This is a genomic window from Streptomyces jeddahensis (assembly GCF_001642995.1).
Classification (GTDB): domain Bacteria; phylum Actinomycetota; class Actinomycetes; order Streptomycetales; family Streptomycetaceae; genus Streptomyces; species Streptomyces jeddahensis.
The window spans coordinates 57,672-115,342 of sequence record NZ_LOHS01000156.1; the positions used below are offsets into that span (position 1 = coordinate 57,672).

The 57,671-nt window shown below is 69.7% G+C and carries 42 protein-coding genes and 2 pseudogenes (2 of these 44 cut by a window edge); 21 read left to right on the top strand and 23 right to left on the bottom strand.

All coding sequences use genetic code 11. The features are described from left to right. Positions 1–338, bottom strand: partial view of a CocE/NonD family hydrolase gene (locus STSP_RS31490; protein WP_067284420.1) — the 5' end (the start) only. It extends 1,561 nt beyond the left edge of the window; the window shows 338 of its 1,899 coding nt (coding positions 1–338); its start codon is at positions 336–338; its stop codon lies beyond the left edge, outside the window. Between the two features lie 414 nt (positions 339–752). On the opposite strand from STSP_RS31490, the gene STSP_RS31495 reads away from it, so the two are divergent. Then, positions 753–1,931, top strand: coding sequence for a M14 family zinc carboxypeptidase (locus STSP_RS31495; RefSeq protein WP_067284421.1), 1,179 nt, complete (start codon positions 753–755; stop codon positions 1,929–1,931). A gap of 239 nt (positions 1,932–2,170) precedes the next feature. Here STSP_RS31495 and STSP_RS37760 read toward each other — a convergent pair. The 6 genes and pseudogenes from STSP_RS37760 to STSP_RS31520 form a co-directional block, all read right to left on the bottom strand. Continuing rightward, positions 2,171–2,577 (bottom strand): annotated as a pseudogene (locus tag STSP_RS37760) (alpha-N-arabinofuranosidase); the annotation flags it as partial. 308 nt (positions 2,578–2,885) lie between these two features. Next, positions 2,886–5,927 carry a glycoside hydrolase family 2 TIM barrel-domain containing protein gene (locus STSP_RS31500; RefSeq protein ID WP_078067655.1) on the bottom strand — a complete coding sequence of 1,014 codons (3,042 nt, stop codon included), beginning with the start codon at positions 5,925–5,927 and terminating at the stop codon, positions 2,886–2,888. Positions 5,928–5,993: 66 nt separating this feature from the next. Beyond that, positions 5,994–9,431: a putative Ig domain-containing protein gene (locus tag STSP_RS31505; protein ID WP_067284422.1), complete on the bottom strand. Its 3,438-nt coding sequence runs from the start codon at positions 9,429–9,431 to the stop codon at positions 5,994–5,996. A 189-nt stretch (positions 9,432–9,620) separates the two neighbouring features. Next, positions 9,621–10,580, bottom strand: a complete 960-nt coding sequence (locus STSP_RS31510) for a carbohydrate ABC transporter permease (protein ID WP_067284423.1) — start codon at positions 10,578–10,580, stop codon at positions 9,621–9,623. Continuing rightward, complete coding sequence (locus tag STSP_RS31515; RefSeq protein WP_232789864.1) at positions 10,577–11,515, bottom strand: carbohydrate ABC transporter permease; 939 nt, start codon at positions 11,513–11,515, stop codon at positions 10,577–10,579. The genes STSP_RS31510 and STSP_RS31515 overlap by 4 nt, the downstream gene beginning before the upstream one ends. A gap of 10 nt (positions 11,516–11,525) precedes the next feature. Continuing rightward, positions 11,526–12,851 carry an ABC transporter substrate-binding protein gene (locus STSP_RS31520; protein WP_067284424.1) on the bottom strand — a complete coding sequence of 442 codons (1,326 nt, stop codon included), beginning with the start codon at positions 12,849–12,851 and terminating at the stop codon, positions 11,526–11,528. A 297-nt stretch (positions 12,852–13,148) separates the two neighbouring features. Here STSP_RS31520 and STSP_RS31525 point away from each other — a divergent pair, with 297 nt between their 5' ends. The 9 genes from STSP_RS31525 (at position 13,149) to STSP_RS31570 (ending at position 24,959) form a co-directional block, all read left to right on the top strand. Continuing rightward, positions 13,149–14,246: a LacI family DNA-binding transcriptional regulator gene (locus tag STSP_RS31525; protein ID WP_232789865.1), complete on the top strand. Its 1,098-nt coding sequence runs from the start codon at positions 13,149–13,151 to the stop codon at positions 14,244–14,246. A gap of 108 nt (positions 14,247–14,354) precedes the next feature. Further along, complete coding sequence (locus STSP_RS31530; protein WP_067284426.1) at positions 14,355–15,368, top strand: hydroxyacid dehydrogenase; 1,014 nt, start codon at positions 14,355–14,357, stop codon at positions 15,366–15,368. A 629-nt stretch (positions 15,369–15,997) separates the two neighbouring features. Continuing rightward, a complete protein-coding gene (locus STSP_RS31535; RefSeq protein WP_067284427.1) occupies positions 15,998–17,011 on the top strand; it encodes a LacI family DNA-binding transcriptional regulator in 1,014 nt (337 codons plus the stop codon). A 123-nt stretch (positions 17,012–17,134) separates the two neighbouring features. Further along, entirely contained in the window at positions 17,135–18,526 is a 1,392-nt protein-coding gene (locus STSP_RS31540) for a glycoside hydrolase family 172 protein (RefSeq protein ID WP_067284428.1), read from the top strand. A gap of 56 nt (positions 18,527–18,582) precedes the next feature. Then, the gene (locus tag STSP_RS31545; protein WP_067284429.1) at positions 18,583–20,019 is read left to right on the top strand and encodes a glycoside hydrolase family 32 protein; all 1,437 of its coding nucleotides are present in this window, start codon (positions 18,583–18,585) and stop codon (positions 20,017–20,019) included. 254 nt (positions 20,020–20,273) lie between these two features. Next, complete coding sequence (locus STSP_RS31555; RefSeq protein ID WP_067284431.1) at positions 20,274–21,683, top strand: ABC transporter substrate-binding protein; 1,410 nt, start codon at positions 20,274–20,276, stop codon at positions 21,681–21,683. A 1-nt stretch (position 21,684) separates the two neighbouring features. Next, positions 21,685–22,626 carry a carbohydrate ABC transporter permease gene (locus tag STSP_RS31560; RefSeq protein ID WP_067284432.1) on the top strand — a complete coding sequence of 314 codons (942 nt, stop codon included), beginning with the start codon at positions 21,685–21,687 and terminating at the stop codon, positions 22,624–22,626. Continuing rightward, positions 22,610–23,500: a carbohydrate ABC transporter permease gene (locus STSP_RS31565; protein WP_067284433.1), complete on the top strand. Its 891-nt coding sequence runs from the start codon at positions 22,610–22,612 to the stop codon at positions 23,498–23,500. The genes STSP_RS31560 and STSP_RS31565 overlap by 17 nt, the downstream gene beginning before the upstream one ends. 64 nt (positions 23,501–23,564) lie before the next feature. Next, complete coding sequence (locus STSP_RS31570) at positions 23,565–24,959, top strand: glycoside hydrolase family 172 protein (protein WP_067284434.1); 1,395 nt, start codon at positions 23,565–23,567, stop codon at positions 24,957–24,959. A gap of 200 nt (positions 24,960–25,159) precedes the next feature. Here STSP_RS31570 and STSP_RS31575 read toward each other — a convergent pair whose 3' ends face one another. Continuing rightward, positions 25,160–25,945, bottom strand: a complete 786-nt coding sequence (locus STSP_RS31575) for a VOC family protein (RefSeq protein WP_067284435.1) — start codon at positions 25,943–25,945, stop codon at positions 25,160–25,162. Between the two features lie 525 nt (positions 25,946–26,470). Between STSP_RS31575 and STSP_RS40585 the strand changes: the two genes are divergently transcribed. Beyond that, complete coding sequence (locus STSP_RS40585; RefSeq protein ID WP_232789866.1) at positions 26,471–26,908, top strand: hypothetical protein; 438 nt, start codon at positions 26,471–26,473, stop codon at positions 26,906–26,908. A 164-nt stretch (positions 26,909–27,072) separates the two neighbouring features. Here the strand turns inward: STSP_RS40585 and STSP_RS31585 are convergent, their stop codons facing one another. The 3 genes from STSP_RS31585 to STSP_RS31595 form a co-directional block, all read right to left on the bottom strand. Beyond that, the gene (locus STSP_RS31585) at positions 27,073–28,149 is read right to left on the bottom strand and encodes a lytic polysaccharide monooxygenase auxiliary activity family 9 protein (RefSeq protein WP_067284436.1); all 1,077 of its coding nucleotides are present in this window, start codon (positions 28,147–28,149) and stop codon (positions 27,073–27,075) included. Between the two features lie 58 nt (positions 28,150–28,207). Continuing rightward, the gene (locus STSP_RS31590; RefSeq protein ID WP_067284437.1) at positions 28,208–29,353 is read right to left on the bottom strand and encodes a GH12 family glycosyl hydrolase domain-containing protein; all 1,146 of its coding nucleotides are present in this window, start codon (positions 29,351–29,353) and stop codon (positions 28,208–28,210) included. 91 nt (positions 29,354–29,444) lie between these two features. Beyond that, on the bottom strand, positions 29,445–30,065 hold the full coding sequence (locus tag STSP_RS31595) for a lytic polysaccharide monooxygenase auxiliary activity family 9 protein (protein ID WP_408646390.1): 621 nt from the start codon (positions 30,063–30,065) through the stop codon (positions 29,445–29,447). 296 nt (positions 30,066–30,361) lie between these two features. Between STSP_RS31595 and STSP_RS31600 the strand changes: the two genes are divergently transcribed. The 5 genes from STSP_RS31600 (at position 30,362) to STSP_RS31620 (ending at position 37,429) form a co-directional block, all read left to right on the top strand. Further along, positions 30,362–30,916: a GNAT family N-acetyltransferase gene (locus STSP_RS31600; protein ID WP_067284439.1), complete on the top strand. Its 555-nt coding sequence runs from the start codon at positions 30,362–30,364 to the stop codon at positions 30,914–30,916. A 770-nt stretch (positions 30,917–31,686) separates the two neighbouring features. Next, positions 31,687–32,973: an ABC transporter substrate-binding protein gene (locus tag STSP_RS31605; RefSeq protein ID WP_067284440.1), complete on the top strand. Its 1,287-nt coding sequence runs from the start codon at positions 31,687–31,689 to the stop codon at positions 32,971–32,973. Between the two features lie 6 nt (positions 32,974–32,979). Continuing rightward, complete coding sequence (locus STSP_RS31610; RefSeq protein ID WP_078067657.1) at positions 32,980–33,885, top strand: carbohydrate ABC transporter permease; 906 nt, start codon at positions 32,980–32,982, stop codon at positions 33,883–33,885. Further along, positions 33,885–34,820: a carbohydrate ABC transporter permease gene (locus STSP_RS31615; RefSeq protein ID WP_078067658.1), complete on the top strand. Its 936-nt coding sequence runs from the start codon at positions 33,885–33,887 to the stop codon at positions 34,818–34,820. The genes STSP_RS31610 and STSP_RS31615 overlap by 1 nt, the downstream gene beginning before the upstream one ends. Then, complete coding sequence (locus STSP_RS31620; protein ID WP_067284441.1) at positions 34,817–37,429, top strand: beta-galactosidase; 2,613 nt, start codon at positions 34,817–34,819, stop codon at positions 37,427–37,429. The genes STSP_RS31615 and STSP_RS31620 overlap by 4 nt, the downstream gene beginning before the upstream one ends. 111 nt (positions 37,430–37,540) lie before the next feature. On the opposite strand, the gene STSP_RS31625 is transcribed toward STSP_RS31620, so the two are convergent. From STSP_RS31625 to STSP_RS31635, 3 genes are all read right to left on the bottom strand, one after another. Then, positions 37,541–39,325, bottom strand: a complete 1,785-nt coding sequence (locus STSP_RS31625) for a serine/threonine protein kinase (protein ID WP_078067659.1) — start codon at positions 39,323–39,325, stop codon at positions 37,541–37,543. A gap of 369 nt (positions 39,326–39,694) precedes the next feature. Continuing rightward, entirely contained in the window at positions 39,695–40,519 is an 825-nt protein-coding gene (locus STSP_RS31630) for an alpha/beta fold hydrolase (protein ID WP_067284525.1), read from the bottom strand. Positions 40,520–40,661: 142 nt separating this feature from the next. Continuing rightward, positions 40,662–41,591: a helix-turn-helix domain-containing protein gene (locus STSP_RS31635; protein ID WP_078067660.1), complete on the bottom strand. Its 930-nt coding sequence runs from the start codon at positions 41,589–41,591 to the stop codon at positions 40,662–40,664. A 114-nt stretch (positions 41,592–41,705) separates the two neighbouring features. Here STSP_RS31635 and STSP_RS31640 point away from each other — a divergent pair, with 114 nt between their 5' ends. Then, a complete protein-coding gene (locus STSP_RS31640; protein ID WP_232789873.1) occupies positions 41,706–43,277 on the top strand; it encodes an alpha/beta hydrolase in 1,572 nt (523 codons plus the stop codon). 258 nt (positions 43,278–43,535) lie between these two features. Here the strand turns inward: STSP_RS31640 and STSP_RS31645 are convergent, their stop codons facing one another. The 8 genes from STSP_RS31645 to STSP_RS31680 all read right to left on the bottom strand — a co-directional run bounded on the left by STSP_RS31645 (position 43,536) and on the right by STSP_RS31680 (position 52,356). Beyond that, positions 43,536–44,960, bottom strand: a complete 1,425-nt coding sequence (locus tag STSP_RS31645; RefSeq protein ID WP_067284444.1) for an RtcB family protein — start codon at positions 44,958–44,960, stop codon at positions 43,536–43,538. A 45-nt stretch (positions 44,961–45,005) separates the two neighbouring features. Then, complete coding sequence (locus tag STSP_RS31650) at positions 45,006–45,653, bottom strand: protein-L-isoaspartate(D-aspartate) O-methyltransferase (protein ID WP_067284445.1); 648 nt, start codon at positions 45,651–45,653, stop codon at positions 45,006–45,008. Positions 45,654–45,669: 16 nt separating this feature from the next. Beyond that, positions 45,670–45,903, bottom strand: a complete 234-nt coding sequence (locus STSP_RS31655; protein ID WP_067284446.1) for a hypothetical protein — start codon at positions 45,901–45,903, stop codon at positions 45,670–45,672. A gap of 190 nt (positions 45,904–46,093) precedes the next feature. Beyond that, positions 46,094–46,546 (bottom strand): archease, encoded by a 453-nt coding sequence (locus STSP_RS31660; protein WP_067284447.1) that lies wholly within the window; start codon positions 46,544–46,546, stop codon positions 46,094–46,096. Between the two features lie 114 nt (positions 46,547–46,660). Then, complete coding sequence (locus tag STSP_RS31665) at positions 46,661–47,392, bottom strand: DUF429 domain-containing protein (protein ID WP_067284448.1); 732 nt, start codon at positions 47,390–47,392, stop codon at positions 46,661–46,663. Positions 47,393–47,570: 178 nt separating this feature from the next. Continuing rightward, entirely contained in the window at positions 47,571–49,031 is a 1,461-nt protein-coding gene (locus STSP_RS31670; RefSeq protein ID WP_078067661.1) for an amino acid permease, read from the bottom strand. A 448-nt stretch (positions 49,032–49,479) separates the two neighbouring features. After that, the gene (locus STSP_RS31675; RefSeq protein WP_232789867.1) at positions 49,480–51,150 is read right to left on the bottom strand and encodes a helix-turn-helix domain-containing protein; all 1,671 of its coding nucleotides are present in this window, start codon (positions 51,148–51,150) and stop codon (positions 49,480–49,482) included. Between the two features lie 210 nt (positions 51,151–51,360). Beyond that, a complete protein-coding gene (locus tag STSP_RS31680; protein WP_067284450.1) occupies positions 51,361–52,356 on the bottom strand; it encodes an RNA repair domain-containing protein in 996 nt (331 codons plus the stop codon). 201 nt (positions 52,357–52,557) lie between these two features. On the opposite strand from STSP_RS31680, the gene STSP_RS31685 reads away from it, so the two are divergent. Next, positions 52,558–54,687, top strand: coding sequence for a hypothetical protein (locus STSP_RS31685; protein WP_067284451.1), 2,130 nt, complete (start codon positions 52,558–52,560; stop codon positions 54,685–54,687). A 231-nt stretch (positions 54,688–54,918) separates the two neighbouring features. Continuing rightward, on the top strand, positions 54,919–55,269 hold the full coding sequence (locus STSP_RS31690; RefSeq protein WP_067284452.1) for a hypothetical protein: 351 nt from the start codon (positions 54,919–54,921) through the stop codon (positions 55,267–55,269). A 454-nt stretch (positions 55,270–55,723) separates the two neighbouring features. Here STSP_RS31690 and STSP_RS31695 read toward each other — a convergent pair whose 3' ends face one another. After that, positions 55,724–56,410 carry an NAD(P)H oxidoreductase gene (locus STSP_RS31695; RefSeq protein ID WP_067284453.1) on the bottom strand — a complete coding sequence of 229 codons (687 nt, stop codon included), beginning with the start codon at positions 56,408–56,410 and terminating at the stop codon, positions 55,724–55,726. A 113-nt stretch (positions 56,411–56,523) separates the two neighbouring features. Here STSP_RS31695 and STSP_RS31700 point away from each other — a divergent pair, with 113 nt between their 5' ends. Then, the gene (locus tag STSP_RS31700; protein WP_456300512.1) at positions 56,524–57,480 is read left to right on the top strand and encodes an AraC family transcriptional regulator; all 957 of its coding nucleotides are present in this window, start codon (positions 56,524–56,526) and stop codon (positions 57,478–57,480) included. A gap of 73 nt (positions 57,481–57,553) precedes the next feature. Beyond that, positions 57,554–57,671 (top strand): annotated as a pseudogene (locus STSP_RS31705) (transposase); its annotated part runs 610 nt beyond the window's last position; the annotation flags it as partial.

Consider the following 57,671-nt stretch of genomic DNA (forward strand, 5'->3'; position numbering starts at 1 on the left):
CCGAAGTAGGGGCCGACCGACAGGATGACGGGTACGCGCTCGCCCTCGCCCAGTCCCACAGGCAGCAGGACGTCGGCGTGGAGTTCGGTGCCGGAGTCGTCCGAGGACGGGAAGTAGTGCTGCGTCCAGACCGAGCCCTCGGGGACGCGGTCGTTCTCCTCGTGCGTGACGGGGTCGGTCGCGGTGGCGACCACCGCCCCTGTCCGCTCCTGCGCTGTGGCGGCGGGTTCGGACTCCGCGGCGGGCGCCGCGGCGACGGAGCCGGCGAGCGTGGCCGTCAACGCGAAGGTGGTGACGAGGACTGAGGTGGCCCGGGCGGCCGGGCGGCGTGCTCTCACATGCTCCTCCGAAGGGGTCGGTTCGGGGTGGTGCCGGTGGTGCCGGTGCCGGTGGTGCCGATCGAGCAGGGGCCGTCCGCCTGCCGCCGCCGAGGGTGACGACGGGCGGCCGCGCGCACGCGGAGCGCTGGAGTAGCAGGGGCAGCAGCTGGACCGCGGGCGCGGGCTGAGGCCCATGGCGCGCGAGCCTATGATCATCATCAACGCGCGTCAACGGCACGGTGTGACAGGCGTGTTACTCATGGAGCGGGACCCGGTGAACTGCCCGTGTGCGGACCGGCGAGAGCGCCGGACTCCGTGGTGAGGGCGGTATGCGGTTCTGCAACAGCGCTGTTCACAGGTGCTCCTCGGGCATCTAGGGTGACGCAGGCGCCACCCCTGGGAAGTTCTGAGCGACACCTGAGGAGTAGTGAATTGTCTGCACGCAGATGGATCTCCGCGCTGGCGAGTACGGTTCTGACCGCCGGACTCGGTACCGCGGCCGTCACCGCGACCGCCACCAGCGCGGCCGCGATCCCGCCCGAGTCCCACTGCGGCACCGAAGCCTCGGGCTCCGGCAGCAACGGGTTCGTGAACCACGATCAACTGACGTCTGCACTGCAGCAGTTGGAGACCAGCACCGGCGGCACCGTCGACGTCGACGTCGCCGGGTACTCCAACCAGGGCCGCGAGATCCACATCGCGCGCGTCGGCGAGGGCGACAAGATCGTGTTCGTGCAGACGCAGATCCACGGCAACGAGATGCACGGCACCGAGGCCGCCCTCGAACTGCTCAAGCGGTGGGGCTCCGACAGCCCGGCCGCGCGCGAGCTGCGCGAGAACGTCACCGTGGTCGTCATCCCCCGTCTGAACGTCGACGGCGGCGAGCTCGACCAGCGGCAGAACGCGATGACGTGGGACGACGTCGTCGCCGACTTCCCGCAGCTCGAGGGCGTGGCCCCGGCGTGGAACTACAACACGCGCGTCGGCGGCTTCGACGTCAACCGCGACTTCAACCCCGACCTGGACTACGTCCCCGCCCCGGAGGACTTCCCCGGCACCAGCGCGGACACCGGTTGGTACATCGCCCCCGAGGCGCAGACCTCCCGGGACGTCTACAAGGCGCTCGAGGAGGAGTTCGGCACCGTCGACTACTTCGTGGACCTCCACAACCAGTGGTCCTGCTACGCCACCGACGACCTGGAGAACATGTCTCCCCTGTCGATATCGGCGAAGTTCATCGACAACCCCGCCGAGTTCGGTGACTGGCCTAAATTTGACATGAATGCATCAAAACGGGCGAATGTGGCCGTCTACCAGGCCCTGCAGGGGCGGGGCGAGTCCGGCTTCGGTGACCTGACCCTGTACCCGCAGGACACCAACCTGCCGGGTACCGCGCTGGGTTCCTACCAGCTGCGCGGCTCCGCTGCCGTCCTGTTCGAGACCTCCTCCCAGACCCAGTACGACGGCATGAAGCGCAACGGCATGCTCACCCAGCAGATCGAGACCGGCCTCGGCGGCCTCGTGAACGCCGTCGCGGACGGGTCGATCGACGCCCTTGACGAGAGCGTGTACGACACCATCCCGCAGCGGGTCTACCTGCCGGCCGACTGAGCACTGTCCATCGTGAAGTTGCAGGTCGCGGGTCTGGTGTGCGCGGGGTTCGGGATGCTCGGGCTGGTCGCCGGCCGGTGTCCACGGCGAAGATCGTCTGACCTGTCGGCCGGAGGCGTTGTCGGGTTCTGCTGCGTCGGCTGCCGTGCCGCTCTTAGAGGAGCTCCGCACATCAAGGGCCACAGAGGCAGACCCCGCCACAGGCCACAGCAGCTGTTCGCCGACCGAGGATGCGACTACGACAAATACGGCTCGGCGTGGGGGCCGGTCTTCTTCAGGAAAGCGATGTACTCGGACAGGCCGAATCGGTTGGTCTCGGTCGACCGCCAGGCGAGGTCGAGGCGGCGTGGGCGCGACTCCACCGGGCCGACCGAGTCCTCCCACTTGTAGCCGGAGACGAAGTGCCGCCGGGGTAACGGATCGTGGTGACGCCGAGCTCGCGGATCAGCTCCAGTACGTCCGCGCGGATGCCCGCCTCGTCGGCCGAGGGGTGGCCCGGCTCGAAGATTCCGGTGTAGACGCAGCGGCCGAGGTGTTCGACGAAGGAGCCGAAGAGGCGGGAGTCGACCTCGCCGACGGTGAAGGCGGGGTCGAGGGTGAAGCGGGCCGGGCGGCTGGGAACAGCCTCGGCAGTACGGCTGCTCATGGGGTTCCTTTCCACAGAGCTGCTTGATCGTGGGCCAGCCGTCGCGCATCGGTGTGCCCGTGCTGTCGGCGTACGGGCCCGTCACGGACGTGGACCTGCCGACTCTGATCTTGCAGGTGGAGTTCACCCCCGGCGCAGGGGTGCGTCGTAGGAGGCGAACAGCTAGGAGTAGGGGCTGTGCTGGACCATGTACGCGTCCTCGCGTACGAGGGCTTCCCCGGGAGCCATCCGGCGGTACGCGCCGCGGCCGGCGCGGATGCTGGTCTCCCCGGAGGGCGGGTCCCGAACGAGTGGGGCAGCCCGGTTGATCAGTTCCTTACGGCTGACGCCCGTCCCCCTTCCGCATCGCCGGTGCGGAGACGCACGGTGAGGGTCGCCGAGTGGGGGTGAAGACGGTGCTGCGGAAGGGCGTCCGGGCCGCAGGAGGCACTGCCGAGCCCGTGGTGGGCCAGGTCGAGGGTGAGCCAGAGGGTGCCGTCCAGGACGAGATCGCCGGCGTGCCGTGCCGCGTCCATGGCCTCGGCCGTCCAGGGCCGCAGGGACAGGTCGAGGCTGGTGGGGGCGGAGAGGTGCAGCACCTGGCCGTCGGCCCAGCGGATCTCCGCTTCGCGTACGCCGCTGCGGTTGCCGTTCTCCTGGGGCCGCACGTACGGGGTCTGCAGTTCCTCCACGGTGGCGTGGAACCTGCCGAGGCGGGCGGCCCACCTGCTGTCGCGGTAGGACTCGCCGGGCCCGTACCCGTACCAGTCGAGGCTCGCCGCGCCGCCCGGCAGACCGAGCCGGATCCCGAGTTTCGGCAGGGTGGCCGACCGCTGCGGCCCGGCTCCATGGCGCGGATCCCCGAGGCCGGTGTCGAGCTGGCCGACCGGGGTGAGGTCCAGCTTCAGCTCCAGGGCATCGGAGTCGTACGCGGTCCACGTCCAGCGTCCCTGTATGCCTCCGTCCTGACCGGCGGCCCGGCTGACGGTGTCGACGACCAGCCGCTCGCCGTCGACGGCGCAGCCGACGGTGCGGTGCACGAGCCGGTGCAGGCCCAGTTCTCTCCACACCCGTGCCTGTCCGTTGCCGCCGCGGTCGTTGTCCGTGGGGGCTCGCCACAGGTCGAGTCGGGGGCTGACCAGTGCCAGGTCGCCGAGCTGGACGAGTGCACCGAGGGCGTTGAAGGTCGCCTCGCCCAGTGTCCATCCTCCTGTCGTGCGCTGCGGGCGCAGGGCGACCGACCCGCGGCGCGGTTCCTCGGGCGTCGTAAGGATCAGCTGCGTGAAGGCGATCTCGTGTCCGGCCGGGACCCCGCCGTAGTCCTTGGCCAGTACGGCGCGCACCGTCAGGACCTGCTCGCCGTCGGCCTGCGGGGCTGTTGTGACGGTTTCGTCGAGGACCACCTCATGGCTCGCGCGGGCCGGGACCGGTGGCATGTCCAGGACGCCGTCCGCCAGTGGGACGCCGTCGGCTTCCAGGCGCCAGTCGAAGGCGAGGACGGAGGTGTCGAGGAAGTCGAAGCCGTTGCGGATCCGCAGTATCAGCCGGTTCGACGCGTGCTCCAGTCGCATGCGCACGGGGGCGATGACGGCCTTGTACTCGACGAGGCCGGGCGAGGGCGTGCGGTCGGGGAAGACCAGTCCGTCCGCGATGAAGTTGCCGTCGTGGACCACCTCGCCGAAGTCGCCCCCGTAGGCGTAGAAGGGCCGGCCGGCGTTCGGGCCCTCGGTGGTCTTCTGGAGGATGCCGTGGTCGATCCACTCCCACACGAAGCCGCCGTGCAGCCGGGGATACCGGTCGAACACCTCCTCGTACTCGGACAGGCCGCCCGGGCCGTTGCCCATCGCGTGCGCGTACTCGCAGAGGATGAACGGCAGCCGTCGGCGGTGCGAGTCGACCCCGGCGTCGGCGGTGCGGGGCTCGGCGTGCATCCCGATGAGGGCGACCTCGTCGGGGCTCGCGTACATCCTGCTGTACACGTCCACGTAGGGGCTGTCGTAGTCGCCCTCGTAGTGGATGAGGCGGTCCGGGTCGCGGCGGCGGGTCCACTCGGCCATCGCCCGGAGGTTGTCACCCTCGCCGGCTTCGTTGCCCAGCGACCACATGACGACACTGGGATGGTTCTTGTCGCGTTCGACCATCCGCTGGACCCGGTCCAGGAAGGCGTCGCGCCAGCGGTCGTCGGCGGAGGGGTTGTTCTTCCAGCCGAGCGGGCCGAAGCCGTGCGTCTCCAGGTCGCATTCGTCGATCACCCACAGGCCGTACTCGTCGCACAGGTCGAGGAACCGGGAGTCGGGCGGGTAGTGGCTGGTACGGACCGCGTTGATGTTGTGCTTCTTCATCAGCACAACGTCGGCACGCATGGTCTCCAGATCGAGGGTGCGGCCGGTCTCCGGGTGCCATTCGTGCCGGTTGACGCCCCGGAAGCGGATGGGCGAGCCGTTGACGGTGATGGTCCCGTCGACGATCCGGACGGTGCGGAATCCGACGGTGAGGGTGAGCGTCTCCCCCTCGGACCGGAGCGTGGCCGCGTACAGCCGGGGCGTCTCGGCCGTCCAGGGCTCGACGTGCGCGATCCTGTGCGGCTCGCCCGCGGGCAGGTCGGTGATGCCGAGCTCGGGAATGTCCACCACGGCGGGAACGTCGCACTCGACGACGAGCAGGCCCTCGCCCGTGCGGTGGTCGAAGTCCGCGTGCACGAAATGGTCGCCAATCGCCCCTGCGGGCCGCTCGATCAGGTGGACGGAGCGGAAGATGCCGGAGAGCCACCACATGTCCTGGTCCTCGAGGTAGCTCCCGGCGGAGAACTGGTGGACCCGGACGGCCAGCACGTTGCGGCCCGCCCGAAGCGCCTCGGTGGCGTCGAACTCAGCGGGCAGCCGGCTGCCGGTCGCCCAGCCAAGTTCCGTGCCGTTCAGCCAGACTGTGAAGTGTGAGTCCACCCCCTCGAACCGCAGCACCCATCGTGCACCGGGAGCAACGGAGTCGAGAACGAACTCCCGGCGGTACTCGCCGGTGGGGTTGTCCTCCGGCGGGTGCGGCGGATCCACCGGGAAGGGGTAGACCACGTTGGTGTAGGCGGGCAGACCGAAGCGACCCCGGCCCGCGTCCAGGAGGTCTCCGTTCTCGTCACGCAGGCCTTCCATCTGCCACATGCCGGGAACACGCACGTGGTCCCACACCGAGTCGTCGAACCCTGACTCCTGGAAGCCTTCGGTCATCTCGCGCACCGACGGACTGAGCCGGAAACGCCAGCCACCGTCCAGATCGATCGTCCGGACGTCGCTGCGGGCGCTCGCCCGTGGGGTCAGACGGCCCTCGCCCGGGCTGAACGAGACAAGCCGCCTGCTCGTCGGGGTGTGCGGGGTCATGGAACGCCCTCCGTAGCGGGGTCGCAGGGGTTGGGGTGAGGGTATGCGCGTGTGCGAGCCTTCGAATCACGTGTCGTGCTTGATGTCGCCGTAGAGTTCCACCTCGGAGAGGTTGCCGTACCAGCTCGTGGCGTTGTAGATCCGCAGGTACCGGTAGTGGTCTGCGCCCGAGGTGGGCTGATCGCTCCAGGCGTTTGCGACGGCCCCGGTGAGTGGCTTGGTGAGGTCGGTCCAGGTCTGGCCGTCGTTCGACCCCCGCACGACCGTGCCGTTGGCCCGCTGTGGGTGGCTGGCCCGCGGCAGCATCAGAACCAGCTCGGGCCGCACGGCGGCGTCCGCGCCGAAGTCGATGTCGTAGTACGCGCCTGGTCCGGTGTTCAGGTCGCCGTATGTGCCGGGGTCGCCGTCGAAGAGCAGATAGCCGACCTCGTCGGCGCCCAGTCCGTTGCCCGGATACTGCTTGTCGGAGGCGGTGACGGTGGCCAGCCCGGCCACGTCGATGAAGCGTGCGGGGTCCACGATGTAGAGCTTCGATCCGTCGGTGGTGCCGTAGAAGGTCGGTCCGGCCTTGCCGTCGGAGCTGGTGTAGTCGACCGTGAGGGTGACCGAGCCGGCCTCGACGTCGTCGAGGGCGACCGAGGCGTTCCAGTTGACGCCGTCGTCCGAAGTGGCCGCGGCCGATGTGCCCATCACGTCGACGGTGAGAGAGTCGAGCGGCTCCTTCGCGGTGACGGAGACGTCGACGGTGTCGCCCATCGCGATCCTGCCCGCGACGGCCTGGTCGGAGGTGATCGAGGTCGCCTTGATCAGGTTGCCGATCTCGTGGCGTTCGCCGTAGATGTGGAACTCGGTCATCTCGAACACGCCCCGCACGATCCCGTAGAGGACGTCCGGCTGCTGTTCGAGCATCTGGACCTTGATGTATCGGAACTGCTTGTCCTGGAGGTCCTCGGCGACGTCCAGGGTGTTGAAGTCCTGGGTGAACTTCGTGACCCCCGGGGTGAGCCGGGTCCAGTTGGTGCCGTCGTTGGAGCCGAACACCGTCGAGTTGGCGAGGCGGTCGGCGAAGATGTTGCTCTGGAATCCGAACTTCGTGGCCGAGACTCTGAAGTCGGGGCCGAAGTCGAAGGTGTGCGACATGTTGACGGCCTGGGGGTAGACGGTGCCGGTCTGTTGGTCGCCGTCGACCATGTTGACGATGCGGTCCCCGGTGGTGGAGGAGGCGACGAGCCCCGGGTAGTCGAGGCTGCCGTCCAGATCGGTCTTCGGCGAGAGCAGGCGCAGTCCGTCGACGGCCGCGACGAGGTCGGCCAGCGCTGCCAGGTATTCGGCGTCGGAGCCGTGCTTGCGCAGATCCCGGGCGGTGTCGTCGGCGTCGGTGTAGGCGGCCTCGGCCGCGGACTCGTACATGGCCTTGGGGTCGTATCCGTCCTCGGCAAGCGCCAAGGCGCCCTTGCGGTCGTCGGCGGCGGCCAGGGTGACGTGGCGGGCGGCGGCGTTGGTGCCGTCGTCGGCGGAGACGGTGATCCTCCAGGAGCCGGCCTCGGCCGGAGTCCAGGTCAGGGTGCCGGTGTCCGGGTCGAGTTCGGCGCCGTCGGGGAGCCCGGTCGCGGCGTAGGTCGTGCCCTCGGCCGCGGTCGCGGCGAGGTCGACGGTGACGTCGGCGCCGGCCCAGCCGACGATCCGGTCGGCCGCGTCCTCGGGGAAGACCGGCCCGGTGAGCTCGGCTTCGGCGTTGATGTTGATGTGGTCGATGTCGACGGTGGCGCCTTCGGTCTCGATGAACAGGATGTCGTCCATGGGTCCGTCGACCGTGACATAGCGCCATTCGCCGCCGGTGTCCGGCACGGTCATGGGGTATTCGCGTTCCATGCTGTGGCCGTGTCTGGCGGTGCGCAGGTGTATCGCTGCCTCGCCTTCGGTGCGGACGAGGAAGCCGAGCTGCGGGCGGTTGGCCTGGCCGCTGAGGTAGGCGATCTTCGCGCCGTCGGCCATGCGCACGTAGCCGTCGCCGGTCTCGACGTCCCCGGCCAGGTGCGTGTAGCGTTCCTCGACCTCGTAGACATTGGGGTTGTCGCCCAGCGGCGGGGTCGACTCCCCGGCCGCCTCGGCAGGCGCGAACAGCCACGAGTCACCGCCGCCGTCACCGCCGTCCCAGGAGATGTTCACCGTTCCGCCGCGGTGGTACAGCGGGCCGGGGCGTTTGGCGTAGGCCTCGGCGAAGTAGGGGGCCATCGCCTCGACGTCCTTGCCGAGCGTGAACTTGTAGTAGTAGTAGATCTCCCAGAAGCTCGCGGTCGCGTATCGGCCGCGGTAGCCGTCGGCGATGTGGTTGTAGGTGTCGCGGATCGTGCCGTCCGGCGAGATCGCGTAGCCGACCGGCGTCCACTCGGGGTCGTAGCCGAGCATGAACTGCCAGAAGTAGTCGGCGGCATCCAGGATGCGGTTGTCCAGGAACTCGTACGGCCCCACCGCGTCCTCGGCGGTCGAGACCGTGCCGTCGACCGGGTCCACCTTGGTGTCCTGGGCGAGGAGCATGCGGGACAGAACCGCGAAGTTCGTGAGATTGCCGCCCGCGTGCGCCTGATCGCGGCCCATCTCGACCAGCTGCACGTGTGGGTCGTCGATCGGCTCGCCGGTCTTGTCATTCCTGTCGACCCAGCGGGCCAGCCGCGCGATGGAACCGTTGAAACCCTCGTCCTTGGCGGTCGAGTTGACGGTGAACCACTCGACCTTCTCCTCGTACAGGGCAGTGTCGTCCATGAAGATCGCCCCGGCCATGGAGCCCATCAGCGGGTAGTTGTGCTGGTTCATGAAATGGTCCGGAGAGGACATGAACGTCTCGATGGCCGGCACGATGAGGTTCTCAGTCAGGGCCTGGGTGTCGGCCTCGGTCCACGGGTAGGCCTCGTCCTCGCCGCAGCTCGTGTAGCGCAGCAGCTCGGCGGCGGAGACCATGCGGAAGAGCGGGACGCCGGTGTATATGTGCGAGTCAGTGTGGTACTCGTACTTGGCGGGGTCCATCTGCGCCCAGATGCGGAGGATGTCCTGGGCATTCTTGCGGTGGACCTCCTTCCCGGTGAGCCCGTACATGACCGCCTGTGTGTAGGCCTTCAGGCCGTCGGCGACGAAACGCCCTCTCACGCCCGCGTTGAACGCGTCGGAGGCAGGCTTGGTCGGGTCGGTCCCGGCATTGGACGATCTCACGTTCTCGCCGGCCGCGGCGGACCGCTTCATGGCCTCGAACCCGGAGGTCCACGGCTCAGCGCCCGCGGTGATCTGCTGGCGCGCGTTATGCAGGATCGGCTCGGTCAGGCCGACGCCGGGGTGGGTGAAGCCCTGATCGCTGACGGTGGACTGGAACGTCACGTCGCACGTGCCGAGATCCTGCGCGGGGGCTGGCCGGGCTGCCGCGAAGAGGAGTCCGGTGACGAGCAGGAGCACTGCGGCGAACGCGCCGAATCGTCGGCCGTGGCCGCCTGCGGCGGCAACAGTCTGATCCACAGAAGGCACCTTCTTCGTTGAATGGACGATTCAAGTACGTGTGGGGATGACGTGATGCGGCAACCGCGGTGTGGGCTTGAGGTTTTGAGCGCCACCACCAGGCCGAGTTGCCGGAGGCCGCGGATGTTCGTCAGGCCTACGAGGGGCATGCGGGGTGAGGGCGGACGCCCGCCCGGCGGGCGTCCGCGGTCACTTCAGGCTGCCGAGGCTCACGCCCGTGCGCCAGAAGCGCTGCATCGAGATCATCAGCACCACCATCGGGATGAGCGAGATGATCGAGCCGACCACGACCATGCCGGTGAGGTCGACGGACTGGTCGGTCTTTACCTTCAGCCAGGAGTAGAGGCCGAGCATGACGGTCCACTTCTCGCTGCTGCGCAGGAAGACCAGGGGGCCGAAGAAGGAGTTCCACATCCCGACGAATCCGAGGAGGAAGATGGTGGCCGCCCCTGTGGACATCAGGCGGGCGCCGATCTGGAAGAAGATGCGGTACTCGCCGGCGCCGTCGATGCGGGCCGCTTCCAGTAGCTCGTGGGGAATGGCCCCCTCGGCGTACACCTTGGCGAGGTAGACCGAGAAGGCGTTGAAGAAGCTGGGGACGATGATCGCGGTCGCCGTGTCGACGATGCGCAGGTCGGTGTAGAGCAGGAAGGAGGGAATGGTGAGCAGGGCGCCGGGCACGAGGAAGGAGCCGACGATGCAGCCCATCAGGAAGCCGCGTCCCCGGAAGCTGTACATCGCCAGGCCGTATCCGCAGGCGACGGAGATCAGTGTCATGCCCGCCGTGCCGACGAAGCCGTAGAAGAGTGTGTTCCACATCCACGTCACGAAGATCCCGTCCTGGTAGGTGAAGAGATCTTCGAGGTTCTGCATGAGGTTGAATTCGGCGAACCACAGGCCGTTGGAGGTGTAGAGGTCCCGCTGCGACTTGGTCGCGGAAACGATCAGCCACCAGACGGGGGCCAGGGAGTAGAGGGTGAACAGGGCCAGGCCCGTGATGATCAGGGCCCGGGTCCGCCGGGTGGTCCGGACTCCGTCCGTCGCCGTCCCGCGCGCGGTACGGCGACGGATCGGGGTTTTCGCCGGCGGCCTGGTCGATGGTGTGGTCGGCTCCGGCGGGGTGGCCTTCGCGTGGGTGGCGGTGGTCATGAGGTGGGCGCCTTGTTCGTGAGCCGGTAGAAGAGGGCCGAGACGGTTCCCACCACGAGGGCCAGGATGATCGACAGGGCGGAGGCGTAGTTGATCTCGCCCTGTGCGAAGGCCCAGTCGTAGATGGCCATGATCGGCGTGAAGTCGCGGGTGACCGTCTCCGGGGTCATCGAGCGGAACAGCACGGGGTCGCTGAAGATCTGGAGCGTTCCGATGATGGCCAGCATCGTGGTGAGCACCAGGGTGCGGCGGACCATGGGAATCTTGATCGACCACGCGACGCGCCATTCCGACGCACCGTCGACGTACGCGCTGTCGTAGATCTCGCGGGGAACGGACCGCAGCGAGGCGTAGATGATCAGCATGTTGAAGCCGATCGCGTTCCACGCCATGAGATTCCCGATCGAGACCCAGATCATCTCGCCGCTGTAGAAGTTGGCGTCGATGCCGACGGTGTCGAACATCGGCGTGAGCGGGCCGACGTCCGGGCTGTAGACGTAGACCCAGATCAGCGTGGCGACGATGCCTGGAATCATGTATGGAACGAGCAGCGGCAGCCGGAAAAGGTTGGCGGCGCGCTGCGTGGCGGAGTCGAGCAGCAGCGCCAGGAGCACGCTGAGGATCTGGATCGCGGGAATGCAGACCAGCGCGAACAGCGACACCCGCAGCATCGACGCCCAGAAACGGTCGTCCTCGAATCCCTCGATGAAGTTGTCGAGGCCGACGAACTCCACCGTCTCCTCGCCGAAGCCGAGGCCCGAGCTCTGCTCCCGGTAGAAGCTCTCCCGCAGCGCCATCACCAGGGGAACAACGGTGAAGACGACGAATCCGAGGAAGAACGGCAGGGTGAACGACGCGCCCTTGAGCGCCACCAGCCGGTGCCAGCGCGGCAACCGGCTGGTGGGCAGCTTTCGCTGATCGACGGAAACGGCCACGGTTTGAGCCTCAGCTTCCGACGACGTCGATGTTCTTGGAGCGCAGATCCTTCACCGTGAAGTCCTGCATCCGCTCCAGCAGCTCCACCATGGTGATCTCGCCCTTGACGGCCTTGGCCCACTGGTCCTGCAGCTCGGCGAAGACGCCGGTGTAGTTGGGCCCGACCACCCACGGGTCCCGGCCGGACTCGACCGCCTTCATGATCACGTCACGGGCCTCGCCGCGGCGCTCGCCGAAGAGGCGTTCGGGGACGGCGGAGTCGACCCACGGGGACGGGTCGGGCACGGCGCCCGGCCAGGCGTACGCGCCGGTCTTCGGGTCGAGCGTGGCGTTGATCGCGTCCTTGTTCGTGGCCTTCCAGACGGAGACCTCGACCGCCTCCTTCACGTGCTGGCAGCCCTTGGGCACGAGCTCGGCGCCACCGTGCGCCTGCGTGACGAATTCCTCGGCGTCCGAGAACTGCGGCAGGTCGATGGGCTGCCAGTCGCCGGTCGAGTGCCGGAAGTCGATCTCGTATTTGGTCAGCTGCCAGGTCGAGGTCGGCAGGGAGACCATCCGGCCCGAGTCGAAGTAGTCGATCAGCGCTGGCCGGTCGAGGTAGGTCTGGTGGGCGACCAGGTCCTTGTCGATGAGCTGCTGCACGATGTCGGCGGCCTTGCGGGACTGCTCGGAGAGGAAGTCGACGCGCCAGGCGTCGCCCTCGATCTCGTACCAGGAGCCGCCGGCCTGCTGCACCAGGTTGACGAGGGTGGACGGGTCCTCGCCGGCGAGGTTCATGACGTAGACGCCGTGCGGGCGCAGCTTCTCGCCCGCCGCTATGAGCTCGTCCCAGGTGGTGGGGACCTCGATGTCGTACTTGTCGTACACGGCGCGGTTGATGATCATGAAGTTGGGGTTAAAGCCGGAGGGCACGCCGTAGTAGCGGTCGCCGACCTTGGCGCCGCTCAGCGCCGCCTCGTTGAAGAGGCCGTCGTCGAGGTAGGGCTGGAGCGCGTCGGTGACGTCGGTCAGCAGGCCCTCGGAGGTGAGGGCGGGCACCTCGCCGACGCTCTGCACCAGGCAGGGGACGTCCTTGCCGGAGGCGACGGCGTTGCGGAGGTTGGCGGCGGCACCGGGGAGGTCTACCTGCTTCACGAGCCTCAGCTGGATGTCGTCGTGGGTGGCGTTGAACTTGTCGACGATCGGCTTCATGGTGCGTTCCTCGTTCCAGGACCACATGTCGATGACGACCGGGCCGTCGGCCTGGTCGCCCTCGGCGCCGCCACTGCACGCCGTCGACAGCAGGGACAGCGTGACGGCGACCGCGGACGACAGCGCAATTCTCGCGAGTTGCATAGGACACTCCGGGATGGTGATGGGCCGTTAGGCGGGGCGCTGCTGCTATGGCTTAGTTATCGTTTTCTATCGCCTGCGCCTGGTCGAGCAACGTAGGCGCGGGGGTGGATCGCGTCAACCGTCTGGACAAAGGTTTTCAATCCTCGCCAACCGCTCGCGCGACTCGTTCCATGACCGGCAGGACGAGCGGCACAGCCCGCTGACCGTCCCCGTCCGGCAATGGCCCCGAGCGGACGGCACGTCCCTCCTCCCCCTATGCCGGACGTACCGTCCGCCCACCCCATTACACTGGGACCCGTGACAAACGATTTCCCCGAGGGGGCGGACAGCAAGCGCCGTGGGCGCGCCACGTTGAAGGACGTCGCCCATCGGGCCGGGGTCTCGGTGCCGACCGTCTCCCGCGTCATCGCCGGCAACTATCCGGTCGCGCTGAGCACCAAGCGACGGGTGGAGAAGGCGCTGCGCGAGCTGGACTACGTCGCCAACACCCACGCCCGCGCGCTGCGCGGGCACGGCGCGGGGACCGTGGCGCTCGTCCTTCAGGACGTGCGGGGCGAGGCGTTCGCGCAGTTCGCGCACGGCATCGAGGAGGAGGCGTCCCGCCGGGGCCGGCTCTGCCTGCTGTGCGTCAGCGGCGGCGACCCCGACCGGGAGCTGCAGGCCGTGCACCTCATGCGCCAGCAGGGCGCCGAGGCCGTCATCGTCATCGGCGGCGTCGTGGACGACGAGGCGTACCGGCGGCGGATGTCGGAGATCGCGCGCTCCCTGGACCAGGCAGGCTCCCGGCTGGTGCTGTGCGGCCGCCCGCCGCTGGGCGAGGGCGTGCCCGTGACGGTCGTGGAGTACGACAACGAAGGCGGCGCGTACGCCGTCACCAGCCGTCTGCTGGCGGCCGGCCACCGCCGCATCCTGCTGTTCGGCGGCGACGTCGCGCACACCACCAGCGCCCAGCGCTTCGCCGGCTACCGCAGGGCGCTGACCGACTACGGCGTCCCGTACGAGAAGGACCTGGTCGTCAAGGCCGCCTTCGACCGCGGCGACGCGTACCTGCGGATGCGGGAACGGCTCGCCGCCGCGCGCGACTTCACCAGTGTCTTCGCCCTCACCGACGTCGTCGCGGCCGGCGCGCTGCGGGCCCTGACCGAGGCCGGCCTTCAGGTGCCGGGGGACGTCTCGCTCGTCGGGTACGACGACGTGCCGCCGGCCACGGACCTCAGGCCGCTGCTGACCACCGTGCACGTGCCGTACGAGGACATGGGCCGCACCGCGGTCCGGCTCGCGCTCGACCACCGTGGCGACAGCGGCCGGGTCGCGGGCGAGGGCCACGTGCTGCTCGGCACCCACGTGGTGGTCCGCGACTCTGTCGCGCCCCCGCCGCCGGCCGGCACGGCCTGAGCTCCGGGCTCGCTCCGCCCGGGCCCGCCCGGGGCACGGTTGACCCGGGCGAGGCACGCGCTTACTTTAGAGAACGATTTCTACATGATCGGAAGGGACCTCCGCCCTATGCCTGAGCGACCCTCGGTGTTGTTCGCCCTCGAGTCCCGTCACATCCCCCTGCTCTTCCCGCCGGAGGTCATGGCGCGGCTCACCGCCCTCGCCGACGTCGATCCGGGCACCGTCGTCGACCTGCGGCATCCGGCCGCCGTCGCCGCCCGGCGGCTGCTGGCCGACACGGAGGTGCTGATCACCGGCTGGGGCTGCCCGGCGCTCACCGTGGACGTCCTCGACGCCGCGCCCAAGCTGCGCGCGGTGCTCCACACCGGTGGCTCCGTCAAGCACCTGCTGCCGCCGGAGGGCTGGGAGCGGGGCGTGCTGGTCTCCTCCGCCGCCGCCGCGAACGCGCTGCCGGTGGCGGAGTACACGCTCGGCATGATCCTGCTGGCCGGCAAGGGCGTGTTCGAGCTGCGCGAGCGCCTGCGGGCCGAGCGCGGCTTCGTCCTGGGCGAGATCCACCCGCACATCGGGAACGTCGGCCGCCGCGTCGGCCTCGTCGGTGCCTCCAAGATCGGCCGGCGGGTGATCGAGTTGCTGCGCCCGTTCGACTTCGAGGTGCTGCTCCACGACCCGTACGTGGACCGGGCCGAGGCGGCGCGGCTGGGCGTGCGGCAGGTCCCTCTGGAGACGCTGCTCGCGACCAGCGACATCGTCAGCGTCCACGCCCCCGCCACCTCCGCGACCCACCACCTGATCGACCGCGCCGGGTTGGCGTCGATGCGCGACGGCGCGGTCCTGGTCAACACCGCGCGCGGCAGCCTCATCGACCACGACGCGCTCGCCGCCGAGCTCGTCTCCGGGCGGCTGTCGGCCGTCCTGGACGTCACCGAACCTGAGCCGCTGCCCGCCTCCTCACCTCTGTACGAGCTGCCGAACGTGCTGCTCACCCCGCACATCGCCGGCTCCCACGGCAACGAGCTGCGCCGCCTGGGACTGATCGCCGTCGAGGAGCTGGAACGGCTGCTGGCGGGGCACGCCCTGCGGCACCGGGTCGACCACGGCGACCTCCACCGCGTTGCCTGACCGGACCCGGGGTCGGCGGCGCGGCGCAGGCGGCGCTGGACCCGGTGACCGGCGCGCAGTCGGCGGCCAGCGGGCGGGGGCCACCACACGCCGGGCACGGCGGTGGAAGCGGAGCGTGCGGCGATGCGTCGGACACGGTCGTCCTCCCGGCTGACGGCTGACGGCTGACGGCTGACGGCTGACGGCTGACGGCGGCTCGGTCCTTTGCGCCCTTCACGGCCAGCAGTTCCTCGACCGTCAGCGAGGGGCGAAGTGGCGGGTAGAGCGGCAGGTCGGGCTCCGGCGTGCTCACGGTGCGGACCTCCCTGCCGGGTGCTAACTGCTGCCATCATGATGCGGCGACCGCGAGGCACGGTGCCGCCATTCCGCGCTTGGCTTACGGGAGGCCGGAGCGGCGTACGCCAGCGCCTCGCCTGACGCTGCGAATTAACTCCCTCCGACAGATGCGTTGACACCCGCTCGGGCTCGCAGCAGGATGAGCGCAAACGTTTCGCGCAAACGTTTTACATACAGCTATCGCCCAGCCCTGCCGCCCGCGGACTTCAGGGCGCGGCTCCTCCCCGGGGCGCACTGGGTGTACAGGCGTACGGAGAGCACGCGTCCAGCGAGCAGCAGGAGGTGTCCGGTCGATGGCGACCATCGTCGACGTGGCGGAACGGGCCGGGGTGTCCATCTCGACCGTGTCGCACGTCGTGAACGGGACCCGCAAGGTGGCCGAGAAGACACGCGAACGCGTCATGAAGGCCATCGAGGAGACCGGATATCGGCAAGACACCCTGGCGCGCTCGCTGCGCCGTTCGCGTACCGACTCGATCGGGCTGGTGGTCTCGGACGCCGGGCAGCCGGCTTTCGCCGAGATGGTGCGCGGCGTCGAGAGCGAGGCGACCAAGGCGGGCTACGTCCTGCTGCTGGCCAACTCCGGTGAGAACCCCGAGCAAGAGGCCCGCGTGCTGCAGGTGCTGGCGGCCCGGCGCGTCGACGGCCTGATCATCGCGCCGGTGGCCGACTCCACCGGGGCGGAGGTCGACGCGATCCGCGCCGGCGGCACTCCGGTGGTCCTGATGGACCGGCTCGGGCGGGGTGAGGGCGGCGACTGGGTGGGGGTGGAGAACACCGGTCTGATGCGGGAGCTGGTCGCGCACATGGCCGGCCACGGGTACCGCCGCATCGCGCTCGCCTCCGGCGACCCGCGCGTCTCCACGATCGGCGAGCGCGAGCGCGGCTACCGCGAGGCGATGGCGGCCGCAGGCCTTCCCGTGCCGACCGGCCACGTACTGCGGGGCGCGGGCCTCGCCGCCGACACCGAGCAGGCCGCACTGCGCCTGCTCTCCGGGCCCGACCGGCCCGAGGCGGTGGTGTGCGCGAGCACCGAGACCGCCGTCGGTGTCCTGGCCGCCGCCCGGCAGTCGGGGCTGTCCATCCCTCACGACCTCAAGCTCGCGGTATTCGACGAGTTCCCGCATGCCGACCTCTTCGAGCCTCGCCTCACCGCCGTACGCCAGCCCGCCCAGGAGATCGGCGCCCGCGCCATGAGCCTGCTCCAGTCGCGCATCGAGGCGGAGAGGAGCACGGCGAAGGCGGTGACGATCCGGCTCAAACCGAAGATCGCCTACCGCACCTCGTGCGGCTGTCCGGCCGTGTAACGGGCCGGCAGACCGCCGAACATACCACCGCACCTCGAAGGCGCCGGGGCCGGTCCACCGTGGCCGGGATTCGGTGAGAGCACCTGACGACGAGCACGTACGACCGAAAGGCCCAGTTCAGTGATGAGCTTGCTCGACCACCTGACCCGGCCCGTGAAGGCCCGTACCGTCCGTGTCTCCAGCTGGGACCAGCGCGGGCGCAACCAGGACTACTGGACGACGCCCGCGCACTCCTCCCGCGTCCTCGCCGACATCGAGGGGCCGGGCCGCATCACCCACATCTGGATGACCCAGTTCTGCCGCCGCGCCCTCGGGCCCGGCCTGATCGACCCGCTGGAGGCGGACACCGTCGCCCCGGTGATGGAGATCCACAATGCGCTGGGCGTGAACTGGGAGGAGCCGGACCCGGACTACTACCGCAAGGTACTCATCAGGATCACCTGGGACAACGAGGAGGAACCCGCGGTCCTCGTGCCGCTCGGAGACTTCTTCGGCGTCGGCCACTGCATGCCGAACAGCTACCAGTCGGCGCTGTTCACCGTGTCCGCCAAGCCCGAGGAGTCCCTCGTCTTCGGCGGCAGCGCGGCCCTCAACTGCTGGGCGCCGATGCCTTTCAACAAGCGGGCCCGGATCGAGATCGTCAACGACAACGACCTGCCGCTGCAGCAGTACTTCTACGTCGACTACGAGCTGTACGCCGAGGACCTCCCCGAGGACACCCTGTACTTCCACGCCCGCTGGAACCGCAGCAACCCGTGCAACGGCTGGGCTCCCGACCTGCAGACCAACAGCCCCGAGGTCAACATCGCGGACCTGACCGGCGAGGACAACTACGTCGTACTGGACGTGGAGGGCAGGGGCCACTACGTCGGCTGCAACCTCTCCGTCCACCACCGGCAGGGCAGTTGGTGGGGCGAGGGCAACGACATGATCTGGATCGACGACGACTTCCGCCCAGACGGCACCACCGTCTTCCCGCCCTCCCTGCACGGCACCGGCACCGAGGACTACTTCAACCACGCCTGGGGGATGCAGAAGAACGCCTACCTGTACCACGGCGCGATCGTCCACGAGGGCGACGTCCCTGGCTACGCCGTCAACTACCGGCAGCACGTGGTCGATCCGATCCGCTTCGAGAAGCGCATCAAGGTGTCCATCGAGCACGGCCACGGCAACCACCTGTCCGACGACTGGGCGTCCACCGCGTACTGGTACCAGACCCTGCCGTCGCCCAAGGCGTCGATCCTGCCGCTGGAGGACCGCCTGCCCACCCGGCCCGCCGCGCTCCCGCAGCCGGCCCCCTCGCCCCGCCACGGCGCGGTCGCCGAGGAGATCGCCGAGATGCGCAGGAGGCACGACGAGCGCTGGCGGCGCTGGCAGGAGCACCTGGCCGAGCGCACCCGGCAGCGCGGCGAGCGCTCCCTGAAGGAGTCCCAGGGCAACATCGACCACTCCGCCGACCTGCGCCGCCGCTACGACGCGCAGACCGGCCGCACACGAAGCGCCGACGTCTGACCCACCCTCGACTCTCAGCCGTCACCTCCCAACTCGCCCAAGAAAGGCACAAGGACGTGTCCACGGCATCCGAGCGGGACCCCCACTTCCCCGCACTGCACCTGCGCCCGCCCACGGGCTGGGTCAACGACCCCAACGGCCTGGTCCTCCACGACGGCAAGTACCACGTCTTCTTCCAGTACAACCCGCACAGCGCCCGCCACGCGGACATGCACTGGGGCCACTTCGCCTCGCCCGACCTGCTCCACTGGGAACTGCTGCCGATCGCGCTCGCCCCGACCGAGGGCGGCGAGGACGCCGAAGGCGTCTGGTCGGGCAACGCCGTCTCCCGCGACGGCACCCTGACGGCCTTCTACTCGGCCAAACGCCCGGGCCGCTGGTACCAGCCCATCGCCTCCGCCACCTCCACCGACGGCGTGCACTTCACCAAGCACGAGGGCCTCCTCATCCCCGAACCCGCGCCCGGCCTGCGGATGTTCCGCGACCCGTACGTCTGGCGCGACCAGAGCGACGGCCGCTGGCGGATGCTGGTCGGCGCGGCGCTGGAGGACGGGCGGGGCGCCGCCGTCCACTACGCGTCCGCCGGCCCCGACGACCTCACGGACTGGACGTACCAGGGCGTCTTCTTCGCCCACGCGCCGGCTCCGCTGCCCGGCGGAGCGAACACCGAAGAGGGCTGGGAGTGCGCGCAGTACGCGCCCTTCGGCGGCGGGCGCGGAGCCGTCCTGGTCTCCGCCTGGGATCCGGAGACCGGCGCGCAGTGCACCGCCGCGTGGCCCGGCCGCGAGACGCCGGACGGCGGCTTCACCTCCGACACCCCTCAACGACTGGATCACGGCCCGGACTTCTACGCCCCGGCGCTGCTGCCCGTTCCGGACGGCCGCCTGCTGATGTGGGCGTGGATCTGGGAGGCGCGCGACGAGCCGTATGTGGGCGCGCCGGGCGAGTGGACCGACCAGGCCGGCTGGGCCGGAATGCTGTCGCTGCCGCGCGAGCTGACCCTCGGCGACGACGGCACGCTGCGCCAGCGGCCCGCCCGCGAGCTGGACAAGCTGCGCACCGGAGACCGCTGCCTGCACGCCCACGGCCAAGGCCCGGCCGGGCTCGGCACCGTGTCGCCGGCCGCCGACCTGGAGGTACGCCTCGCAGGCGACGCCGGACTGCGACTCGTCACCGACGCCCAGGGCCACGAGTACCTGTCGTTGCACCGCGATCCGGCCACGGGAGACGTGGTCGTGGACCGCAGCCGTGCCTCCCTCGACGCACGCGCCAAGAGAGGGGCGTGGCGGCTCCCGGCAGGGGAGGGCGAGGCTCAGCTGCGCGTTCTCCTTGACCACTCCGTCGCCGAAGTCTTCACCGCCGAGGGCCAGGCACTCACCCTGCGCTTCTACCCGGTGGGCCGCGCCGCGTGGCGGCTGGAGACCACCGGGCAGGGCTCTTACGCGGTGGCCGCCTGGGATCTGACGGTCCCCGCCGGAGCTGAGCGGCGGTGACTGCCCTTGTCATCGGGGAGGTGACCGCACCGCCCACGCTTCCCTGACGACGAGCACGGCCTCGCACGGCTGCTCCGCAAGGCCGTCATCGCCGGTGCTCTGGCCGGCGCCCAACCCCCCACCCCAGAAGAGCTGGACCGCGCCCCCAGCGGCGCCGCCCACGCCCCTAGTCCGCGCGACGACGCACTGGACAATCACACACGGCCGGCTTCGCCCCGCGCGGGCGGTGCGGCCGTGGGGAGGTGGAACCCGATATGACCGACACCCGATCCGGCGGAGGCCGGCCCCTAGGCCGCCGCTCCCTACTCAGGTCCGGCGGCTTCCTCGCCGGCGCCGCGACCCTCACCCCTGCTCTCACCGCCTGCGCCGGCGGCGCCTCCGCATCTCCCGGCGCACCCCTCGACTTCTGGCAGTGGTACGCGCCGCAGTCCGGCGGCGGCTACGCCGTCAGCAAGCAGAACGACTGGTTCGCCAAGCTCGTGAAGGACTGGCGCAAGGAGAGCGGCGCCCAGCTGGACCTGACCTACATCCCGGTCTCCCAGTACACCGAGGGCACCCAGCTGCAAGCCGCCTTCTCCGCGGGCCAGGCCCCGGACCTGTTCATCATCAGCCCGGGCGACTTCCTCCGCTACCACAACGGAGGCGTGCTCTACGACCTCACCGATGAACTCGGCCTGGCCGCTGACGACTTCTACGCCTCGGCCCTAGCCACCCGCACCGTGGACGGCCGCATCTACGCCCTGCCGATGGAGAACGAGCCGCAGTGCGTCTTCTACGACCACGACGCCTTCGAGAAGGCGGGCCTGTCCGAAGGCGACCTGCCCACCACCTGGGACCAACTGCTCGCGGTCGGTGACAAGCTGCGCACCCGTACCCGCTACGGGTTCATCCTGCCCACCGACCCCACCGTCTACCAGGTGTTCTGCTGGTACCCGTACCTGTGGCAGGCGGGCGGCGACATCGTGGACGGCACCTCCTCCGCCTTCGACTCGGCCGCCTGCGTCAAGGCCCTCGGCCTGTGGCGCGAGCTCGTGCAGTCCGGCGTCACGCCGCGCACCACCCAGGGCGGCGGAGGGGGCGACCTGGTCGCCAACCTCGCCGCCGGCTACGGCGCCATGCAGCAGATGACCATCCCCGGCAGCATGTTCCTCGACGAGGGCGCCAAGGGCTTCCGCTACGGCATGTTCCCGCTGCCCGCGCCCGACCGCGCCGCCAAACCCCTTACGTGCATGGGGGGTTGGGCGATCTGCGTCAACAAGAAGAGCCCGCGGGCCAGGGAGGCCGCGAGGTTCGCGGTGTGGGCCGTCGCCGGCGAGGAGAGCCGCGACCGCATGGTCGACTGGGCGTTCGACGCCAAGGTCACCCTGCCCGCCCGCCGCTCCGTCATGGAGGAGGCCGTCGAGCGAGGGCTCCTCAAGAGCGACAAGGTCATGCAGTTCGCCGCCTCCGACGTCCTCGGACTGCCGAAGGACGACCCCGGCAGCTCCACCACTCCGCTCGGCCGCGGCGAGCCCCGCTTCCCGCCGGAGGTCGCCAAGGCCGTCATGGACGCCCTGCAGGCGGTGATGCTCTCCGGCACCGACCCGCGCACGGCCGCCCAGCGCGCCAGCAAGCAGATCGACTCCGCCCTCACCGGCTACGACGGCGCTTCGATGGGATCCTGACATGGCAGCCACCACACCCCGCGCGACCACCGCGCACACCACATCGGCCCGCACCCGCGCCGGCCGCGAGGAACGCGCCGGCTGGCTCTTCGTCACCCCTGCCACCCTCGGCATCGGCCTGTTCGTGCTGCTGCCGATGGCCCTCTCCCTCGTCTTCGGCCTCACGGACGCCGACGGCTTCGGCAACCTGTCCTTCACCGGCCTCGACAACTACGCCCGAGCCCTGTCCGACCCGCTGTTCTGGACCAGCCTGCGCACCACGGTCCTGTACGTCGTCGTCTTCGTGCCCGGCGTCTACGTCCTGGCGCTCGTCATGGCCCTGCTGGTCAACGGCAAGCTGCCGGCCCGCGCGTTCTTCCGCACCGCGTTCTTCGCCCCGTACGCCGTCAGCCTCGTGGTCGTCGGCCTGGTGTGGAAGTACATCCTCGCCGACTCCACCGGCATCCTCGTCCAGGCCCTCGGCTGGATCGGCGTCGACAGCCCGCCGTCCTTCCTCGGTGACCCGAACTGGGCGCTGTGGTGCGTGAGCTTCATCAGCATCTGGTTCTTCGTCGGTTTCTACATGGTCATCCTGCTGGGCGGGCTGCAGGAGATCCCCGGCGAGATCCTCGAAGCGGCCCGTATCGACGGCGCGGGTCCCTGGCGCGTCCTGTGGAGCGTCATCCTCCCCATGCTCAAGCCGATCACGTTCTTCGTCCTGGTCCTCGCCTCCATCGCCGGGCTCGCCGGCCTCCAGGCGTTCGACCTGATCTACGTGATGACCCAGGGCGGACCCGCCAACTCCACGTCCATGGGCGTCTTCTACGTCTACCAGCAGGCGTTCAAGTTCAACAACGTCGGCTACGCCTCGGCCATGGCCACCCTGTACGCGCTCGCGCTGCTGGCCATGACGGGCGTCGCCTTCCGCATCACCCGAGGAGGCCGCTTTGACCACGACCGCTGACACGGCCCCGGTGCGCGTCACCGGCCGCCCCTCCGCCGTCCGCGCCCGGCCCGCCACCCGCACGTGGGACGCCGGCACCTGGGTGCGCCTGGTCCTCGCCTGCCTGCTCGCCTTCGTCCAGCTCTTCCCGCTGCTGTGGATGCTCTCCAGCGCCTTCAAGAGCGCCGAGGACACCAGGGACGCCGCACTCATCCCCGAACACCCCACCTTCGACAACGTCGTGCAGGTCTTCACCCGCATCCCGTACGCCACGTACCTGTGGAACTCCCTGCTCACCTCGGTCCTGGTGACCGTGCTCCTGGTGTTCTTCGGCTCCATGGCCGCCTATGCGCTCGCCCGCCTCAGGTTCCGCGGCCGCGCGGCTCTGTTCGGCGTCGTCTTCTCCACGCTGATGGTGGCGATGCCGGTGATCCTGGTGCCGCTGTTCATGGTGGTCGCCAGGCTCGGGCTGGTGAACACGTACGCCGGCCTGATCCTGCCGGTCGCGTTCACCGCGTTCCCGATCTTCCTGATGCGGCAGTTCTACCTCCGCTTCCCGCGCGAACTGGAAGAGGCCGCCGACCTGGACGGCTGCGGCCATCTGCGCCGCTTCCTCCTGGTCGTACTCCCGCTGAGCAAGACCATGCTGGCCGCCCTCGGTGTGACCACCTTCCTGTCCACCTGGAACAGCTTCCTGTGGCCGCTCACCGTCGCCAAGGACTCCGACCTGTGGGTCGTGCAGGTCGGCATGTCCCAGTTCCAGAACCAGTACGGCGGTGACTGGTCGCTCATCATGGCGGCCTCACTGATCGCCGCCGTCCCGACGCTGCTCCTCTTCCTCCTCCTCCAGCGCCAGATCGTCGAGTCGGTCCAGGCGTCCGGCCTCAAGGGCTGATCCTCCCGCCCGCACCGCGATGCCCGCACCGCGATGACCGCACTGCGAAAGGAAAGCGCCACCCATGTCCGTCCCCTCCTTCGCGCTCGGCGGCGACCTCCTCGGCCGCGCCGCCCAGCGCCGCCGCTCCCGCTCCGCCCGAGTCGCCAGCTGGGACCACACCGGCCTGAACGAGGACGCCTTCGTCGTCATGCCGGGCGAGACCACCACCCTCGCCGACCTCGAAGGCCCCGGCGCCATCACCCACCTCTGGTTCGTGCAGGGCTGCCGGATCATCCTCGGACCCGGCCTGTTCGACGCCCGTCAAGCGGGCACCGCCATGGTCGAGTTCAACAACGCCCTCGGCTACAGCTGGGAGGTCAACGACCCGGACTACTACCGCAAGGTCCTCATCAAGATGTACTGGGACGACCAGGAGCACCCTTCCGTGATCGCCCCGCTCGGCGACTTCTTCGGCGTCGGCAACTCCCTGCCCGCCACCTTCCAGTCGCTCCCCTTCACCGTCTCAGTCAAGGACGACTCGGAGAGGAAGTACGGCGGCCCCGCCGCCTTCAACTGCTTCCTGCCGATGCCGTTCAACCGCCGCGCCCGCATCGAGGTCGAGAACCAGGGCGAGCACCCGTACGTCCAGTACTTCTACGTCGACTACGAGCTGTACGCCGAAGACCTCCCGGACGACACCCTCTACTTCCACGCCCAGTGGCGCCGCAGCAACCCCTGTGCCGGCTGGGGCCCCGACCTGCAGGTCAACAGCCTGGAGACGCAGGTCCCCAACCTCGACGGCAAGGACAACTACCTCATCCTCGACACCGAAGGCGCCGGCAACTACATCGGCTGCATCCAGACCGTGAACCACTTCACGGAGACCTGGTGGGGCGAGGGTGACGACATGATCTGGATCGACGAGGACTTCAACCCCGACGGCACGACGGCCTGGCCGCCCTCCATGCACGGCACCGGCGGCGAGGACTACTTCAGCCATGGCTGGGGCATGCAGAAGATCAACTTCCCGTTCCAGGGGACGATTATCCACGAGGAGGACGTCCCGGGCCTCCAGGTCCACTACCGCTTCCACCTCGCCGACCCCGTCCGCTTCAACGAGCGCATCCGCGTCACCATGGAGCACGGCCACGCCAACCACCTGGCCGACGACTGGTCCACCACCGCGTACTGGTACCAGACCCTCCCGGCCCCCCGCTTCGGCATCCTCCCCGTCGAGCAGCGCCTGCCGCGCCGCGCCAAGGGACCGTCCTACGAGGACCTGCCGGCCGTCGACCGCACCAGCCTCGACCCTCTCCGGCAGAAGATGTACGAGCAACGCGACGCTCGCATGGCGGAGTTCACGGGCCAGCGCGACGAGTGGTTCGAGCGGCGCGCCGCGGAGTCCCGGGCGCGCACCGAGAAGAACAAGGAGCTCGCCGCAGAGGTGCGAGCCAAGTTCCTCAAGGGCCGCGGCTGAGCCGCCGACCGGGTGCGGGCCGGCCCCGTCGGCTGCGACCTGAACCCCAGGTGGCCGTCTGCCTCACCTGCCGGTGATCGCGGAGAGTCAGGCCGTGTCCTCCGGGCCCGGCGCACCGTTGCCGGGCCCGGGCAGCCGGCGCACCTCGCCCGTACCCAGAGCGATCGTGAGCCGTGGCCGCATCGGCCCGTCGTCGTCGCCTACCCTTGCCGCGGGTTCGGCTTGAGCACCGCGAAGACCGCACCCGAGGTGTCCGCCAGCCACGCGATACGGCCGACCTCCGGTACGTCCTCCGCCGGCATCAGGGCCGAGCCGCCGTTCTCCTCCGTCTTCCGGACGGTCTCGTCGGCGTCTGCGACGGCGAAGTACGGCACCCAGCTCGCCCCGTGGCCGCCCTCCTGGAGGGCGGCCACTCCGCCGAAGGACGTGTCCTTCTGGTCCCCGTGCTTGAGGCTGAGTACCCGGTACGTCATCCCGGGTGCCTGCATCTCCTGCGAGCGCCAGCCGAAGAGGCCGTGGTAGAAGCCGATCCCGGCCTCCGGGTCGGGTACGTGGAGCTCCACCCACACCAGAGTGTCGTCCTCGGACGCCTTCTCCAGCCCTCCTTGCGCCGTGCCCGGCTGCAACACCGCGAAGTGGGCCCCCTGCTGGTCGGTGAGCTGGGCCATCCAGCCCTCGCCCATGACCTGCATGGGCGCCACCCGCACCGTGCCGCCGCCCTGCTCGACGGCCTTGACCGTGGCCTGGACGTCATCGGTCCGGAAGTACACCGTCCAGGCGCTGCTCGCGCCCTCCTCCGTGAGCGGGCCCAGTGCGGCGACGGTCTTGCCGTCCTTCTGGAAGAACCCGTACCCGCCGGCCTCGGGCCCGGGAGAGACGAACTGCCAGCCGAAGACGCCGCCGTAGAAGGCGGCCGCCCCGGCGGTGTCCGGACTGCCGAGATCGATCCAGCAGGGTGATCCATGGGTGAAATCCGTGCCGAGCATGCGCGCCCTCCAACGGCTCTGCGGGACCACCGCTCCGCAGCCCCGTGACCCCGCCACGATGCCGACGTCCGCCCGCTCACCCCCCGCACCCCGGAGCGGCGGGCCGCCGAATTCACACTCCGGAGTGACGCTTCGTCAAGCGCGGAGGGCAGGCCGCTGCCGGATTGGCACCGCGAGGAGCACGCCGCGCACTCCTGCTGCTGACCACATCTGGCTGCTCACCACATCTGTCTGCCGACCATGCCTATGGTGCGGATCCGGTGGCACGCCGGATCCGCACCGCCCAGCCGAATTCGCGGTCGCTTGCGGGTAGCGGCCTGGTAGTGGCTTCGTGAAGGTCGGGCGATGATTCTGAATTCGTATCGCGGAAATTGCGTGAACTTCCCGGATGCGATACGCGGTCCTCGGGGGTCAACGGGACGGCGCCGGACGAATCAGCCGTAATGGAGGCCGAATTCACATGGCTTGTTTTGACCGCCGCGTGTCAGGTAGGGAAGTGCCGTGAACAATTATCGCCATGACCCCATGAGTGCACAGTCGGCGCAGTCGGCCCACGATCCTTACGGAAACGACGGGAACTACGGAAATTATCCCGGCCATCAAGGTGGCCATCCGGGCGGCCAGGCCGGCTACGCCCCCTCGAACCCGCCCCCGAGCAGCGTCCCGCCCCGTCCGCGCCGGGAAGGCGAGAGCCGGGACCGCACGGCGCTCGTCATCCACACGATCGGCGACATCGCCGCCGGTTTCCTCGGCCTGTGGATCTTGCTCTATCTGCTGGACGCCAACCAGTCCAACGGCTTCGTGGAGTTCGTCCGTGGTGTGGCCGACTGGCTGGCCGGCTGGTCGCAGGACATCTTCACCATGGACACCGAGGGCCTTCGCGTCCTGCTCAACTACGGCCTGCCGGCGCTGGTCTACCTGGGGGTGGGCCACGGCGTCGCGGCCTGGGTGCGCCGCCTCTGAGCCGGGGCTGCTGCACCAACCGTGACGCAGACGCACATGCACTCCGGTTGGCGCCGACCACCGCCCAAGGGCCGTGGCTCCTCCCGCGGCACCTGACTGAGCGTGGGGCCTGGAGCCCCACGCTCAGTCGACCAACGACCGGCAGCCGACGTCGCCGCGTGACGCTATGACGTTACGCAGTCGATCGTGCCGACCGGAGAATCGTTGCCCGTGGACGTGGCCGTGAAGCCGAAGGTGACGCTGCCGTCGGTTTTGATGACGCCGTTGTGGTTCACGTTCTTCACCGTGACCGTGCCGTCCGAACCGGTGGACAGCGAACCGTTCCACACGCTTTCGATCCTGGTTCCCTCGCCGGGTTTCCACTGCACGGCCCAGCCCCTGGTCGGAGCCGTACCGTGGTTCATCACCTCGACGGAACCCTGGAAGCCGCCGCTCCAGGAATTCTCCACGGAGTACATGGCCATGCAGGAACCGTCGGGCGCCGGCGTGGGGGTCGGCGTCGGATCCGGAGTCGGGGTGCCGCCTGAGTCCCGGATGCCGGTCACCTCGCCGTTGCCGCCGTCGAAGACGACGTCGGAGCAGGAGAAGAAGTTCTCCTGGCTGTCCGAACGCACCCACTGAATGAAGATCAGCGCGTCACCGGAGCGGCCGGAGGGCAGGGTCAGATCCCAGTAGTAGTGGCCGCCGTCGTTCCCCGGGGAGCCCTGCTGGGGCGGGTCGGTGACGGTCTGGATCAGCTCCAGGTCGTCCCACCCCAGCGTCGAGGTGGGCGACCAGCCGGGCTTGCTCAGGTAGACCCGGAAGTCGCCCGGGTGGGCCGCCCAGTTGCTGTACTGGACCCGCATCGTTGCCCCGGACGTCAGATGCGTCCTGGGCCAGTCGGCGCGGGCGGCGTTGTAGGCGGAGAAGTCGTACGGGGACCGGTCGCCGGCGCTGCACAGAGTGCCGTCCGGCACATAGCCCGGGCCTCGCCCGCCCGCCTTGGCGTCGAGAACGGCGTACCAGTTGTAGAGCGCGTTCGCGCCGCTCTCGTTCAACGCGTCCTGACATGCGGGGTTGGTCGGGTCCAGTGCGCCGGTTTCGGTGATGGCGTCCAGCTGGCAGAGGTAGGTGCGAGAGCCGGGCATCATCGCCACCCCGTGGGCCTGCGCGTTGCTCTGCCCGAGGAGAGTCAGGCCCAGCCCCCCGAGGAGGGTGGCCAGTACGGCCGCCCAGGCGGTCATTCTGCTGCGTCGGATCATGGAGCCTCCCGTGTGGCGTAGATGAGGAATGATCAGTGCATGACAAGCACGCATACGTTCAGTGCGTGACGGACTTGGATGCTGTGGTGCAGGCGGTGCCGTTCAGGCTGAAGTCGTCCGGCTCGGCGAACGTGCCGCTGTAGGTCCCCTGGAAGCCGAACGTCTGGCTGCCGTCGGGTGTGATCTGCGCGTTGTGGGCCGACGCCGTCGCCGTGACGGCCCCCGCGGACGGGGTGACGGAGGCGTTCCAGGCGCCCGTGATCTGCTGTCCGGAGGGCAGGGTGAAGGCGAGCTCCCAGTCGTCGACGGGGGATGAGCCGGTGTTGGCGACGGTGACGTCGGCGGTGAAGCCGCCCTGCCAGACGTTCGTCGCGTACGTCACCTCGCATGCCGCCGGATCGCTGGGGCCGCCCGGAGTACCACCGGTGTTCACGGTCGAGGAGAACGAGTTCACCGCGAGCCCCCCGCCGTTCTGCCAGGGTTCAAAGCCAGCCTGCACACTCGTCAGGTACCAGTCGTCCTCGGCGAGTCCGCGGGAGACGGCCTGCCGGACGAAGTCCATGACGTCGAAGCTCCAGCTGCTGATCGCCGAGGGAGAGACGAAGGACAGCACGTCGTTGCCGCCGTTGTTGCCGGACCACACCTCCCAGGAGCGCCCGGCCACGGTGGCCGTGCCCACCTGCGAGCCCACCGGCTGGACCGGACCCACCCTGTTGAACCAGACCATGATTTCGGTCTCGTTGACGCCGTCGGTCTTCGGCGTCGGGTCGAGCCAGATGTCGTACGCGGCGTCGAAGACCGCGTCGCTGACGTAGCTGTACGAGATGCTGGTGGGCGCGCTGGAGATGCTGCTCAGCCGCGCAGGAAGGTTGGTCCCCGGTGAACAGTTGGTGTAGTGGCAGCCGTTGAAGACCGACGGGTACGACTTCGGGGCGCCGTTGGTCGGAACCGAGCCGTCGGCCTGGGTGACGGTGAAGCCCGAGTCGGTGACGTTGATGCACTGCGGGTCGCTGGTGCCCCAACGGTTGTTCTGGACGACATAGCGCCCCTGGATCGTGGTCGATCCGTATTGCTCGCAGATCGTGGTGTCGGCCTGGGCCGCCGTCGCCGTGGTCAGGAGTGCAGCGACGACGGCGAGAGCGGTGAGCAGCCCTCCGAACAGGCTGCGCAGGGGGCGGCGGGGCCGGTGCGGAGATGGTCGCATGCGGGGGTCCTCTCCGGAGGGATGCGGGGGGCGGGCCGGTTCCCGCCGGACGCGGCACGTCCGGCGGGAACCGGTGTGCGTCAGTGACGGGTCAGCGGAAGTTCACGTCGCTGCACAGGAAGTACGTCTGGTCCTGGTGCGATGCCTGCCAGATCGTGTAGACGACGTGGTGGCCGCTGCGGCCCGAGGTGCTCACGTCGATCGAGTAGTTCTGGCTGGGGGCGTACGCGCCGGTCCGGGTGACCAGTTCGAGGTCGTCCCAGGTCAGCGGCTGGGTGGTGGGGTCGAAACCCTGGCGCGTGACGTAGACGAGGAAGTAGTCCGCGCCATGGCTGGCCTGGTCGTACAGCTGCACGGTGAAGTCGCTGTCGACGTCCGTCGTCTTCCAGGCGCCCACCGCGTCCAGGGAGTTGTAGCGGCCGCTCTCGGTCTGGCCGCCGCTGCATAGTTCCCCATCGGGGACGACTGACTGGAAGTCGCCGGCGGAGCCGTTGCGGTAGAGCCCGTTCCAGTTCCACATGGCGTTCGGGTTGTCCTGCCACGCCTGCCAGCACATGGGGTCTTCGTCCGCCATGGCCGGGTTCTGGAAGTCGCTTCCCCAGCGGAGCCAGCAGCCGTAGTTGCGGGATGCCGGGTCGACGACCGAACCATGGGCGACGGCGGTGCTGCTCCACGGAATCAGGGAGAGCAGCACTGCGGCGAGCAGGCTCATGACGAGTGTCGAGCGACGCCGTAAGCGGCGTGATGTCGCGTTCATGACAATATCTCTCATGGCAAGTCGCGGCTCCTTCTTCCAGAGGGGGGTGTGGGTGTGGGAGCGCTCCCGCGGTATCCAGGCTGTGCCCCTTGAAGCGGAGCTGCAACCCTTCGTTTGAGCCAGTTCCACGACGCGATGGCGCATTCGATTCGTTCGACGTACCGGAAAGGCGCGTCGTCGATTGCCCGGTGTGCGAGGTGCCCCAGCGTGCGGGGCGATGGTGTCAGCGGCCGCGGTTACAGTGTCGCGTCATGACATCACTGTGGTTCCGCGCTGCTGGTCCCGATGATGCGGAGAGGGTGGCTCTCCTGCACGCCGACAGCTGGCGGCGGCACTACAGGGCCGCCTACGCCGACTCGTTCCTGGACGGCGACGTCGTCGCTGATCGCCGGGCCGTATGGTCGTCACGTCTTGCCGACCCGGCCGCCGGTCCGGCCGTCGGCCTGACGGTTGTCGCTGAAGACGACACCGGGCTGGTGGGCTTCGTGCACGTGGTCTTCGACGACGATGAGCGATGGGGCAGTCTCGTCGACAACCTGCACGTCACGAACGACCGGCGGCGAACCGGCGTAGGTGGTGCCCTGCTGACCCGTGCCGCCGAGGCCGTCGTCGAGCGAGCGGCGGGCAAGGACATGTACCTGTGGGTGCTGGAGCAGAACACGGCCGCCCAGGGGTTCTACCGTGCCCTCGGTGGTTCCCAGGCGGAGGTAGCGCCGGTGCCACCCCCCGGCGGCGTGCCCGCCCGGCTCAACGGCCGCCCCAAGATGCTTCGCATCGCCTGGTCAGACGCTTCAGCGCTGGGCTGATGCGGATCGGAACGGTCTTCATCGTGGTTGCGGGGGGAAGAGGACACCGGTGGCCGCTCACTCAGGACGAGGCTCCGGCCTGACGGCATCGTGCCTGTTCAGTGCTTGCGTTGCCTGGTGCTGCGTCTGTTCGGCCACCACGCGGGCTTCCGCCACGACGTCACCGCGTTCACGTACCAAGCTGTCGTAGATGGGCAGGTTCTCGTTTCGGGTTGAGTCGGGTGTCACAGGGTTGGTCCTTCTTGTGTCGTACGTGTGGGCCGCATGGCCGGGAGCCGAATAACCGGGCGAACCAGTGGTCTGGACCGATCAGCGTGGTAGCCGGGCACCGGCTCGGTATTGCTCACTGGAATCCAATCTGTTGCATCACCGTCGTGCGGGCTCGTGTAAGTCTGCGTCGTGCAGCCGCCGCCGTGTTACACCTCCACCGCGATATCCCGAATATCGGGAGATGTTCTGTGAGGAGGACGGCGTTTCCCGCCGGGCGATGGGGACAGCGTTCCGCGGTCCGACGGCGCCCCGCGCGAACCCCGTCCGGCGTTCGTCCGCCTGGCGCCGCCCGCACCGCCCGTGAGTCCAGCCAGGAGCGCCCCGGCAAGGCCGTGATCGCTTCCGTGGCGGCGTACGACTGTGTTGCGGCAGAAACCCGTGGGAAACAAGGTCTTGTCCCCGACTTAAAACGATGGTTAGTTTAACCGCCACTCGAAGCCCGCCCTGGTCGGCGGGCGACCTCCAGAGCGTTTGCATGCACGTCAGGGAAGGGCACTGCCATGTCGCTTGACAGAGCGAAGGTTTCGCGTCGGGGTTTTCTTGGTCTGGGAGTCGCGGCGGGCGTCATCACGCTCACGGCGTGTGGCTCCAGCAGCGGTTCGAGCGATGAGCCCCTCGTGATGACGGTGTGGGGCGGCGAGACGGACCGGTCCACGTACCAGAAGCGCATCGACCTGCTGGTGAAGAAGCACCCCGACCTGAAGGTGAAGCTCCAGCTGATTCCGTCGGACTCGTACGCGCAGAAGGTGCAGACGATGATCGCGGGCGGCAACGGCCCGGACATCATGCAGGTCGCGGAGAACGTCAACGTCTACTCGAGCAAGAACCAGCTCCGGCCGCTGGACGACCTCGCCAAGAAGGCGGGCCTGGACCTGCAGAAACGCTTCGGGGCGATCGGGTCGCTCTACTCGTACCAGGACAAGGTCTACGCGATACCGGACCGTTCCGGCGCGATGATCGTCTACTACAACAAGACCCTGTTCGAGTCGAAGGGCATCGACGCGCCGACGGCCGACTGGACCTGGGACGACGCACTCGCCGCGTTCAAGGAGCTGACGACCAAGGGCAAGACGTGGGGCTACGGGGGCGCGGGCTGGTGGCCCCAGTGGTGGAGCTTCGCCTACCAGAACGGCGGCACCATCATCGACGCGAACGGCAGGCCGGCGGTGGACAGCGACGAGGTCGTCGAGGCGCTGCAGTGGGCGGGCGACCTGCTCTTCAAGCACGGCGTGGTGCCGTCGAAGGCTGAGTACGCCGACATGGGCGCGGACGTCGGCGGCGACCAGGCCTTCGCGGCCGGCAAGGTCGCGGTCAACGCGACCGGGTTCTGGGCCATCAGCGGCCTTGCGAAGACCGAGTTCGAGTGGGACATCGCGCCGATGTGGCGCGGCAAGAAGCAGGCCGTGTCCTCCTTCGGTAGCGGTCTCGCCATCTCCCGTACCGCGAAGAACCCCGACAACGCCTTCAAGGCGATCGACTTCCTCACCTCGCCCGAGGCCCAGCAGCAGATCATCGCCACCGGTCAGGACGTGCCGGCCAACATCGAGGTGCAGCAGAGCGAAGCGTTCCTCAAGCCGGCGTGGATGAAGACGACGGTGAACATGGGCGTGTTCGCCGAGTCGAGCTCCTTCCTCTTCAAGGCGCCGTTCATTCCCGAGTGGAACGAGATGCAGGCGGCGTTCGACACGGGACTGGCCGACTTCTGGCTCGGCAAGCAGAAGAGCGCCAAGGTCGCGCTGACCGCGGTCCAGAAGAACCTCGAGTCCATCATCAAGTCCGCGGGATAACCGGCGATGGCGATGTCGAAGCTGCGGCGCCGTGAGGCGCTCTGGTTCTACCTGTTCGTCTCGCCGTGGGTGATCGGGTTCCTCGTGTTCCTGCTCGGACCGATGATCTCGTCGATCTACCTCTCGCTGACGGACTGGGACTCCTTCACCCCGCCCAAGTGGGTCGGTCTGCAGAACTACGTCAAGCTGCTGACCGATGACCCCGTGTTCTGGAAGGCGCTGGGGAACACCTTCCACTACGCGGCGATATCCGTCCCGCTCGGACTGCTGGTCGGGCTGTGGCTGGCGAACCTGCTCAACAAGCAGGTCCGCGGCCGCAAGGTGTTCCGCACCCTGATCTACCTGCCGACGCTGGTGCCCCTGGTCGCCGCGGCGATGGTCTTCCGGGTGGTGCTCGCCCCGTCGGGTCCGTTCAACGACGTGCTCGGGCTGGTCGGTATCTCCGGCCCGCAGTGGTTGCTGGACCCGAGCTGGGTGAAGTACGCGCTGATCCTGCTGTCGGTGTGGGGTGCCGGCAGCGCGACCGTCCTGCTGCTCGCGGCGATGAAGGGCATTCCGCGGGAGCTGTACGAGGCGGCGGAGGTCGACGGCGCGGGCCCGGTGCGGCAGTTCTGGAGCATCACCGTGCCGCATCTGACCCCGGTCATCTTCTTCAACCTGGTGATGGGGCTGATCGCGGCGTTCCAGGTCTTCTCGCAGGTGTACATCCTCACCCCCAAGGCGTCCCAGCCCGGAACGTACAACGCGAGCCAGACGATGGTGCCGTACCTGTTCGACCAGGCGTTCTCCTACTACCACATGGGCTATGCGTCGGCGATCTCGTGGCTGCTGTTCGCCGTGATCCTGGTGTTCACGCTGCTGGCCTTCCGCACCACCCGCCGCTGGGTGTTCTACGAGACCGAGGTGAAGTGATGGCGACGTTGGTATCCGCCGCCGCGCCGCAGCAGGAAGGCGAACAGCGTCCGGGAGGCGAAGGGCGCACGAGCGAGGCGCCCCGCGTCCTGCGGGTGTTCCGGGCGACACCGTTCACCTACGCGACCTTGATCATCGTGTCGGCGATCCTCTCGACGCCGCTGGTGTTCGTCGTGTCCATCGCGCTGGCGAGCGACCACACGGTGGCCGCCAACTCGTTCACGATCTTCCCGAGTGAGTTCCACTGGGAGAACTTCACCCGGGTGTTCGGGACGGATCTGCCGATGGGCCGGTTCCTGCTGAACTCGCTGATCATCTCGGTCGGTTCGGTCATCGGTCAGATGGTGTCGAGCGGCCTGGTCGGCTATGCGTTCGCGCGCCTGCGTGCCCCCGGGAAGAACGCGCTGTTCCTCATCGTCATCGCGACGATGATGATTCCGGCGCAGATCACGATGATTCCGCAGTTCATCCTGTTCAAGGACCTGGGCTGGGTGAACACCTATCTGCCGCTGATCGTGCCGAACTTCTTCTCGAACGCCTTCAACGTCTTCCTGGTCCGCCAGTTCGTCTCGCGCCTGCCGAACCAGCTCGACGAGGCGGCCATGGTGGACGGGCTCGGATTCTTCGGCATCTACCGGCGCATCATGCTCCCGATGCTGTGGCCTGTGCTGATCGCGATCGGCATCTTCACCCTGACGTACAACTGGGGTGACTTCATGGGGCCGTTGATCTACCTCAACGACGAGTCGAAGATGCCGCTGGCGCTGGGCGTGCAGTACATCACCACCACGGGCGTGGCAGGCCAGCCGCCGCCATGGAACCTGGTGATGGTCGGTTCGATCCTGCTCACGCTGCCGATGATCGCCGTCTACTACCTCGGCCAGCGGTACCTGTACGAAATGGACATCAGCGGCGGAAGCGCGGGGGTCAAGTGAGTCAGCCGACCATCGTCAACACGGGTCTCGAGCTCGACGTCCGGGGAATCTGGATCGACGGCAGTCCACGTGTCGTACTGTGCGCGTCGCTGTTCTACTTCCGTCTTCCGCGGGAGCAGTGGCGTGCGCGGCTCGAACAGGTGCGGGCGTCGGGATACACGTGCGTGGACGTCTACCTGCCGTGGAACTTCCACGAGTTGGCGCCGGGCCGCTGGTCCTTCGAGGGCCGGCGGGACGTCGCAGCCTTCCTGGATCTCGCGCACGAGGCGGGGTTGTACGTCATCGCGCGGCCAGGCCCGTACATCTGCTCCGAGTGGGACGGCGGCGCGCTGCCGGCCTGGTTGGGCCTCGACCCCGACCTGCGGGTCCGGCAGCACGAGCCGCGATTTCTCGCCCAGGTCACCGCGTGGTTCGACCGGGTGCTGCCCCTTCTGGCCGACCGCCAGTACTCGGAGGGCGGCCCGGTCATCATGGTGCAGTTGGAGAACGAGCTGGACTTCTTCGACTGCGAGGATCGCACGGGCTACCTGACCGCCTTGCGCGACCAGGCGATCCACCACGGCATCACCGTGCCGCTGATCGCCTGCGCCGGGCAAGGTGATCTCGCCGGGGCCACCGGAGACGTCCCCGGCGTCGTACCGGCGTGCAACTTCTACCCGGACGACGACTCCCCGCACATCGAGGCAGAGGTACGGCGCTATGCCGAGATGCTGACCGACCGCGGTGTGCCGCTGCTGATCACCGAGACGAATCGGCGCCATCGGACGCTGCGGCGGCTGCTCGCCAGCGGCGCCTCGCTGATCGCGCCCTATCTGCAGTCGTCCGGGTGGAACTTCGGGTACACGCCGTCCAGCGGGAACTGGGGCAATCCCGGCAATTTCATGAGCCACGGCTACGACTTCGGCGGATACGTCTCGTCGACCGGTGCCGAACGGCCGGAGTACGCCCAGGGGCAGGTGCTGGCGCGCGTGATCGACGCGCTGGGATCGCGGCTGGCGCTCGCGACGTCGAGCGTGCCCCGTGTGGAGGTGACCGCCGACTTTCCGACCAGCTCGTCACTGTCAGCGCTGGACCTTCATGAAGGCGGCCAGCTGATCGCCGTACCGAATCTCGGCACGGCTCCGGGCAGGGCGGTCGTGAACGGGGTGCCGGTTGCCGTCGCTCCGGACTCGTGTCCGCTGATGCTGGTGGACGTGCCGTTGGGGGCGTGGGGTGCTGCCGGTTCCGACATGACGTTGAGCTTGGCGTCAGCGGATCTGGTGGCGGCGACGGAGGGCGCGCTGGCGTTCTCCTCCGACGTGCCCGTCACCGTCGTCCTGGGAGGGACGCAGGTCGAGATCCCGGCGCCGGCGGCCGGGGCACCCGAGCGAACGACCGTCGAGGGGCTGACGCTTGTCGTGCTGGCGCCGTCGGACGCCGGGCGCCTCCAGGCGATGGACAGCGACGGCACGGTGCATCTGACCGATGCGACCGATGCGCCCGACCGGCAGGGTACGACGCCGCCGGACGCCGTACGGGCGGCGGCGGTTCGGCGGCGGCCCGAGCTGGCTCCCGAGCATCCGGCCGGGAGCCACGAGCTGCCGCCGACGCTGGAGTCGCTCGGCGTGTACCGGGGGCGCGGAACCTACCGGGCCACGGCGGATCTGACGGGCGTCGACGAACTGCTCCTGGTCGGCGCGGCCGACATCGTCGACTTGTCGATCGCGGGTCGGGTACGTCCGCCGATCGCCGGATTCGGTGCGGCACAGCGGATCGACGTCCGTGATGTGACGGGCAGCGCCGGAATCGAGGCCCTCGTGGAGATCTGGGGGCACGCGAACTTCGATGACGCGCGCCTGCCCGCCCTTCGCCTGGGCGCGCTGCGCGGACTCGGCACCCTGTGGATGGTCCGGGACGTTGCAGACCTGTCGGCCCTGTGGACGGTGCGCGGCCAGTGGGCGGGCGTACCGGCGCCCACGCGGGAGCTCGGCGGCTGGAGCAGCACCCGCGTCGGCGTCCCCCTCACCTACACGCGCGACCTCCAGACGACGACCGTGTCGGCGCTGTACCTGCAGGGCGTGGTCGAGCCGCTGCGTGTGCGGGTGGACGACGGCGAGCCGCGCACCGTCCACGCCGAGGACCCCTGGGTCCTGCTGCCCGCCGGTACCCATCAGGTCTCGGTCACGCTGCCCCACCACCCGAGTGGCGGCGGCCTTCGTGCCCAGCTGCTCTGCCTCGAGCCGGTGACGGACTGGTCGTGCGCCGTCCAGAGCGACGACCTGCTGACCACGTTCGCCGCCGAGGCCGGCCCGGCCGAGGACATCCGGCTGCCGCTGACGCTGAAACCGGGTGAGGAGGCTTGGCTCGACGTCGACCTCCCGCCATCCGACGACGGCTTCCTGGTACGGCTGGACGGCTCACAGATCCGCGTGACCGGATGGGCCGCCGGAGAGTGCCTGGGGCGCACTTGGGTCGGCGACCGGCCGGCCTTCTCGGGCGGAGACCCGGACGCGCTCTGGGTTCCGGCGGGATGGTCCCGGCTGTCCGGGTTGACCCTGCTGATCAGGGGCGTCGATGGGCCGGACCTTCCGGAGCTCCGTACGGTGCGGCTGGAGTCCCCGAACGGTTGAGGGCCGGGTGAACCTCGGGAGAGGCTCCGTGTGGCGGCCGCGGATCCGCGGCCGCCACACGTACAGAGAGTTGGGGTGGGACCCGCGGACGACCGCCAGCGGGTGTCCCGATCATGTGCGGCTGAACACGTACGTCTGTGACGGGGAGCCGTACCGGATGCGGTTGTCGTCCACGCGGGCGACGTGCCAGCCGTCCGTCGCCTCCGATGCGCACTGGTGGTCCTCGGGGGAGAAATCGACCATCTCCTGCTGGTCGAGGAAGATCCGGGTTGAGGTCACGCCCGTGATGGTGTGGACGTACCGGCACCAGCCCTCGTCGTCGTAGTACGTCACGGTCACCGACTTGCCGTTGTCCGGCGCCGACGGGATGACGACCGTGTCCTGGCCGCTCGCCCACGTCCCGGCGAACGCGGCCGGGAACTGCGCCCCCGAGTCCGGCGTCGGGTCATCGCCCTCCGGCGTAGCGCTGCCGTCGTCGTTGCCGCCGTCCTGCCCGGTGCTGCCCGACGACGGCGACGGGTCCGTGTCCCCGCCGGGGTTCGGCGTGGTGCTTCCCGACCGGGAGGAGGAGGGCGAAGGCGACGCCGAGTCGGATGCCGAAGGCGACGGTGAGGCGGACTTCTGCGGCACCGCCGAACTTGCGGACGCCGAAGGCGCGTTGGTCGGCGGCCGCACACCGCCGCCCTTCGCTTCCTCCCTTTCTGCCCACGGCAGCAGCAGCCAGGCCCCCATGCCCGTCACGACGACGGTCACGACCACGAGGCATACGACGAGCAGGCGCCGCGTGCGGGTGCGCCCCTGCGGCTCGGGCTGCGGCTGCTGCGAGGGGCCGGGAGGAGGGGTTGCCGCTTCCGGACCGGTGCCGCCGGCCGTGTCTGCGCTCCGTCCCCGCAACACGACGGTGCCCGTGCCGTTCTCCTCGGGACCGTTAGCACTACTAGGACCGGCACCGGCACCGGCGGCTGCCAACTCCTCGGCCGTACGCCGTGCCCGGCGCTCCAGCAGCTCCACCAGGTCGGCAGGAAGCCAGACCGCCTCACCCCCGTCAGCGGTCCCGGCCTGGCCCTCGGCCTTCCCGGCCGCACGTTCCAACACCTCCTCCACACCGGGCCGTTCGCCCGCCGGCTTCCGCAGGCAGGCGGCGATCAGTTCCCGCAAGTCCCCATCCGTGGAGGGGAGTTCACCCAGTTCGGGCTCGCCTTCCACGATGCGGAACATCTGCGCGTGCGGTCCGATGTCCGGGTCTCCGAACGGCGCGACGCCGGTTGCCGCGTACGCCAGGACCGCACCCAGGCAGAACACGTCCGCGGCCGGACCGACCTGCTTGCCGAGTACCTGCTCGGGGGCCATGTAGCCGGGTGAGCCGACGGTGATACCGGTGCGGGTGAGCGGCGTACCGGGCTGGGCGAAGTGCCATGCGATGCCGAAGTCGATGACCCGCGGCCCGTCGGGAGCGAGCAGCACGTTGGACGGCTTGAGGTCGCGGTGGACAAGGCCCGCGGCATGGATCGCGCGCAGCGCCCGCCCGAGCCCGTCCGCCAGCGCCCACACCGACCGTGCGGGCAGCGGCCCGTACACCGAGCCGACGATGTCGGCCAGCGACAACCCGGGCACGTACTCGGTGGCGACCCAGGGCGTCTCCGCCTCGGTGTCGGCGTCGAGCACCTGCGCCGTCCGCTCCCCGCCGACCGTACGCGCGGCCCGCACCTCCCGCCGGAACCGATTGCGGAACTCCTCCTGGCCGGCCAGCTCCCGGTTGACGACCTTCAGGGCCACCGCGCCGCCGCCGTCGGCTGCGCGCGCCAGATAGACACGCCCCATCCCGCCGCGCCCGAGCAACCCGACAACCTGGTATCCACCGACAACCCGCGGATCTTCCGCCCCCAGCGCGTCCATGACAGATCACCATACTGTCCGGCCCACGCCTCTACGAACGCATCGCACGCCCGCCGGAACAGGGAGTTCGCGGACGTCCGGTTCGACACACCCGCCGGCCGGTCGCGCCGTAGCGGTGTCGGGGGCCGCCCGTACAGGTCAGGCGGCGGCTCGCGGTTCTTGCCGACGCCCACGGCGATCAGTGCCGCTACCGGGACGCCATAAGAAGCCGCCCGCGCCGGGGGCGAGGTCGGGCGGCACGGTCGGCAGGGCACGGGCGCCGACCGACAGGCCCGTCCACTGGCCGAAGCCGGTGAAGTCCAGCGCTCCGGCCCGCGCTCGCAATCCGAGAGGGCGCGTCAGCAGTGCGGGCGGACGCTACAGGAGGGGTCAGGTGAGGAAGCTCAACAGGGCCGCGGTGAGTTCGGCAGGTGTGTCCTCTTGGACCAGGTGACCGGCACCGGGCAGCACGCGCAACTCGGCTGCCGGGATACGGCCCGCCAACTCGTGTGCCCTCGCCACAGGTATCCACCTGTCGTCCTCTCCCCAACACACCAGGACGGGAAGGGCGATGGACCCGTAATCTCCCTGGATCTCATCGGTGAAGCGCTGATCGGCCTGCGCGATCTGGCGGTAGAAGGCTCGCTGGCCGTGATCACCGAGCCACGGTTCGACGAGACGGTCGAGGACCGCCGGTTGAAGCCCAGGGCTGCTGGCCGAACTGATGTATTCGCGCACGAGTGCATGGTGCAGATTGGGCGGCAGCTGTTCGAAGACCTTGAAGTGCTCGCCGACCAGCCGGAAGAACGGTGAGCCCCAGGGTGCCAAGGCGACCGGGTCGACCAGCGCGAGACGCCGATAGCGTGCTCCGTGCAGCAGATGGGCGCGCAGGGAGACGGCGCCGCCGAAATCGTGCGCCACGACAAGGGGTTCGGACAGGCCCCAATGGTCCAGCAACTCGGTGAAGACCCGGCCCTGAGCGGCCAGTGAGACATCCTGGCCCTCGAACTTCGCCGAAGCGCCGTAGCCAGGCATGTCCCAGACGAACACCTGGTGATGCACCGCGAACGCGCGGGCGATGCTGCGCCAGACGTACGAGGAGAACGGCGTACCGTGCAGCAGAACCACCGACGGGGCGGACGGATCACCAAGCCGGTCCCAGCGCACCTCGCCCGAGGTGCTGTCAAACGTCTTGGACAGCTCCCAGTCACGCAACGCGTCCACCCTTCCCTAATGTCAGGTGTCATTCCGCGCTTTACACCTTACTTGCCGTGATGGGTTCCGCAAGGCGCCAGCATCTCCTCGGATTTCGGGCGCTTCTTCCCCGGCCCATCCGTTCCGCCGCATGGCGTGCTCATCAAGGCAGCCGGCGGAGATCGGTGGCCAGGGCGGTGCGGAGCCAGTCGTGGGCGGCGCCGAGTGTGGGTTCGAGTGGGGTGGCGAGTTCGGCGGCGAGGTGCCAGTAGCGGTCCATCACGGGGTGGGCGGACCGGTCGAGTTGGAGGCTCAGTCGGCGGCGGAAGGCGGGGGTGTCGCGGGCTCCGTGGGCGTGGGCGTAGGCGGAGACGAAGCAGTCGAGTGCCTCGCCCTCGTGTGGCGCCCGCCCGGTGCGCAGGGCCGGTGCGGCCAGTTGGTACGCCTCGCCGAGGCCGTCGTAGAGCACGGTCGGGCGGTACTCCCCGTCGTGTTCCGGGGGTGGGGGCCGCCAGTCGTGGCCTGGCGGGCAGGGCGCCGTGGCGAGGGCGTGCAGCCGGGCGAAGGCCAGTACTTGGGTCGGGGTGGGGTCCGCGGGCGGCTGTGGCACGGCCGCCTCGATGATCCACGACACCTGCCGGGCCGGAAGCCGTAGGGGCAGCACGCGTCGCCAGAAGCGGGCCAGCGTGGCCGTGTCCGGTGGCACTGCACCGCCGAGGAACGCGCCGATCAGCCGCAGCCGGTCGGCGCGCTCCTCGGCGGTGCCGTCCCGCAGCAGGTGCAGCGCGGCCTGGCGCCAGCGCAGGGCGGCCAGTTGGGAGCCGAGCTCCTTCAACTGCCCGGCGATGGCGTCCTCCAGCGCATCCTGCCGGTCGAGGGCCCGGTCGATGTCGGTGACCGGCAGGCCGAGGCTCCGCAGCGAGCGGATCAGGCGGAGCCGGTCGATCGCCTCGGGACCGTACCGGCGGTGGCCCCCTGCACTGCGGGCGGCCTCGGGCAGCAGGCCGCGATCGGAGTAGAAGCGGACGGTCTTCACGGTGACGCCCGCGCGCTCGGCGAGCTCCCCGATGCTCCACATGCCGTCTGGCGACAAGGCTTGAACCTCCCTCAGGGGGAGTTCCTACCGTACCGGCGCGCACGGACGGCCGATCAGGTCGCCTGCGCGGAACGCGATGGACGCGATCGACGCGATGGCGAGATGGACGAGATGGACGAGACGGACGAGAGGGACGAGGGGGCGATCATGGCGGCACGGGGCGCGACGTTCGTACTGGTGTCGGGCTGCTTCACCGGTGGCTGGATCTGGCAGGAAGTGGTCGACCAGCTGCGCGATTCGGGTGCCGAGGTGCATCCGGTGACCCTCACCGGCATGGGGGACCGCCGCGACGAGGCGGCTCCCGGCACGGACCTGGAGACGCACATCGAGGAGGTGGTGCGGCTGATCGACGGCGTGGACGCGCCTGAGGTGGTGATCGTCGGCCATGACTACGGCATCCACCCGGTGCTGGGCGCCGCCGACCGCCGCCCGGAGCGCATCACCCGGATCGTGTACCTGGACGCGGGCATGCCGCAGGACGGCGACGCGGCACTCCAGCTGGTGCCCAATCAGGAGGTCCGGCGGCGGCTGCTCGGCCGGTCCGGACAGGCGCAGGCTGGGGACGACTGGCGTATCCCCGCGCCCGCATTCGACGAGTGGCAGCGCTGGGGCAGCACCGCCGGCCTCGCGGACGAGGCCCTGGACCGGCTGACCCGCCTCGCCGCCCCGCAGCCGGCGGGCACGCTCACCCAGCCGCTCAAGCTCTCGGGCGCGGTCGCCCACCTGCCCACCACCGGCGTCCTCTGCACCGGGAGCGGCCTGAACATCGCCCTGATCGAGGACATGGTCGCGGGCGGTCTGCCGCAGTTCCAGGCCCTCGCCGACCCCGAGGTGGGCTTCTTCGAACTCGCCACCGGGCACTGGCCGATGCTCTCCTGCCCCGACGAGCTGACCGAGGTGCTGCTCAGGGCCGCGGCGGGGGAGGGCCACCGGATCACCGCACCCGGCGAGGTGCCCGCGTACATGCGGCCCTTCGTGCTGGACGTACCGGAGCGGACCCGCGAGCGGGTCGGACGGATGGACCTCTACGTCCCCGACGAGCTCGCTGAGGCCGAAGGGCCCCGTCCGGCGGTGGTGTTCGTGCACGGCGGCCCGGTCCCTGCCGACCTGCGGCCCACACCGCGCGACTGGCCGGCCTTCGTGGGTTACGGCCGGTACGCGGCGAGCCTGGGCGTGTTCGGCGTGACCCTGGACCACCGGCTGCACGGCTTCGACGACTACGGGCGCGCAGCCGAGGACATCGCCGAGACCGTCGACCTGCTCCGGGCGGATCCGCGCATCGACCCCGAGCGCATCGCGCTGTGGTACTTCTCCGGCGGCGGGCTGCTGCTCGCGGACTCGCTCGCCGAGCCCCCGTCGTGGCTGCGGTGCGCGGCAGTGACCTATCCCGTCCTCGTGCCGCTGCCGGGCTGGCCGGCCGTGGAGTCCCGCTTCCGCCCGGCCGCCGCGGTGAGCGCCGCGGGGCGGCTGCCGATCGTGCTGACCAGGGTGGGCTTGGAGAACGCCGAGATCGCCGCCACGGTCGAGGAGTTCCTGGCCGCCGCCAAGGCGTGCGGGGCCGACGTCGAGGTGATCGACGTGCCGGACGGGCACCACGTGTTCGACACGATCGACCACACCGAGCAGTCGCGGCGTGCCGTGGAACGCGCGATGCGGACAGTCGTGGGCCACCTGCGCGGTTGACCCGCCCGCGGGGTGAGTGTCTGGGCTGCTGCGGCGGACGTAGCGGGGGACTGCGCCGCGTCCGGCAGCAGCCGTCACGCTGGCGGGTCGCGGCCTCGCCCCGGTGGGTCCCGGCCTCGCGTTGGCAGGTTCCGGCCTCACCACGGCGGGGGTGCGCAGGTTGCTTGTACGGCACCCGAGACTCGGGTGCCCGGGGGTACGAACAGGTGCCCGACTCACGCCGGCGGGCCCCGCCCTCACCCCGGCACGCCCCCGGCCTCACCCCTTGACGACGCCGAGCGGCAGCAGTCGGGCGACCAGCCGGGCCAGCCCCGCCCCTTCCGTGGCGGTGGCGACCGCGTCGACGTCCTTGTAGGCGCCGGGTGCCTCTTCGGCGAGCCCGCGCCACGACGACGGCCGGACCGCGATTCCCTGGGACTCCAGTTCGCTGCGGAGTTCCTCACCGCGGACCCTGCGCAGGGCCTGATGGCGGCTCCACACCCGCCCCGCTCCGTGGCAGGCCGACCGAAACGCGTCGTTCCCGGTGGTGCCGACCATCACGTACGAGGCGGTGCCCATGGTGCCCGGGACCAGTACGGGCTGGCCGGCCCCGGCGAGGTCCTCCGGAAGGCTCGGGTCGCCGGGCGGCAGCGCCCGCGTGGCGCCCTTGCGGTGGACGCAGAGCCGGCGCCGGGCACCGTCCACCTCGTGCCTCTCGATCTTCGCGGTGTTGTGGGAGATGTCGTACACCAGGTCCACGTCCACCCCGGTCGCGACGGCGAAGGCATGGCGTGCGGCCTCGGCGAGCAGCTGCCGGTTGGCGCGGGCGTAGTTGGCGGCGGCCGCCATCGCCCCGAGATACGCACGGCCGGGCGGCGAGTCGACGGGCACGCAGGCCAGCTGCCGGTCCGGCAGGCGGATGCCGTACGTCTTCAGCGACTGGTCCATGACGCGGACGTGGTCGGTGCACACCTGGTGCCCGAGGCCCCGCGAACCGCAGTGGATCATCACGCAGACCTGGTCGGGCCTGAGGCCGAAGGCGGCCGCCGTCTCCGCGTCGTACACCCGGTCGACGGCCTGCACCTCCAGGAAGTGGTTGCCCGAGCCCAGGCTGCCCACCTGCTGCAGCCCCCGGTCCACCGCCCGCTGCCCGACCTGCGACGGATCGGCCCCGTCCAGCACGCCGTAGTCCTCGCAGCGCACCAGGTCGCGCGGTACGCCGTGGCCGCTCTCGACCGCGTACCGGGCGCCGCCCACCAGCAGCTCGTCCATCTGGGGACGCCCCTTGAGCTTCCACAGCCCGCCGCGTCCCATGCCGCGCGGGATGGTGTCGCCGAGGATGTCCATCAGCCTCCGCATGTTCGGGGCGAGCGGATCGCGCTCGATGTCGGCGGCGAGCAGCCGTACGCCGCAGGAGATGTCGAACCCCACCCCGCCCGGCGAGACCACACCGGCGTCGTCGATGTCCGTGGCGGCGACTCCGCCGATCGGGAAGCCGTAGCCCCAGTGCACGTCGGGCATCGCGAAGGAGGCACGGACGATGCCGGGCAGCGTCGCCACGTTCACCACCTGCTCCAGCGCCTTGTCCCCGGCCGCCTGGGGCAGCAGGTCCCGCGTGGCGAAGACGATTCCGGGCACCCGCATCGGATCCTGCTGGTCGATACGGAAGCGGAACGGGCCGTCCTGGACCAGCGTGATGTCCATGCTTCGAGCGTACGTGCGGTGGCGACGCCGAGGCGACGCATCGGATCAGGGAAAGCCGTACCGCCCCCGCAGGCGTACAAAACGGGCCGCCGTCACCAGCCGCCCCTCGTCCAGCCCTGAAGCCGTGCGCCGGAACGACATGACCTCCTCGTTCCCACCGGGACCGATGGGCTGTACGAGGCGGCCGCCCGGCCGCAGCTGCTCGATCAGCGGCGCGGGGACCTCGGGGAAGGCGGCGGACACGATGACGGCGTCGTACGGAGCACGGTCGGGCACGCCGCCGCTGCCGTCGCCGACGCGCAGTTCGACGTTCCGGATGCCTTGACCCTCGAGGTTGCGCTGGGCCTGCGCGGCGACGTCCGGCCACATCTCGATGCTCACCACGTCGGCGGCCAGCCGGGCGAGCAGCGCGGTCTGGAAGCCGAGACCGGTGCCGACCTCCAGTACGTGCTCGTCCCCGCGGAGGCCGAGGCCCTCGATCATCATGGCCGACAGCGAGGGCTGCGTGGTCACCTGATCGTGGCCGATCGACACGGGTACGTCGTCGTACGCCGCCGCCGCACGGCCGCCGGGGACGAACTGCTCTCGCGGCGTCGTACGCACGGCCTGGAGCAGACGCTCGTCGGCGATCCCTGCGGCGCGCAGGGCCCGTACGAGATCCTCGGGAGTACGAGCAGGATCCCGCCAGTGCACGGGGAGCCGGCCGGGCTCAGGCGTGGTCGACCAGCTGCCCGACGCCCTGCTGGCGGGCGCAGTGCGCGCAGCAGAAGAACTGTCCGTCGGCCTGCATGCCGTGGCCGAGGATGCGGCACTGGCAGTTGGTGCACGTCGGGGCCATCTTCTGGGCCGCGCACTCGAGACTGTCGAAAACGTGGACGGCTCCCTGCGCCCGTACCTCGAAGGCCATCTCGTAGTCGTTGTTGCAGACCTCGCACACTGCCATGGACGTTCACTCCTTGATGTGGTGCGGCCATCGGGCCGCATGCGGCCCGCCCGGCGCAGCTCCCGCTCGGAAAGGTTGCTCCCGAATCCCTCTTCCACGGGTCAGGAGTACGGATGCGTTCCGTGCTCAGGGATCACACGGGCGAGGCGCCAGATGCCGCCGTGCGCAGGGATCCACGTGATCAGGGCACTCACACGTCGAGCGTCACCGAGCAGGTCCAGCCTTCAGGGCGGTGGGAGATGTCCAGGTCGTGCAGCGTGACCGCCTTCGGCGCCGCCCCCGTCACGGGAAGTGACGAGGCGTCAGCCATGTGCAGGCCGGCCCGCAGACCCTCGGGGACAGGGGCCAGCTCCACGTCGACCGGTACCTCGTCGGCGGTGTCGAGCCAGTACACGATCTCGTCGAGCAGGCCCACCAGCAGGTCCGCGTCACTGTCCGCCCGTATCACCACATCCCGGGTGCGGACACGGGCGGCTCCCGTCAGATCCAGGAACGACTCGCAGACACCGCGCACCGCGTGCGCCAGGCACTCCTCACGGGTCGGGGCCCAGGCCTCCACCCGCAGGTCCGCGGTGTGCGGCACACCGCGGTGGCCGCCGCGCGGCACACCACCGTGCCGCGTCGCTGCACCTTCCGGATGCATCACACCCAGCTCCCCGCGTATCCGGACGAAAGCTCCTCACCACCACCATCGTCGCCTTTCCCCTGCGGATGCCACGTGGGGATGTCACGCTCGCCGAGGGGGCATCCCGGCGCATCAGAACAGAAGGGGCAGGCTGCCCTCCGGCGGCAGATGGATCCACCCCTCGATCTCGGCGGCGGCCCGGTCCTCGTCCCCGGGCGGTGCGGTGAGCCGGAGCGCGACGGCGCGCGCCACCAGGGCCGCGATCAGGGCATCGAAGGCATGCTCGCTGCGGTCGTACAGCTCCTGGACGCGCGGCTCGCACCTCAGCTGCGGTGCCGTCGCGAGCAGGACCTCCATCGAGCGTGGGCTGCCGAGCGCCCAGCGGAGCCGCGCGGCGGCGGGGTAGACCTCCACGACCCCGCCTGTTCCGGTCCGCTCCACCTCCACACCCCGGGCAGCGAGCGCGTCGGCGAGATGCGCCCAGCGGGCGGTGGTGGCGCCGAGCCTGTCGAAGGACACGGACAGCGGCGGACGGGCCCCTGCGCCGAGTGCCCGGTGGGTCAGCAGGTCGGTACGGCGGAGGCGCAGCGTGGCGCGGTGCGTGGCGCTGTCGGTGCCCCGCCCCGGCCATGGCCTCCCGGCCGCGTGCGCGGAGACGGCCTCGACGAAGGGGATCGGCCAGCCGAAGGGACAGTCGACCCCGGCGTGGTCACCGGGCCGGAGTCCGGCGAGGAGCCCGACCAGCTCCTCGTCGGTGCACCGCAGCCGCGGGGGCTCGACGACGGCGGTCGATCCCTCCCAGACGATCACTGCGGCCGCCGTGGTCGGCGGGCTCGCGGCGAGGTCGATCCCCAGGGTTCGCATGGGCTCATCATGACGGAGGGTGGCGGCGGGCGGGACTGGAGTGATCAGTCTCTGCCACCGGCGCCCTACGCTCCGGTTCCCGACAGGTCGGCCCAGACCGTGGCGACGGAGCGAACCGAGGAGCCTGCCGCGCTCAAGCGTCGGCAGGCCCCTCGTGCGTACCACTCGCCGTCGTCCGTCAGTGGCGGCTGACCGCCTGGTCGTCGGCGTTCCGGCCGAGCCGCTCCCGGACCAGCGCGACCGCGACGACCAGCGCGGCGAGAAGCACCGACAGCAGCACCTGGATCCGTCCGCCGCCCTCGCCGTCGTCAGTGAGCATGTAGCCGAGCACGAACGTGATCAGTGCGATGGTCGCCCAGGTCAGATACGGGAACAGCCACATCCGGACGACGAGCTTCTCGGGGTCCTCGCGGAGGATGATCTTGCGCATCCTCAGCTGCGAGAAGCAGATGACCAGCCACACGAAGAGCGCGATCGCGCCCGAGGAGTTCAGCAGGAACCGGAAGACCGTGTCGGGCCACAGGTAGTTGAACGCGACTGCGACGAAGCCGAAGGCGACGGAGGCCAGGATCGCGGCCTGCGGGACGCCGCGTGCGTTCGTCCGCGCGAAGGACTGGGGGGCGTCGGCGCGCTGGCCCAGCGAGAAGGCCATACGGGAGGCGGTGTAGAGGCCGGAGTTGAGACAGGAGAGCACGGCGGTGAGCACGACGACGTTCATGACCTGGCCGGCGTGCGGGATACCGATCGAGTCGAGGGCCGCGACGTACGAGCCCTTCTCGGCGATCGACGCATCGTTCCACGGCAGCAGGCAGACCACGACGAAGATCGAGCCCAGGTAGAAGACGCCGACCCGCCAGATCACGCTGTTGGTGGCCTTGGTGACCGCGCGCTGCGGGTCGGCGGACTCACCGGCGGCGAGGGTGACGATTTCGCTGCCCATGAATGAGAAGACCACCAGCAGCACACCGGTGAGGATCGCGCTCGGCCCGTTCGGCAGGAAGCCGCCGTGCGCGGTGAGGTTGCTCAGACCGGCTGAGGCGTTGTCAGAACCGGGCAGCACACCGAAGACCGCCAGACCGCCGACGACTATGAAGGCGGCGATGGCCGCGACCTTGATGCCCGCGAACCAGAACTCGAACTCGCCGAAGGAGCCGACCGATGCCAGGTTCGTGGCGGTGAGCACGACCATCACGATCAGAGCCCAGGCCCACTGCGGTACGGCCGGGATCCACCCTTCCAGGATCACTGCCCCGGCGGTCGCCTCCACGGCGAGCACCACGACCCAGAAGAACCAGTAGAGCCAGCCGATCGAGAAGCCGGCCCAGCGTCCGAGCGCCCGGTCCGCGTAGGCGGAGAACGAGCCGGAGCTGGGGTTGGCCGCGGACATCTCGCCGAGCATCCGCATCACGAAGACGACCATGGCGCCGACCAGGGCGTAGGACAGCAGGATGCCAGGACCGGCCGCCGCGATGCCGGAGGCGGAACCCACGAAGAGGCCGGCGCCGATGACCCCGCCGATAGCGATCATGGACAGATGGCGGTTCTTGAGTCCGGCCTGCAGACCCGACGCGTGAGGAGGCTGGGTGCCCGTGGGGGGAGGGGAGGCGGTGGTCACCGGGCTGGGGGGACGTGTAGTCATCTGGACTTCCAGGGAGTTGGGCGGGCGGGATCAGGCGCAGGTGTGGCTCGCATCCGAGGGCAAGGGCAGCGGGCGGACGAGCGAGCCGGGCGGGTCACAGACGGCGATCACGGCCCGTACTGGTTCCGCACGTCGCAACACCCTGGCCGAGGCGGGACTCCGGCGCCGGTGGTGTGGCGGATACCCCACGTCTGCGCTGCGTTCCTCCTCCTCGTGAGAGGTGAGCTGCATCACTTCGGATCGGGGATTTGAGCAGCCTATGTGGAGGGGTGGGGCGGCGTGCTTGTCGAGCGTGACGAAGTTCAGCCCTGAACGCTGTGCAGCTGACCAACCCTCATATCGGGCATATGGGTTGAATCGGTCGCGGGTCGGTCCGGTTGTTGCCGGAAAAGGACAGGACTGCCGCCAGAGGGAAGGGCACTGCCGCACCGCGCGGACTGACGCCGTATCAGATGGCGGGCGGCAGCCGCAGCTGGAGCATGGCCAGCAGCCGCTGGTCAGGACGGCTCAGGTCGAGACCGGTCAACTGCTCGGCCCGGCGGATCCGGTAGCGCAGCGTGTTCGGGTGCACGTGCAGCTGGGCGGCGGCGGCCCGCACGTCGCCGAAGGCGTCCAGGTAGGCGAGGACGGACTCGGCCAGCTGCCCCTGGTGCCGACTGTCGTGCGCGACCAGCGCTGTCAGTCGTGAGTCCCGTATGTCGGGGTGGGCGGAGAGCAGGGCCACCAGTTCACTTACCAGCACCTCCGCCTCGATGTCGGCAAGCGCCGCGACCGTGGTCCCGGCGGCGCCGGCGCTCGCCAGGGCGTCGAGGATGCGGTCCGCCTCGCGACGCGACTCGGGTACGTGGGCGAGCCCGGGCACGATGCAGCCGACCGAGCCCCGCAGCGACAGGCCCAGGTGGCGGTGCGCGGCGTCGGCGATCTCCTGCCCCCAGCTCCGCAGGGTGCCGACGTCGACGCCGGGCGGCAACTGCGGCAGGAGCACGTAGATCCGGGGATCGATCTGGGTGACCAGGGCGCTGCGGTGATGTGCGGCGGTGTGCACCGAGATCAGGTTGGTGACCTCGGTGCGGGTCAGCTCCGGCGTGGTGACGTCGGCCGCCTCGTACGAAAAGCCCAGGACGGCGGTGGGGCGTGAGGCGTCCAGTCCCAAGTGGGTGGCGAGCGGCTGCGGTCTGGTGCTGCCCTCCAGGAGGCCGGCCAACAGGGTCCACGTAAGCGTCAGGTCCGGGGAGAGCTCCCGGCGGCGGCGTACCAGGTGGAGCGCGGCGACCCGCGCCGCGCCCAGCAGCGCCTGTTCCGAGCGCTCGGTCAGGGGCGCTGCGCCCTCCTGCACCCAGATGGTGCCCAGTTGCCGGTTCCCGGAGCGGATGGCCACCGCGAGGCGGCGGCGGATGCCCAGCTCGGCGTGGCTGTCGATGCGGATCACCTCGTCTGAGGCGTGCAGGTGCTGGAAGACACCCCATTCGCGCAGCTTCGCGAGATATGCCTCGGGTCCCTGCCAGCCCAGGATGGAGAGCCGCCGCAGGTCGTCGACCTCGTCGGAGTCCGTGGAGCGCGAGTAGGCCAGCACCCGGTGGGCGGTGTCCTCGATGCTGACGATGCCGCCGGTGAGTACGGCGGTGGTCTGGGCCAGCGCGAAGAGGTCGCCCTCCTCGACCCCCTCGCCAGGGTGAGCCGGCGGCGCGTTGTCGAGGGCAGCGCGGGCCAGGGCGTCCACCTGCTCCCAGCGCGCTTCACTGCGTACGGAGAGCAGGGCGACCCCTGCCTCGGCGGCGGTCTCGCTGAGGGCGGCGGCCTGGCCGGGCGAGTCCAGCTTGACCGCGACGGCGGCGGCTCCGTCCCGCCCACCGGCACGCAGCGCCGGGAACGCGGCGCGGCCGCGTGCGCCTATGGCGAGGACCAGCTCGCCCGGACGTGCGACCGGGGGGTCCTCGGGATCGAGCAGGGCGACACTGCGGATCACGATGTCCAGCCCGGCGGGGGCTGTCTGCAGCTCGACCAGGGGCTCACCCAGGGACATCAGCAGCTGGCGCAGGCTGATGCCGGTGCCGGTGCCGGTGCCGGCACCGGTGTCGGTGCCGGTGCCGGGCTGGCGGTCCGCGGCAGCTGGATCCATGATCGGTGCCTTTGCTGGGGCTGGTGGGGTCTGCTGGGTCTAGTGGCCTGGGCTCGAGATGGGCTCGGCCGACAGCGCGAGGGCACGGACAGCGTACGGCGAAAGGCAAGGCCGGTTCGTCCTGCGGATGATCTTCGAACCCGAATCCAGCAGGGGCCGCACGGCAAGGGACGGGGTGCTCGCGCTCTCCCTCCCAGGCGATCGCATGCCTCACCTGTCGGTGATTCCGGAGAGCCAGCCCGCGTCCTCCGGGCCCGGCTCATCAGGGCCGGGCTCAGGGAGGCGGCGCACCTCCCCCGTGCCCAGAGCGACCGTGACCCGCGGCCGCATCTGTCCGTCGCCCCTGCGTGAGAGGAGGACGAGCTCCCAGATCGTCACCGTCATGGCGTCGAGCCGGGTGGCGCAGTCGGCGGTGACCCGCTGCGGTTCCTGGGTCCGGCCCAGCGACAAGTGAGGGGTGAAACTCTTACCGCGCCCACGGCAGCGCGGAAACCGCTGCTGCAGTGCGCGGTACAGGCCCGCCCACGCCGCCGCCCCGGACGCCGCCGGGTCGAGCCACACCGTGAAGTACGCCCGGTGCCGGAAGGTGCGCACCCCGTCCAGCCGGGCGGTGAACACCGGCGTCTCGGCCGCTGCCGCGGCGACCAGCGGGACCGCCCGCTCGAAGTCGGACTCCGGCACGAAGCCGAAGAGCAGATTGACGTGGGGCGGCCAGCGGTGGATCTGGGGATCGTAGTCCTGGCGGACGTCCTGGATCGGCGCCCACAGCTCGGAAGGCGGGATCCAGGCCACAGCCGTACGGGGGGTCGGGTATACGTCGAGGGCGGCGGGGTCGAGGACGGTGGTGGGCTCGCTCTTCCCGCCGAAGCGCGGGTCACGGCTCAGGTCGGTGTCCACACCGTATTGGTCACCGTATTGGTTGGACGCGTACCAGCCCTCCGCGGCCCGGAGCCGGCGCGAGCCCCGCACCCGGCCCGCGCTCGACGCGTCGATGCGGTCCATACCCGTGGCCCGGTCCCAGACCACCTCGCCGTCCGCCTCGATGAACACCACCCGGTGCCATGGAATGTCGCCCCCGGGTACGAAGGAGGTCAGCGCGATGCGCTTGGGGGCGGCGCCGCGCTGGCTGATGCCCAGCACGAACCGGGCCGGGTCGAACCGCGGGTCCCAGCGGACCCGGTGAAAGATCTCGTCGCTGGTCCGCATCACGCCTCCTCTCCCGCGCTCACACCTTCTCTGCCCCCTCTTCCAGGGTGCCGCCCCCGTCTTCCAGGGTGTCGCCCCCGTCTTCCAGGGTGTCGCCCCCGTCAGTTCTCTTCTGGTCCCGGTGTGCCCGCCACGGCCGGTAGCGTGGGCAGGGCAGCGGAGACAGAGCCCGGCGAAAGGCCAGTGCGGGAAACCATGCGGATGATCTTCAATCCCGCGGAGGAGCACGAGTACGAGGCGGCCTGCGGTCTGCTTCTCCACCGGTTCGACGGGTGGGCCGTGGAGAACGGGATCGACGCCGATCCGTTCGTCGCCGAGGCCGCGCTGGAATACCGCCACCTCGGTACGCCGGACGGCAGGCTGGGACTGTGGGACCAGCGGCACATCGAGGAGTTTCTGCTCGACTGGGCTCCGCGGACGGTGACCGTCCTTCCCGACGAGGAGCCCGCCGACGCGCCCGGCACGCTGCGTGCCCTGCTGCGCTACCTCCACGCCGTCCAGCTCGCGGATCCCCGAGGAGCGTCCCTGTCCGAGGCGCTGGCGGCCGTCGACGGGGCGGCGCCCCGCTACGCGGAGGCGATGGCCGACCGCAGCCGCTGGGGCCTGGCGAAGTTCTGGATCACGACCGCGGCGGAGCAGGGTGCCGACGTCCAGGACGAGCCGGCGTTGCAGGACTTCGTGGGGCGGGCACAGTCTGGCGAGGTGCCCTACGACCCCGACGTACTGCAGGCCATCGTGGATCGGCAGATGCGAAGCTCCGGGCCCGTACGGTCCGAGCCGCAGCTCCCGGTCGCGCTCCCGGGCGACGACGTCCTACGGGAACAGGCCGACCGGTCACCGATCGTGCGGCAGCTTCGCGCCCTGGCCGAGTGGGCGGGGCGCGACGGCCGGACGCTCACCGGTTCCGGCAGACTGCGTCTGTCCGACGCCAGGGAACTCGTAGAGCGCCTGGACACCGGAGACAGCACCGACTCGATCCGCACGTCCGCGGACCTGCCGCGCCTCGACCTCCTCGTGGAGTGGGCGAAGAAGGCCAGGCTGATACGAGTCGCCAAGGGGAGGCTGTACGCGGTGGCGAAGGCGCAGCCCATATTGAACGACCCTCTTGAACTGTGGCGGCGGGCGTTCGAGGCGTTCGGCGAGCTGCGCAGCCCCGTGAGGGGCGGGCGCCGCGACAGGTACGGAGCTTCCGTGCTGTTCGACGAGTACGCCGCGTATGACCTGTACGACGTCATCCTGCCCGACGTACTGGCAACCCTTTACAGCCTGCCGTACCCCATGCCCTGGCCGGGGCTGCGGGAGACCGTGCGTCTCGCCTACCGCTCGAGTTCCCTGCCAGGAGTCCTCGCCAGGGACTCCGCGGATTCCGTCGGACGGGAACAGTCCGACGCCGACAGCGATCTCCGCAGGCTGCTGGGAGCTCTGGAGGAACTCGGGGCGATCGAGTGCCACCAGGGAATGGCAGAACCTGTCTTCGGGGAGCTGGCGCTGAGCGAGGACCAGGACGAGGCCGAGGTGTGGGCCGGAATGTCGGCCGAGGACTTCGATGACGTCGATGACGACCTCCTGGATGACCCCCTCTCGGTTGACGATCTGTTGGATGACGAGGCCACCCGGCGGAGCCGGAGACTGAAGTCCGAACTGAGCGCGGGCCCTGTCGAGTTGATCCGCCTCACCGACCTCGGAACGGACTCCGTGCACCGCCGGCTGCTGGCCGAGGGCCGGGACGCCCCCTTGATCGGCGAGCTTGCCCAGGCCCCGCCGGCCGGCCTCCTGGGCGTTCTCGCCGACCACTACGACCCGGAGTCCGCCCGGACGGAGCTCACCGCATGGATCGCAGCCAACGGCGGCCACCCCGCGGCGCTGGAGCAACTCGTCCACGCGGTGCGGGCCATGCCGTTCCGCACCCGCGCCGAGGCCATGCTGGACGTCCTCGCCTCATCGCTCGACGACGGGGAACTCCTGCTGCGCAGCCTGCGCTCGGACCCGTCGATCGCTCCCACCACGCTGAGCCTCCTTGCCCGCCGGGAGATCCTCACCCCCGAGGACCTGACGGAACCGGAAAGCCTGCTCATGGTCGCCGAAAGCCTGTTGCAGCTCTATGAGGCGACCGGCGCCGACGGGTTGGGGGAGATGCTGCACCACGAGGGGCGCGACGCCGAAGAGGCCCTCCGAGCAGCCCTGGCCTCCGGCCACCCGGACCAGCATGGCCTCGCGGACCTGCAGGCCATCGCCGACCGTATGCCCCGGGAACGGAAGTCCCACATCGGCCGCCTCCGGCAGCGCGGCCACCGAGGGAACGGCAGACGGGGCGGCAAGGGGCGCCGCTGAGGATCAGCGCTGCGGACGGTACGTCGAGCATGCGGATATGGGGGAGGACTGACGGCGGCCGGAGTGCGGGGGCGAACGGCTTCCCTGGCGCGCCGGGTACGGCCACGATCCCCCCGGCGCGCTCGGTGACGGCTGGCGGGACGGGCCACGTTCGGAGCTGTCCGGCCGCGAGCAGCCGCCCAAGGGGCGGCGCCCCACGCGCTGCCTAGACCACAGCAGTCTCGTGAACATGTGCCTCTCCTGCTGGAAACCACTCTCGACGATGGAGTCGGCATCGGAGTCAGCTCCTTCGCGTCCGGCGGCACCGCCCACGCGGTCGTGACCACGGGCCAGCAGCACATCGCGGACGCCCCCGACTCGCCTGCCCTGGAAGACCTCCGCGCTCTTTTCCACCACCACCAGTGGCGCAACGGCGGATCTCCGCGCACCCACGAACTCCACGGCCACCTGCACCGCGACGGAGACGTCTGGAACGCCCGTGTCTTCGACGATAGCCCTCAGACCGTTGCCCCTCCGAACGACGACGGCCGCCGCAGGCGCTGCGCGAAGGCGCCAGCGCGGCACTTCACTCTCGTCAGGTGAACTCAGCCGTCCAACCCTGCCTCCCGCTTGCGCCGCAGGAGCACGTGGTCGTTGAAGAGATGCCGGCTCCGTCGAGCAATGCGCAGCTTCGCGCCCGGGTCCTCCAGCAGCCTGACCGTCCCTCGCAGCGCCACGACCCCGCCGCAAGTCGCGTAGCCGGAATGCGGCGACCCGAGCGTGCCGGGGCCGCTCGGAGCTGATGCGCTCCAGCAGCCAGTCGGCGGGCAGTTCCTTCGCCGACGGCAGCAGCGCGACGGCCGTCTCGCGTACGACCGTAAGGGCCGGGTCGTCGAGCAGCTGCCGCAGCCATTCCGCGTCTGCGAGGTCCAGTGCCCGCAGTGCACGGTCCGCGCCAAGGCCGCGTACTTCTTAACCTGCTTCGGCTTGTCGGCAAACAGCTCGGTTGGCTCACACCCGGCGGCCGCGTCGATTGTCTCGACCAGCCTGGCACCGGTCACCTTGCGGCCGCCACCAGTTCCGCCGTAAGGAACCCTTCCACGGCCTTCCGCGCGCGGCGGTCGAACTCGGCATACTGCGCCTCGCGCTCGGCTCCCGCAACCGCGTCGCCGACCAGCAGATTGCCCTCGGCATCGATGCGCTGCGGGCGCTCCTCGGCGTCGGGGAGCAGGGCAACGGAGGAGTAGGAGAATCCGCAGTAATAGGCGATGCCCTCGCTCAGGTTGGTCTCCAGCACGGCCTGCATTCCCTCTGTGATGGGGTCGTCGGAGGTAGCGCCGGCCAGGCCCAGCCACAGCATGCGCTTGCCCGCTAGGCGGGGCTTGCTGCGGCCGTAGGCGAATCCGTAGTTCCACACGCGATCGATCCAGCCCTTGAGGAGGGCGGGCACGCTCTGCCAGTACACGGGGAACACGGCGACGACGACGTCGGCGTCGAGAACACGCTGCATATGGGCCTGGACTTCGTCCGAGTACGGCTTCTCCCGGTTGCCCCAGTCCGGCTGGTCCGCCACGTTCATCCGCGGGTCGAACCCTTCGGCGTGCAGGTCGAGCAGGTCGACGCGGTATCCGGCGGTCTCGAGTCGCGCGGCGGTACGGCGGGCAGTGTGCGCGGTGAGAGAATCGGCCCGATGGTGCGCGATGACCACAAGGGCGGTCCTGGCAGCGCTGCTGCGGTGCGACACGGTTTCTCCTGGCTGGTCTCGGTCAGTTCGACCAGTCCAGTACACCCGTGATCAATTAGATGATCCATGGGAGAAACGCTCCGCTGCATAGGAGTTCGTCTACGATGGCATCCGTGGATCCTTTGAGTGCGCTGCTCAGTGGCATCCGGGCCGAGGGCTCGGTCGTCAGCCACGCCGTGCTGGAAGCGCCCTGGACCATTCGCTTCGCCGACGGGGCCCCGCTCACGATGGTCAGCGTGCTGCGGGGCGGTGGCATCCTGCTGCTGCCCGACGGCGCCGAACAAGCGGTCGGCGTCGGCGACACGGCCATCGTGCGCAGCCCCGACACATTTCACCTCGTGGACCAGCCGGCCACCCTCGACCGTCCACACGTCGAGTACGAAATCGCGTGCTTCGCAGCGGATGCCGAATGCACTGCCCAAGACCTCGGCGGCATCCGCTGGGGCAACGAACCGGACGGAGCAACCGCACTGATCGTGGGCGCCTACCGCGCCTCGGGCCATCGCCATGAACGACTGCTCCGCGCGTTGCCGCCCGTACTCGTGATCAACGAGGGCACAGAGGTCTGCGCCTGGCTGGAGACGGCCGCCGCTGACGCCGCCCTGCGCTCGGCCGGCTCCCAGGCTCTGATGGACCGACTGCTGGACTGGGCCCTGGTGTGCACGCTGCGTAGCTGGTTCGACCGGGCGGGCTCGGAAGCCCCCGACTGGTACCGCGGCCTGGCCGACCCGATCCTCGCCCCCGCCCTCGAAGCCTTCCACGCCCGGCCCTCCAAGGGATGGACGGTAGAGGCGCTCGCCACCGAATCCGGTGTCTCCCGAGCGCTGTTCGCCAAACGCTTCACCGAGGTGATGGGTCGCCCGCCGCTGGCCTACCTCACCGAATGCCGTATGGACGAGGCCGAGGCACTCCTGTCCGACACCGACTCCTCCATCGCTCAGATCGCCAAGTCTGTCGGCTACGCCGATGCCTTCGGCTTCAGCGCCGCCTTCAAACGCCATCGGGGCGTGAGCCCCAGCGCCTTCCGCGCCGCAACAGCCCCGTTACGTTCCTTCCCTCTCGGTTCATGATCGCTCGTTCGTGGTACTGGTCGTCGTACGGCCCAACTGATCGGCATATTGAGATGCGAGGCATGGAGCAAGCCCCTACCCGAGCGACTTATCTGACGAGCAGTGGGCGTGATCGAGCCGATGATCACGTCGTGGAAGCGGGTCCTCCCGGCCTGGTCGGCGGTGTTCTACTACTTCACTCTGTGGCGCGA

What these genes read in the sequence shown, in the direction of transcription:
- STSP_RS31535 (WP_067284427.1), top strand. Translation starts at nt 15,998, where the DNA reads ATGGCGACCATCGTCGACGTGGCGGAACGGGCCGGGGTGTCCATCTCG.
- STSP_RS31685 (WP_067284451.1), top strand. Translation starts at nt 52,558, where the DNA reads ATGATCTTCAATCCCGCGGAGGAGCACGAGTACGAGGCGGCCTGCGGT.
- STSP_RS31665 (WP_067284448.1), bottom strand. Translation starts at nt 47,392, where the DNA reads ATGCGAACCCTGGGGATCGACCTCGCCGCGAGCCCGCCGACCACGGCG.
- STSP_RS31585 (WP_067284436.1), bottom strand. Translation starts at nt 28,149, where the DNA reads ATGATCCGACGCAGCAGAATGACCGCCTGGGCGGCCGTACTGGCCACC.
- STSP_RS31500 (WP_078067655.1), bottom strand. Translation starts at nt 5,927, where the DNA reads ATGACCCCGCACACCCCGACGAGCAGGCGGCTTGTCTCGTTCAGCCCG.
- STSP_RS31555 (WP_067284431.1), top strand. Translation starts at nt 20,274, where the DNA reads ATGACCGACACCCGATCCGGCGGAGGCCGGCCCCTAGGCCGCCGCTCC.
- STSP_RS31575 (WP_067284435.1), bottom strand. Translation starts at nt 25,945, where the DNA reads ATGCTCGGCACGGATTTCACCCATGGATCACCCTGCTGGATCGATCTC.
- STSP_RS31560 (WP_067284432.1), top strand. Translation starts at nt 21,685, where the DNA reads ATGGCAGCCACCACACCCCGCGCGACCACCGCGCACACCACATCGGCC.
- STSP_RS31530 (WP_067284426.1), top strand. Translation starts at nt 14,355, where the DNA reads ATGCCTGAGCGACCCTCGGTGTTGTTCGCCCTCGAGTCCCGTCACATC.
- STSP_RS31590 (WP_067284437.1), bottom strand. Translation starts at nt 29,353, where the DNA reads ATGCGACCATCTCCGCACCGGCCCCGCCGCCCCCTGCGCAGCCTGTTC.
- STSP_RS40585 (WP_232789866.1), top strand. Translation starts at nt 26,471, where the DNA reads ATGAGTGCACAGTCGGCGCAGTCGGCCCACGATCCTTACGGAAACGAC.
- STSP_RS31610 (WP_078067657.1), top strand. Translation starts at nt 32,980, where the DNA reads ATGGCGATGTCGAAGCTGCGGCGCCGTGAGGCGCTCTGGTTCTACCTG.
- STSP_RS31670 (WP_078067661.1), bottom strand. Translation starts at nt 49,031, where the DNA reads ATGACTACACGTCCCCCCAGCCCGGTGACCACCGCCTCCCCTCCCCCC.
- STSP_RS31540 (WP_067284428.1), top strand. Translation starts at nt 17,135, where the DNA reads ATGAGCTTGCTCGACCACCTGACCCGGCCCGTGAAGGCCCGTACCGTC.
- STSP_RS31570 (WP_067284434.1), top strand. Translation starts at nt 23,565, where the DNA reads ATGTCCGTCCCCTCCTTCGCGCTCGGCGGCGACCTCCTCGGCCGCGCC.
- STSP_RS31680 (WP_067284450.1), bottom strand. Translation starts at nt 52,356, where the DNA reads ATGCGGACCAGCGACGAGATCTTTCACCGGGTCCGCTGGGACCCGCGG.
- STSP_RS31655 (WP_067284446.1), bottom strand. Translation starts at nt 45,903, where the DNA reads ATGGCAGTGTGCGAGGTCTGCAACAACGACTACGAGATGGCCTTCGAG.
- STSP_RS31625 (WP_078067659.1), bottom strand. Translation starts at nt 39,325, where the DNA reads ATGGACGCGCTGGGGGCGGAAGATCCGCGGGTTGTCGGTGGATACCAG.
- STSP_RS31615 (WP_078067658.1), top strand. Translation starts at nt 33,885, where the DNA reads ATGGCGACGTTGGTATCCGCCGCCGCGCCGCAGCAGGAAGGCGAACAG.
- STSP_RS31640 (WP_232789873.1), top strand. Translation starts at nt 41,706, where the DNA reads ATGGACGAGACGGACGAGAGGGACGAGGGGGCGATCATGGCGGCACGG.
- STSP_RS31645 (WP_067284444.1), bottom strand. Translation starts at nt 44,960, where the DNA reads ATGGACATCACGCTGGTCCAGGACGGCCCGTTCCGCTTCCGTATCGAC.
- STSP_RS31600 (WP_067284439.1), top strand. Translation starts at nt 30,362, where the DNA reads ATGACATCACTGTGGTTCCGCGCTGCTGGTCCCGATGATGCGGAGAGG.
- STSP_RS31520 (WP_067284424.1), bottom strand. Translation starts at nt 12,851, where the DNA reads ATGCAACTCGCGAGAATTGCGCTGTCGTCCGCGGTCGCCGTCACGCTG.
- STSP_RS31605 (WP_067284440.1), top strand. Translation starts at nt 31,687, where the DNA reads ATGTCGCTTGACAGAGCGAAGGTTTCGCGTCGGGGTTTTCTTGGTCTG.
- STSP_RS31510 (WP_067284423.1), bottom strand. Translation starts at nt 10,580, where the DNA reads ATGACCACCGCCACCCACGCGAAGGCCACCCCGCCGGAGCCGACCACA.
- STSP_RS31660 (WP_067284447.1), bottom strand. Translation starts at nt 46,546, where the DNA reads ATGCATCCGGAAGGTGCAGCGACGCGGCACGGTGGTGTGCCGCGCGGC.
- STSP_RS31675 (WP_232789867.1), bottom strand. Translation starts at nt 51,150, where the DNA reads ATGGATCCAGCTGCCGCGGACCGCCAGCCCGGCACCGGCACCGACACC.
- STSP_RS31595 (WP_408646390.1), bottom strand. Translation starts at nt 30,065, where the DNA reads ATGAGCCTGCTCGCCGCAGTGCTGCTCTCCCTGATTCCGTGGAGCAGC.